The organism is Ruegeria sp. CDSC052 (assembly GCF_059610685.1).
The window spans coordinates 1-54,453 of sequence record NZ_JBXWOB010000017.1 but is presented as its reverse complement, the minus strand read 5'-3'; the positions used below and the strand labels follow the sequence as shown (position 1 = coordinate 54,453).

Here is a 54,453-nt window from a genome sequence, read left to right as displayed (position 1 = left end):
CGCGTCATTCAGAACGCGGCGGGCCCGGTCATAATAGGCCAGCCCGATTTCGGTTGGTGACACGCGGCGCGTCGTGCGGTTCAGCAGTCTTGCGCCCAGGCGTGCTTCCAGGCTGGAAACGTGCTTGGACACAGCCGATTTTGAGATGCCCATTTTCTTGGCCGCGTCGGTGAAACCGCCTTGGTCCACCACGTTGGCGAAGGCTTCCATTTCGGTCAGTCGGTCCATTCTTGTTCCCCAGGTGTAGGTTCTTTAACTGATCTTTACGTCAAATCTGGGCGGAAACAGGGCGGACATGGGATAATATCAGGGATTTGAATCGGATCGTTTGCGCTTGGGAAACTCTGAAACAGTGGTTTCCATATGGGCCACAAGCCTTTTGACAACGGGTATCCTCGATTTCGGGCCGAAACATGCTACCATGAGGATGGCAAATTTGTGACAACGGAGAAGATTATGAAAGCTGTTTTAGCTATTGCCGCAACCTGCCTGTCGGCGACATTTGCTCTGGCCGGGGGTGAAACACCATCAAACCCCGAAGCGCAGGTCTATTTTGTGAAATTGTCTGACGGCGACGTTGTCCAATCTCCGGTCACCGTGGTCTTTGGCCTCAGCGGCATGGGGGTCGCGCCGGCGGGTACTGAAAAGGAAAACACCGGGCATCATCATCTGCTGATCGACCGACCGCCTTTGGGGCAGGGAGAGGACGGTGCGGATGAGTTGTCTTATGGTCTGCCCGCGGATGACAATCATATCCATTTTGGCGGCGGTCAGACCGAGGTGACGCTGGAAATGGCTGCAGGCGAACATACGCTTCAGCTAGTGCTGGGCGATGCAGGTCATGTACCGCATTCCACGCCCATCGTGTCCGAGGTGATTACGATAACCGTTGAATAAGCGATAAGAGACTTCTGCTGTTGGTATCCGGCGGGCTTTCAGGAATGTCGCCGGGCCACAGTGATGTATGGCGTTTACTTTTCCTTTCGAACCGGAAATTCTGCGTGCTAGGAAAGGGAGGGCTGGGATGTCGACAGAGTTCCTACTGACGTCTCTGATCGTTGTGCTTTTACCAGGCACCGGCGTGATCTATACGCTTGCGGTTGGGTTGGGGCGTGGCTTTTGGGCCAGTTTTGCGGCGGCGATTGGCTGTACCATAGGGATCGTACCTGCTGCGCTGGCCAGTATCGTCGGTCTTGCGGCCCTGCTGCATACCAGCGCGCTGGCCTTTCTGGTGCTAAAATACCTTGGGGTGCTGTATCTGTTTTACATGGCCTGGGGGATCGTCCGGCAAGGCGGTGCATTGGATGTACAGAGCCAGAAACCCGCAAAAGGGTATGTGAAGATTGCAATCACGGGCACCTTGATCAATGTGTTGAACCCCAAGCTATCTTTGTTCTTTCTGGCCTTTCTGCCGCAATTCATTCCCGCCGGTACAGGTGCCGCCGAAGCAGAGCTGATCAAGTTGGCCTTGTCCTTCATGGCCATGACCTTTGTCGTCTTTGTTGGATATGGCGCTTTCGCGGCGGTGGCACGCGACTATGTGATCCAGCGGCCCACTGTCATGGCTTGGGTCAGGCGCTGTTTCGCCGGGGCCTTTGGGGCATTGGGTGCAAAGCTGGCGCTGGCCGACTGACCCCAATACCAGCAGAGCGATTGGCCCGGTTCTGGACCGGGCCAAGGCATATCAGAAAGTGGTTGCCAGCCGCGTGCCCTGATTGATGGCCCGTTTGGCGTCCAATTCGGCTGCAACATCCGCGCCGCCGATCACATGTGGGGTGATGCCACGTTCGATCAACGTATCGGCCAGGCTGCGGTCCGAGATCTGGCCCGAGCACAGAACAATCGTATCCACCGCAATTACTGTCGGGTTCTCGCGTGCTTCGCCGAAACTCACATGCAGCCCGTCATCGTCGATCCGCTCATAATTCACGCCACCGACGAAATTGACGTTTTTCATCTTCAGCGTTGCGCGATGAATCCAGCCGGTGGTCTTGCCCAACCCTTTGCCATGGGCTTGCGCCTTGCGCTGCAGCAAAGTCACCTGGCGCGCGGGGGCGGCAGGTTGTGGCCCTTCAGGTGCCAGGCCCGAGCGGTGCTCGGCCGGGTCGGTCACCCCCCATTCCTTCATCCAGGCGGGCAGGTCGGTGGTGATGCTGTGGCCTTCTTCCAGCAGGAATTCGGACACGTCAAAGCCGATCCCACCTGCTCCGATCACGGCCACTGATTTGCCAACCGGGGTCTTGTGGCGCAGGACGTCAATATAATCGACGACATTGTCTCGGTCCTGACCAGGGATTTTCGGATCACGCGGAACGACACCGGTGGCGATCACCACCTCGTCATAGCCGGCCAGATCATCGGCGCCCACTTCACGCTCAAGCTCGACCTTAATGCCCAAATCGGCAATCATGGCGCGGTACCATTCGACCAGACCCCAGAATTCCTCTTTGCCCGGAACCTGCTTGGCCATGTTCAACTGGCCGCCGATCTCACGGGCACGGTCAAAAATGGTAACGTCATGGCCGCGTTGCGCGGCGGTCATTGCGGTGGACAGGCCTGCCGGGCCCGCCCCTACGATGGCGACTTTCTTGACGCTGTCGGCCTGTGTGATCACCAGTTCGGTTTCGTGACAAGCGCGCGGGTTTACCAGGCACGAGGTCAGTTTGCCCTGGAATGTGTGATCCAGACAGGCCTGGTTGCAAGCGATGCAGGGTGCAATCGTCGCCGCCTCAGCAGCGATGGCTTTGTTAACGAAATCCGCATCTGCCAGCATCGGGCGGGCCAGCGAAACCATGTCGGCGCACCCCGTGGCAAGAACTTCTTCGGCGACTTCCGGCGTGTTAATCCGGTTCGACGTGATGACCGGGATCGAGACCTTGCCCATCAGCTTTTTGGTCACCCAAGCAAAGGCCGCGCGCGGAACGCTGGTGGCAATGGTGGGAATCCGCGCCTCGTGCCAGCCGATGCCTGTGTTGATGATCGTGGCGCCGGCCTGTTCGATCCGCTGCGCCAGTTCCACAACCTCATCATGAGTAGATCCGTTGGGAACCAGGTCAATCATCGACAAGCGGTAGATGATGATGAATTCCGTGCCGACGGCCTCGCGCGTGCGGCGGACAACTTCGATCGGCAAGCGCATCCGGTTCTCGTAAGAGCCACCCCAACGGTCCTCGCGCTTGTTGGTGTGAGTCACCAGAAACTGGTTGAGGAAATACCCTTCGGACCCCATGATCTCGACCCCGTCATAGCCCGCTTTCTGGGCCAGGACCGCGGCGCTCACGATATCGCTGATCTGTTTCTCGATACCCTCTTCGTCCAGTTCGGTCGGCGGGAACGGAGAGATCGGAGATTTCACAGGGCTGGGTGCGACACATTTCGGCCCATAGGCATAGCGCCCCGCATGCAGGATCTGCATCGCGATCTTGCCACCGGCCTCATGCACCCGTTGGGTGACGATGGAGTGGTTTGCCACTTCTTTGTCGTTGGTCATCATTGATGCCCCCGGCAGTACCGAACCTTCAAGATTTGGTCCGATCCCACCAGTCACCATCAGCGCCACGCCACCGCGCGCGCGGTCGGCATAGAACTCGGCCACCCGATTCCAATCGCCGGTCTCCTCAAGCCCGGTATGCATCGAGCCCATCAGCACGCGGTTCTTCAGCGTGGTAAAGCCCAGATCCAGCGGGGCCAGCATGTTTGGGTATGCAGTCATCCAGAACTCTCCCTTATAGAATTTGGCTGCCAGATTGACCTTCGCGTCATCTTTGTCACGCGAAACCTAACGTCATACCCTTTGCCTTGGGCCCGCTGCTTGTTACAGACGCTCCAAAGCATGTTCACGAGGCCGCGTATGACCCCCGAAGAGATTGCCAAACTGCCCTACCGCCCCTGCGTCGGGCTGATGTTGATGAATGCCGAGGGTAAGATATTCGTCGGCCAGCGCAACGACCGCCACAAGGACGCCTGGCAGATGCCTCAGGGTGGTGTGGACCAGGGTGAAGACCCGCGCGATGCGGCGCTGCGCGAGCTGTGGGAAGAAACCGGCGTCACGGCAGATCTGGTCGAGATCATCGCCGAGACCGAGGGGTGGTTGCCCTATGATCTGCCGCATGACATCGTGCCGAAGATCTGGAAAGGTCGGTATCGGGGTCAAGAGCAGAAATGGTATCTGATGCGGTTCTCTGGCCGCGACGATCAGATCGACATTCAGACTGAGCATCCCGAATTCACCCGCTGGAAATGGCAGGAACCGGACCAGCTGGTTGCCGAAATCGTGCCGTTCAAACGCGACGTGTATGAACGCGTGGTTGCAGCGTTTTCGGATCACCTGAACTGACATGATCCCACAGACCTATCCCAGTCCGGACCCATGCCACCGCCGCGCCGATCTGGTCGTGCATCTTATCGGTCTGGCGTTGATTTTGACCGCTGGCGGAGCGCTGATCCGCAAATCATACCTGATGCTCGACAGCGGGCTTATTCTTGCGGTTCTGGTTTATGTAGCCTGTGCGTTGGGCTCTAATCTGGCCTCGTGTTTTTATCACTTTTCCCGCTGGCACCAGCGTCGGCAGCTGCTGCGACGCACAGACCATGCCGCAATCTATTCCAGTATCTGCGGCACCTTCACACCCTTTTTCCTGCTGGCCGGTACCGGCTGGACCATGACTTTGCTCTGGTTGTGCTGGGGGCTGACTGTGGTGGCCATCTGGAACAAGATCGCCAACAAGACGGTCAAGTCCCGATGGTCAACAGCATCCTATCTGGGTCTGGGCGCGCTGGGGCTGTGCGCCATACCCGATCTGAAAGATGTCCCCGTTTCAGTCCTGTGGTGCATTCTGGCCGGGGCGGCAAGCTACGTGATCGGCACAGTCTTTTATGCCCGCAAGACACTGCCTTTCCGCTATGCGATTTGGCACACTTGGGTCAATCTTGGCGGCATATTCATGTTCGTAGGCGTCTGGATCGCCCTGTTCGTGCAGAGATAACCGTGAGGGGAGGGGCTCTGCCCCTCCCACAAACTATAGGCCAGTCCTGATCCGATTAAAGCAAGCCGCCCTGCTTGAGCAAATCGATCATATCCGCCTTGGGGCGCGGGCCGATATGGCTGATCACCTCTCGGGCGCAGACATTGCCCATCTTGGCGCAGGTCTCATAGTCGCGCCCGGTGGCCATGCCAAACAGGAACCCGGCTGCGAATTGGTCGCCTGCGCCGGTGGCGTCAACGGGAACGATTTTTTCCACCGGAATGTCAAAGCGCTGACCTTCATTCAGCACAGTTACCCCGTCGCCTGACCGGGTGCAGACCACCAGAGGGCAGATATCGGCGGTTTTCGCCAGTGCATCCTCAAGATCGTCGGTTTCGAACAGGGATTTGATCTCGGCCTCGTTGCCGATCACAAAATCCAGTTCGTTTTCGATCAGCAGCAGGAAATCGACCCGGTGCCGTTCAACGCAGAACGGGTCAGAAATGGCGATCCCGGCCTTGCCGCCGCCCTTGTGGCAATCCCGTGCGGCCTGAAGGAACGCAGCTTTGCCTTTTTCCTTGTCGAACAAATAGCCTTCAAGGAACATGATCTGGCTGTTACCCGCGACCCCGGCTGATACATCCGCCGAGGAAAGCTCCGAGGAAATCCCCAGATAGGTGTTCATCGACCGTTCACCGTCGGGTGAGACAAAAATCATCGAGCGCGAAGTCGGAAGCTCTCCACCCGGTACGGGCGGGTTCACGAAATCCACACCGTCCTCGTGCATCGCCTCTGCGTAGAATCGTCCCAACGCATCATCATGTACGCGTCCGATAAAGGCTGCGCTCAGTCCCAGTGCGCCGGCACCGGCAATCGTGTTAGCAACGGATCCGCCCGGCGTTTGCACGCGGCCTTCCATAGCGGCGTAAAGAAGTTCACCCCGCTCCTGTTCTATCAGCTGCATGATGCCCTTCTCGATGCCCATCAGTTCCAGAAAACTGTCATCGGCCTGAGAGATCACGTCCACAACGGCGTTTCCAATACCGGTGAGCTGGTAGGTTTTCATAGGTTCTTGTCCTCGAATTGGCAGAGATCGCGGATGATACAGGTTCCGCACATAGGTTTGCGTGCTTTGCAGTGATACCGGCCATGCAAGATAAGCCAGTGATGTGCGTGCAGTTGGAAATCGGTCGGGATGTTATCTTCGATTGCGCGTTCAACCGCATCCACATGTTTTCCCGGGCAGATGCCTGTTCGGTTTCCGACACGAAAAATATGCGTATCCACGGCCTGCGCCGGATAGCGCCACCACATGTTCAACACCACATTGGCGGTCTTACGCCCGACGCCCGGCAGCGATTGCAACGCGGCGCGGGAATTGGGAACTTCGCCGTCATACTCTTCGACCAGAATACGGCTGAGCTTGATAACGTTCTTTGCCTTTTGGCGGAATAGACCGATGGTTTTGATATGCTCGATCAGACCATCCTCGCCCAGGTCCAGCATCTTTTGCGGGGTGTCGGCGGTTTTGAAAAGGGCGCGCGTAGCCTTGTTGACGCCGACATCGGTGGCCTGTGCAGACAGCGCCACCGCTACGACCAGAGTATAGACATTCACATGCTCTAGCTCACCCTCAGGTTCCGGGTCAGCCTGCTGAAAGCGGGTAAAAATCTCTCGGATAGTGTGGTAATCAAGTTGCTTGGCCATGCGGCGACGTATGCACGTATTGCGGCGCAGGGCAAGCCGATGGCTCGGGTAACCACACAAGCAAGAATCTGCTTAGCGGATAGCTGTGGGTTTTGGATTACGTAGGGTAAGCCTGATTCGTGTTATTCTTGCCAGGCGCAGCCTATTTTTATTTCAGCGCATTTTTCCCGCATTGGCGGATATTTTATTTAATTATTGAAAGGTTGATCCATGGCGAACCCAGATCTTGCCGCAAAACTGCAGTCCCGTTATCGGTCTGTTGAGCTGGCCCATCAAGGTGACGAAGACCTCGGCCCCCTGAAATTACTGCCCGGAGTTTGGAAGAACGGCGACAGCACGCGCGGACGTGGCTGGAACATGATCGCGCTTCCGTTTGCGACCGAGCCTGGCAGCCGTCTCAACTACCGTCTGCTGGTTAATCAATTCGAGGAAACGCTTCAATTCACGACCGTTGACAAAGCGGTTCCAAACCGCGGGATTGAGCGTCCGAACCCGGCCTCAGGAGACCCGACCATTAACACCGATCAGTTTGTCGTCACGCTGGACTATCAGCAGTCCATCGCGCAGCTCTCGGCTGAAGATCGCCCCGACAGCGGACTGGCGGGACCTGCCGATCTGGCCATCCATCACGAGCCCGGTCTGTTCCTGCATATGACCAATCTGACCACAAACAATCTGAACGTTGCACGTTTGGGAACGGTGCCACATGGCGACTCGTTGTTAGGTCTTGGAGAAGCGAGCGAGATCGATGGACCGCCAACGATTCCGGTGGTCGACGGGCTGCCCGAAGGGGCCACAAAGGACCTGAACAGCGGATATCTTTCGCCCTACAAACATTATCACGATAATCCGTTCAACGGCGTTGTGACCGCCCCGGGGTTCCCAGGCTTCGATCCTGTGCACCCGCATCTGTTGCTGGCAGCTGGAATACCGAACAATGTGAAAAAAACCACGATATTGCCGTTCAACACCGCGCTTGAGGATGCCGGGATCGTCAACATTCCGTTTGTTGTCAAACAAGCCAACGCGGCGGTGATGGATTCGATCTTTTGGATCATGGAACTGGACGAGCCGGGAATTGGCGGTGAACCCAAGCTGCTGATGATGTATCTGCAGAATGTCGGTCTGGATTTCTTCCCACGCTTTGACGGGAAACCCGGTCTGATCCGCTGGCCGCATGTCAGCATCAACGTCATGGAAAAGGTTGCACCCCCGGAAGAGGCGGCACCCTATACCGTTATCCCGCAGGTCTGAGGGGCAGATAGCGCAAGAATCGGGTCGCACTCTGGTCGGTAACAGGCCATCTTCTGTCTATCGAAGGAGTGCGACCATGAATGTCCAGACCCCAGAAAGCGGCTATCATTATAATGTCATGCGCCGGGCGATTGACCTGATTGATCAGGGCGGAGAGGCCCTGAGTCTTGAGGAACTGGCACAGCAGATGGATATGAGCCCCGCGCATTTCCAGCGCCTGTTCTCACGTTGGACCGGGGTATCGCCCAAGCGGTATCAGCAATATCTGACGCTGGGCCATGCCAAGGCGTTGCTGCGCGAGCGGTACACGACACTGGAAACCGCCCTGAATGTGGGCCTGTCCGGCAGCGGTCGCCTGCATGATCTGTTCCTGAAATGGGAATCCATGAGCCCCGGCGAATACGCCCGTAGGGGTGCCGGTTTGACCATCTATTGGGGATGGTTTGAATGTCCTTTTGGTCCTGCTTTGGTGATGGGCACCGACAAGGGCATCTGCGGAATGGCCTTTGGGGCCGAAACCGGCGAAGAAAATGCCATGGCGGATATGTTGTCGCGTTGGCCCAATGCCAATTTCGTCGAGGACCCGATGCGCCTGCGGCCCTGGGCGCTCAGTGCATTTGGCGCGGTGAGCGACCGATTGGAACCAACGCCTCTGTATTTGATTGGCTCGCCCCTGCAGATCAAAGTGTGGGAAGCGCTGATGCATATCCCTTCGGGGCAGGTCACAACCTATTCCGAGATCGCGCAACGGGTGGGATCACCGCAAGCTGTGCGCGCCGTCGGGACGGCCGTGGGTCGAAACCCGGTCAGTTGGCTGATCCCTTGCCACCGCGCGCTGCGAAAATCCGGGGGGCTGGGTGGGTATCATTGGGGCCTGCCGGTGAAACGCGCCATGCTGGCCTATGAGGCGGCACAAGCAGACGCTTGATTTCTGATCAGAAAAAGCCATACGGATCGTCGAACAAAGTGATAAACCTTTGCCGAGGTTGCAGGACACCAAAGCGATGATCCAGAAATTTGCCCTGTGGTCGATCCCGATTTCCATCGCGGTTCTGGCCTTGAAACTGTTGGCCTGGTGGTTGACGGAATCAGTCGCCTTGTTGTCCGATGCGATGGAATCCGTGGTCAATGTGGTCGCGGCCTTGCTGGCGTTCTTTGCGGTTTCGATCGGCGGCAAACCTCCTGACGATAATCACCCCTTTGGGCACAAGAAAGCCGAATACCTGTCTGCTGTTGTCGAAGGTGTGCTGATCGTGCTGGCGGCGCTTCTAATCCTGCGAGAGGCCGTTGCCGCGCTGTCATCGTCGCATCTGGACCAGGCCCCGCTGACCGGGGTGGCAATCAATGTGCTGGCAACCGCTTTGAACGGTGCCTGGGCCTATGTGTTGTTGCGGGTCGGGCGGCAGTACGCCTCTCCGGCGCTTGAGGCCAGCGCAAAGCATATCTTTACCGATGTGTTCACCTCGGTGGGCGTTGTCATCGGATTGGTTTTGGCCCTTGCCACCGGCTGGCTGATCCTGGACCCGATCCTGGCCATTCTGGTCGCCCTGAACATTCTGTGGGAGGGATGGAAGGTCATTCGCAAGTCGATTGACGGTCTGATGGACGTGTCCCTTACTGATCCCGAACTGGATGAAGTGCGGAGCATCATCGACGCAAATCTGGGCCGGGCGCTGGAATATCACGACCTGCGGGGCCGTCGATCCGCCAGCATGATCTTTGTCGAGTTCCATCTGGTCGTTGACGGTGGCATGAGCGTGGCGACGGCCCATGATATCTGTGACGATATCGAAGACGCTTTGACCGATCAGTTCCCCGGATCGGTTTTTGTGATTCATCTTGAGCCGGATTCAGAGTCTAAAGGGCCCGGCGCAGATAGCGCACGGGCCCCGAAAACAGGTTAGACGGCAGGTGGGTTACTCGGCAGCCCAGCCGCCGACGGCCTTGACCTCAAGGAAATCCTCCAGCCCCCAGACGCCGCCTTCGCGCCCGTTGCCGGATTGTTTCATGCCGCCGAACGGGGAACCCGCGCTGCGGGATTTGCCATTCATCTCGACCATACCCGACCGCAAAGCGCGGGCCATGCGGTTGGCACGGACGTTATCCTGCGTCTGGACATAGTTGGTCAGCCCATAAGGTGTGTCATTGGCGATTTCGATGGCCTCTTCCTCGGTATCGAAGGGGATCATGGTCAGAACCGGTCCAAAGATCTCTTCGCGGGCGATGGTCATCTGGTTGTTGACGTCGGCAAAGACCGTGGGCCGCACGAAATAGCCCTTGTTCAACCCTTCAGGCCTGCCAGTGCCACCAGCGACAAGGCGCGCGCCTTCGTCGATACCCTTTTGGATCAGGTCCTGAATCTTGCCCCATTGCAGCTCGTTCACAACCGGGCCGATATGGCGACCTTCTTCCATCGCCGGGCCAACGGTGACACCTTTGGCAACCTCAGCTGCGGTTTCCACCGCCGCGTCATAGATGGGACGCTGGACCAGCATCCGGCTAGGGGCGTTACAGCTTTGACCGGTGTTGTTCATCATGTGCAGCACGCCACGTTTGACGGCCTTTTCATCCGCATCGGCAAAGACCACATTTGCACCCTTGCCGCCCAGTTCCAAATGCACCTTCTTCAGTGTATCGGCTGCGGCTTTGGAAATCGCCGTGCCCGCGCGGGTGGATCCCGTAAAGCTGACCATATCCACATCGGGGTGCGTGGACAGCTGAGATCCGACGCCAACCCCGTCACCGTTGACAAGGTTGAAGACACCGGGCGGGAATCCGGCCTCATCCATCAGCTCAGCAAAGATCATCGCGTTCAGCGGGCTTTGCTCCGAGGGTTTCAGAACCATTGTGCAGCCCGCAATCGCAGCCGCACCGACCTTCAGCGTGACCTGGTTCATTGGCCAATTCCACGGTGTGATCAGGGCGGCGACACCGACGGCCTCATAGATGATCTGGTCGTTGGGAGCGTGATCGCCCAGCGGCCGCTCGAAAGGAAACGCTTTGGCGGCGCGGATGAAATTTGCCAGGTGCCAACTGCCTGCTCCGACTTGCTGGCTACGCGCCATGTCGATCGGGGCGCCCATCTCTAACGACATTGCCTGGGCCAGATCCTCGGACCGTTCGGCATAAAGCGCGATCAGCTTTTCGACCATCGCGATGCGGGTTTCCGCCGGGGTTTCCATCCAGCCGGGCAACGCCGCCTTGGCCGCTGCAACAGCCGCGTCCGTATCGGCCTGATCGCCCAGCGAAATCACGGCACATGGTTCTTCGGTCGAGGGGTTGATGACCTGAAAATCATGCGTAACCGATGGGGCAACCCACTGACCGTTGATGTAAAAATTGCGTTTCTCGATCATGGTGCATCCTCCTGACCATGCGACGGGGATTCTTGGTTCGGCGCCACTGTGTCAGGCCTTCAGGAAACCGGCAAGCGCGATTTGATCAAATGGAATTTTGAGGTCTGGCCTAGGGCTAAAGTGACTTGCTGACTGTTTAACATCGGCGCAAAGTGATTAGGTTCTGAACAACCGACTCGGTTTTGTAATTAGCAAAGGAGATGCTTCATGGGTTTGCGCATCAACGACACCGTCCCCAATTTCACTGCAGAAACGGATCAGGGCACCATTCAGTTCCACGACTGGATTGGGGATAGCTGGGCCATTCTGTTCTCGCACCCCAAGGATTTCACTCCTGTCTGCACCACCGAGTTTTCGGCCGTCGCGCAGCTAAGCGATGAGTGGGCCGCGCGCAACACCAAGGTCCTGGGCGTTTCGGTTGACGGCGTCGAAGACCACAAGAAGTGGAAAAAGGATATCGAGGCCTATGGCAACGCGCATCCCGGTTTTCCAATCATTGCCGATGATGGTCTGGCCGTTTCAAAGGCCTTCGACATGCTGCCCGCCGAGGCCTATTTGCCGGACGGGCGTACCCCGGCCGACAGCGCGACCGTGCGGTCGGTTTTTATCATCGGGCCGGACAAGCAACTGAAGCTTTCGATGACCTATCCTATGACTGTGGGACGTAACTTTGCCGAGATATTGCGTGCACTGGACGGGTTGCAGATGTCGTCGAAAGGCGTGGCTACCCCGGCGAACTGGGTGCCTGGCGAAGACGTAATCATTCCGCCTGCTGTCTCAAACGACGACGCCAAAGCAAAGTTTGGCGAGTTCGAGACCATCTTCCCCTATCTGCGCAAGACCAAGGCGCCGTCGTAAGACGGCCAAGGTCAGGGGGGCTGTCTGCCCCCCATCGCGCCTCGCGGCGCGATTCCCCCCGGAAGGTATTTTCAGCCAGATGAAGCAGGCGGGCGCTGCGGGTGCAGGTGCAGCTTGGCGCGGTAGGCTGCGCGCTTGAACTCTCGGGTTAATTTGTCTGACAGGGGCGGTTTTGTCTGAATGGTCGAGCCGCCGATTTCCTGGGCCACTTCCTGATTTCCGCTGCCTTGCAAGGCGTGAACCGGCTGGTCTGTCAGCCAGTGCATCTGCAAGAAGGTATCGACAGGGCGGTCGATTTGGTCGGTGGTCGCCAAAAGGCGTTCGGCGGCGTTTTTCCCCACCATCTGACATACGCATTGCAGGCCGATCACCTTGGGTAGGATCAGCCGCAGGCCGTCTTGTTCTGCCAGGACCTGTGCCGGTACTTCGCGCTGTTTTACGGGGATGCGGATATAGTGATCGGGGGTGGCGATTGAGGCCAGCAACCCAAGCGCCTGTTCCATTCGCGCCCGATCTATGCGCAGGTCATCCTCGGAGATGATGGCCAGGTCGATATCGTCCTCGACCAGCTTGCGCCAGATGCGTCGATGGCTTTCGAACACGCCGATTTCTGCGGGTCGCAAGGGGAATGGGTAATGCGGGCGGTGCAGATTTCCGGAATGCAGTTCGACACCGGAAATCTGGTCAGGGTCGCGGCCATTTACGGCCTCAAACAGTTCAGCATTGGGCAGGGCCGCGCAGAGCTGATCAGCATTGGGACGGCGCGCGGTGCTCGAGGACATATGGATGACAAAGGATCGCATACCCCGTGCATAGAACACCGCGTCAGGCGGGGAAAGAGCAACCGTGGATCAAGCCTGGCCCTGGTCGGCGGGTTCTGACGACGAGGACGTGTTGACCAGGGGTTCGGACAAAAGCTCTTCGACAAAAAAGCTGAGCAGTTGGAGCCGCCCTGAGACACCCGCCTTGCGGTAAATCGCAGCGCTTTGTGCCTTGATAGTCCCTTCTTTCGTCTGTCTCAGCTCGGCGATTTCTGCGATCGACAAACCCTTGATGGACAATATTGCGACATCGCGTTCCGCATTGCTGAGCTGCCACTGCGTGAATTGATTTTCGATGACCTGCGAAAACGCGCCCTGCGCCACGCCCAGTTGACGCTGCATGTCCTGCACGCGCAAGCTCTGAGCCCGGATCAGGGTGATTGTCGCCACCAAACCACCGATCAGAGCCAGGGACAGGAACAATTCGAACTGGTGCAAATGCCGAAACCCGGCAGTTTCGCCACCAAACCAATCTAGCGCTGCATCGGTTAGGAAAAAGGTGGCGCAGACAGCCTGCACCACCAGAAGGAGCCAGAGTAAAGACGTCTGTGAAATCTTCATAGCGCTCCTTTAAGATTGTCTGGTCAGTCGTCGTCCTTTTCAAGCTCGATCGCGGTGACAACGCCATCGGTCTTGTTCAGGACCAGTTCAGTTTCCACGCCATCCTTGACGAGTTCAACCTCGATCTCGCCATCTTCGAATTCGATCTCTTCGATCTGGTATCCCTGCGCCTCGAGAGTGGTGCGGATATCGGTCTCGGTGGTGCCCAGCTTGTCCCCGACTGTCACGTTGGCAAAAGCCAGCACCGGGGCGGTCGCGATCAGTCCGGTCAGAGTCAGCATTTTGAAAGTCTCCATTTCGCATCTCCTAGATTTGTTGCGTCGATGTAGGAGACGTGGGTTCGCCTGGCCGGTGGTGCGATTGGATTTCGGTTGAATTGGGCGGAATTGGCCCAAGGTTTATGCTGACTGAACAAAAAAAGACCCCGGACAAAGCCGGGGTCTTTCGAGAAATCAGAGGGGCGAGCAGATTATTCTGCGCCTTCCTCTTTCTTTTCTTTCTTCTCAGGTGCGATCTCTTCGCCGGTTTCCTGATCGACGATCTTCATCGACAGGCGCACCTTGCCGCGGTCGTCAAAGCCCAGCAGCTTGACCTTCACTTCCTGGCCTTCCTTCAGAACATCCGACGGATGGTTCAGGCGACGGTTTTCGATCTGGGACACGTGGACCAGACCGTCACGCTTGCCAAAGAAGTTCACGAAGGCGCCGAAGTCGACGATCTTGACCACTTTACCGGTGTAGATCTGACCTTCTTCCGGCTCTGCGACGATCGAGTGGATCATCTCGTATGCCTTCTTGATCGATTCGCCATCGGGCGAGGCGATCTTGATCACGCCGTCATCGTTGATGTCGACCTTGGCACCAGAAACGTCGACGATTTCGCGGATGACTTTGCCGCCGGAACCGATCACTTCACGGATCTTGTCGGTGGGGATGTTCATGGTCTCGATGCGCGGTGCGTGGACCGAGAAATCATTGGTCTCGGACAGGGCTTTGCCCATCTCGCCCAGGATGTGCATCCGGCCGTCCTTGGCTTGCGCCAGGGCTTTCTCCATGATCTCGGGCGTGATGCCCGCAACCTTGATGTCCATCTGCAGAGAGGTGATGCCGTTTTCGGTACCCGCAACCTTGAAGTCCATGTCGCCCAGGTGGTCTTCGTCACCCAGAATGTCCGACAGGATCGCGTAATCGCCGTCATCTTCCAAGATCAGACCCATGGCAACACCGGCAACCGGTGCTTTCAGCGGAACGCCCGCATCCATCATCGACAGCGAACCGCCGCAAACAGACGCCATCGAGCTTGATCCGTTGGATTCGGTGATCTCCGACACGATGCGGATCGTGTAGGGGAAGTCGGTTGCCGCAGGCAGAACCGCCTGCAACGCACGCCATGCCAGTTTGCCGTGACCAATCTCACGACGTCCCGGAGGGCCCACGCGACCCGCTTCACCAACCGAATAAGGAGGGAAGTTGTAATGCAGCAGGAAGTTCGATTTGAAGTTGCCGTGCAGGGCGTCGATGAACTGCTCATCATCACCGGTGCCCAGCGTGGTTACAGCCAGCGCCTGTGTTTCACCACGGGTGAACAGGGCCGAGCCGTGTGTCCGCGGCAGCATCGAGGTTTCTGCAACGATCGAACGGATATCGGTGGTCGAACGACCGTCGATCCGCTTGCCGCCTTTGACGACGTCGCCGCGCAGGATGCCTGCTTCCAGCTTTTTCATCGCCGAGCCAAGGTTCGCGTCTTCCAGCTGTTCCTCGGTCAGGGCTTCCTTGATTGCGTCGCGGGCAGCGGAAACAGCAGCAGTGCGCTCTTGCTTGTCGGTGATCGCGAAGGCGGCGCGCATCTGTTCTTCACCGGCAGCCTTAACGGCGGCGGACAGCTCAGAATAATCGGGCGCCTGGAAATCAAACGGCTCTTTTGCCGCGTCTTCGGCCAGTGAAATGATCAGGTCGATCACCGGCTGAATCTGCTCGTGTGCAAATTTGACCGCACCCAGCATCTCGGCCTCGGACAGTTCGTAAGCCTCCGATTCAACCATCATCACGGCGTCTTTGGTGCCGGCAACAACCAGATCCAGACGCTGTTCAGGGTTCAGGCGCAGGTCCTGCATGTCGTCCACTGTCGGGTTCAGAATGTATTCGCCATCCTCGAAACCAACGCGGCAACCAGCAATCGGGCCTCTGAACGGTGCGCCGGAAATGGTCAGCGCGGCAGAGGCTGCGATCATCGCCACCATGTCAGGGTCGTTGACCAGATCGTGGCTCAGCACGGTGCACATCACCAGAACTTCGTTTTTGAAGCCGTCAACAAACAGCGGGCGGATCGGCCGGTCGATCAGACGCGCGGTCAGCGTCTCTTTTTCAGTCGGGCGCGCCTCGCGCTTGAAAAAGCCACCCGGAACTTTACCGGCGGCATAATATTTCTCTTGGTAGTGGACGGTCAGCGGGAAAAAGTCCTGACCGGGTTTTTGCTTCCGCGCAAAGGTCACGTTTGCCATCACGCTGGTCTCACCCAGCGTGGCAATCACACTGCCGTCCGCCTGACGGGCAACCTTGCCGGTTTCCAGTGTCAGCGTCTCTTCGCCCCACTGAATTGATTTCTTTGTTACATCAAACATTTGCGTATCCTAGAAGGGAGCACTCCCGCCCCTGCGGGTCTCCCGTTTGCGTGGCGGCCCCATTGCCGCCGACCCCACTTTATCTTCCATTCGAGTGCCGGGGTCAGAGCACAACGTCTCAGATGGACCGCCCATACAGCAGTTTGGGGGCTTTGGAAAGGCAGGAGTTCCGAGGAAGGGTAAGGGTATAAAGGGCGCATGCCCGATCCATCGAGGATCGGGCAGACGCGGCGATCCTACAGGATCGCGTGGGCCAGGATCATGACGATACCACAGCCCAGCGCATAGCCGGTGTCGACCGCAATGGCGAAGCCGTTTTTTTGCGCCCATGTCCCGACCGAGGCTGTCTGCGCCGCCACCGCAAGGATCGCAAGCAGGGCGACGCCCAGGCTATTGGTTGTCTCGGTCACCGCGATTACCGCAGCCAGCAGGATCAGGAACACGATCTGTGTGGCCATCGCGCCCAGTGGCGGGGTTTCGGGCGGCGTCGGGTCGATGCGGGTGCCTTCGGCCCAGCGTTTCTGAAAGCCCATAGGGCCGTAGACCAGCCAGCCCAACAAAAAGGCAGCGACCACCCCTGCACCGAGGGCCAGCCAGTTGATCATAGTGCCGTCTCCAGCGCCGCAAGGATAGCGGTCCAGCCGCCCTCGTGATTGTCCCGGCTTTCTTGCGAAGGAAAGCGGATGTGGTGCAGCCGCAGCTCGGTGCCCTTTTCGGTGGGTGTGAAATCCAGTGTGACCGTGGAATCGTCTTGGCTGTAGGGCGAATTCCAGGTGAATTGCAGACGGTTGGGGCGGTCGATGACCTTGTATTCGCCCTCATGCGGCAGATCGCCAGCCTCGGGCGCGCGCATGATGATTTTGAACCGGCCGCCGACCTTGGCGTCGGAATGCGCTTCGGGCACGGTCATGCCCGGTGCCGGCAGCATGAATTTTGCCAGCATCTCGGGGTTGAGCCAGGCATCAAACACCTTTTCGGGTGGATGTGGAATGGCGCGCGTTATTTCAAGTGACAGGTCCGTCATCTTCTGGGTCCTCCAAAGCAGTTTCCAAGGCGTCCAGCCGAAGCGCCCAAATCGAACGCAACCCGGCAAACCAAGAATCAACGGCTGATAAAGGAGCCATCTGAACCTCGATCAGATGTTCGCGCCATTCGGTCCGGCGCTGCACCAGCTCGGCGTTTTCCAGCACCTTGATGTGCTTGGAGACCGAGTTGAGGCTCATATCGAATTGCCGCGCTATGTCCGTCACCCGCAATGGTCCCTGCTGCGCAAGCATCGTCAGAATAGCGCGGCGGGTCGGGTCGGACGCGGCCTTCAATATTGCATTGAGGTCATATCGACTCTCTCGTTCAACCATTTGGATGAATTACAACCTTATTCTGCTTCAGTCAACCATTTGGGTGAATAACATGTTGAAACCCTGATTGACCAGTCGCCAAATGCACCCTGTTGGATAAGGGTTTGGCCCTGATCGGTACCGATGTGGCCGATTGCAGTCTGAATCAGGTAAACTTTGGGGAGGACTTGTGTGGCTAACGATGTTGGTGGAGCCACTGATTACGGGTGAGATCTGACCGTATTGACCCCGTCTCCAGCTTAAAGAAAAAGATCCATTCTATTATGATCGTGCAGAAAGCGGTTTTCATATATCCGGGATCAAAGCGGGTCTGGGCCTATTGCAACGAATCTTCTTTGCTACGCGGTTGGGGAGTCCCCAATTCTTCTTCTTTCAGTATGCCGCGGAGGATTGCGGCAGTTTCCACCTCGGACATTCTTTTTACGATGCCATCTGTGCCAGAGACCATTGTTGACTTTTTTTCTGATTTAGGAGCTTGGGAAAGGTTAGCTGCAAAAACGCGGTTCAAAACTGATTTTAGAGGCATTGTTAAACTCCAGTAAAATAGTCGTCAGACTCTGTCGCTGCGGGCCAGTCCGAACCACGAGGGTGGGAGGGCTCAAAGACCGATTGCCGTGAGTGTGTACCCGCAGCGACAGGCGGCATTTAGGAACCGACCGATCCTGTGCAAAGGGGGAAGATAATGGCCTTTCGCGTCTTTTTTTGACTCTCTGATAAAAAACACGACGTTGCTTACGTTTACGTCAACTTTCTAAACCAGCGCTGAGATTCTGCGACGCTACGTCACAATTTGACACCTGTTCATCACGGGCAAATTCAACTGTCCTGAAGGCAGAAAAGCGGCCGTCTTTAGGGGCGATTCTATCGTGCAAGCAGGCGGTACCGTGGCTCCCAATAAAAACGGGCGCGCCCATTGCGGGCGCGCCTTGAAAAGGGAGGACTATGAAAAACCTAACGCTCGAAAAAAAATAAGCGCCTACTCACTACAGTTCCTAGACTGCAGCGATTTGAGCAGCTTGTCGGTGAAGTGGATCACACGGCGCGAAAAAAGTTTCCATCGTCCGAGATGTTGTCGTGATCTGTCATCGAGAATGCAGCAAAAGGCTTTGCTTCAAGGTCGGAGAGAACCCCAAAACCAAATACGCCCGCCGAATGGCGAGCGTATCATGATCTATTGGCTTTTCAGCGCCTGTATCAAAAACAGCAGCGCGCGCTTAGCGGCGGATGCCCAGCTTTTTGATCAGGTCCTGGTACCGTGCTTCTTCTTTGCCCTTCAGATAGTCCAGCAGCTTACGGCGCTGGGCAACCATCTTCAGAAGACCACGGCGACCGTGGTTATCTTTCTTGTGGGTCTTGAAGTGCTCGGTCAGGGTGGTGATGCGCGAGGTCAGGATGGCAACCTGGACTTCTGGCGAACCGGTGTCGCCGTCCTTGGTTGCGAATTCTTTCATGACGCGATCTTTTTCAGCGGCAGTAATCGACATCGGGGTCTCCTTTGAAAAGGTTAGGGTTGATGGCACAGGCCGGGATGTCGTCCAGCGCAGGCCCATGGAGAAAACCGCATCGATTCCGACACGGATGCGCGCGTATAGGCGCATTTGCGGTCAATGGCAAAGGGATTCTGGAAATTCAGCCCAGCGCGCTGAGCTGCGCCAGATCGCCTGAGGATATCAGTTGGATGTCATCGGCGCTGACACCGTCTGCCCCGATCAGCTGCACCACGTTCTGCCCGTCGACAATTACATGGGTCAGGTTCTCGTCTTCGGTGTCTGTCTTGATCTGAATGTCCGGGTTTTCTTGACCTTCCCATGAGATCAGCAGCTTGTCTTGACCGGGCTGAAAATCCATGACGGTGACGGCGTCATCATCCGCTTCGGGCGAAACCACGATGTCATCGTCACCTTCGCCCCCGGTTACGATATCACCGCCTTCGGCAAGGATCGTATCATCCCCGGCGCCACCGTTCAGGAAATCCAGCGCGTTGGTGTCCTCTCCATCCTGACCGTCCAGAATATCGTCGCCATCACCGCCGAACAGCACGTCCTCGCCTTCGCCACCGCTCAACCGGTCATCACCATAGCCGCCATGCAGCGCATCATCGCCCTGACCACCGGTCAGAATGTCGTCGTCCTGCCCGCCATACAGCTCATCCGCGCCGATCCCGCCGTCCAGGTGATCCGCGCCGTAATGCCCATAAAGGACATCATCCCCCTCATCGCCGGAAATCTGATCGTCGCCCGCTTCGCCGTGAATGACATCCTGGCCAGTGCCGCCAAAGATCGTATCAGCGCCTCCTCCCCCATGCAGGGTGTCATCGCCTTCGCCACCATAAATCGTGTCATCCCCCGCATATCCATTGATCTGATCGTCGCCGTCCTGGCCGGTCAGGATGTCCAGATCCTCGGTACCCGCGATGATCATGTCGCCCTCGATTTCGGATATGATCGTCCCGGTCGAAATCTCGGGCGCTTCGGGTTCCTCGACATTCTCACCGACGTCAAGGAATTCGCCGGTTTCGACCGCAGGAGGCTGGTCGTCGACGACATCGTCCTCACCGGGATCTTCATCTATGTCAAAGACATCGCCGATGGCATAGGCGGCCCCGCCGACAGCTGCCAGACTCAGCAATCCGATCAGAAACATGACAACCTCCTTGAACGCATTGCTTCGAGGGTGAAATGTCTCATGCAATCAGGGCTTTGGTCAAAGCCTAGCTGAGCTTGTGGTTAACCCTTTGTCACCAGGGTTCGGGGTTTTGCGTGTAAGCGATATAGAGCGGATGCTTGGGGTGGCCGTCCTTGGTAAGCCCAAGGTGGTACATCGGCTGACCGGTGCCGCGCAGCAGGGTTTCGACGGCGGTGCCTCGATCCAAATGCGCGCCATGGGTGCCCCAGGCAGCGATGACCTGATCGGCCCAGTCCACGCCATTCAGAATGGCCATGTCATTCTCAGGCCCCACCGGATCGGCAGCGGCCCGCATCTTGCGTGGATCAGTATCGCGCCATGCAAAGATATTAGTGACCTGAAACGCGCCGAACCCCAGCGCGCGCGCCCGGCGTTCGCAGCGTTCAACCGTGGGATCGTTCTGCACCTCGGTCGCGGTGGACGGATTCAGCATCACAAACAGCGCTTTGCGCCCGGCCGGATCCCAGATGCGCGTCAGGCTATAGCGGTATCTCTCGCAATCTGAATAAACAGCGGTCGAGGGCGCGTCGCCCTTGGTATGTGTGCGCGTGATCATGGGTTTCGACTAGCACGCAGATTACGTGACGAACACCCGGCTGGGATGCAATTCGCCGGATTTATAGATGCCGACCGCCACCGCCTGACCATCCAGCGAGGCCCAAGCCTCATCCCCGTATTCCACATCGGACGCCAGAACCATACCAGGGTTGCCGTTACGCAGACGGGTCGCACCTTCGGGGGTGCATTTCAGTTCGGGCAGGTCCGATAGGCCAGTTTCCAGCGGGTGCAGGAAATCATCCAGCGCGTTGGTTTTGGCCATCTCGTCGATCTGTTCAATGCTCAGCCCGTCTTTGGTCTCGAATGGGCCGGACCAGATACGGCGCAGCTCGCGGACATGGCCGTAGCACCCCAGCGCGGCCCCCAGATCGCGGGCGATCGATCGGACATAACCACCCTTGCCGCAGGTCATTTCCAGCATGACGTGGTCGGCATCTGGGCGATCAACCAGAACCAGTTCCTCGACCCACAGAGGGCGCGCAGCCAGTTCCACATCCTCGCCATCGCGGGCCAGCTTATAGGCACGCTGCCCGTCGATCTTCACCGCCGAGAATTTCGGCGGGACTTGCATGATTTCACCGATAAAGGGCGCGAGGGACTCTTTGATGTCATCATCCGAAGGGCGCGCATCGCTGCTTGCGATTACCTCGCCCTCGGCGTCATCGGTATTCGTGGCCTGACCCAGTCGCACGGTGAAGGTATAGGCCTTGAGTGCGTCGGTGATATAGGGAACGGTTTTGGTCGCCTCACCCAAAGCCACGGCCAGAACGCCGGTGGCCTCGGGGTCCAGCGTGCCCGCATGGCCCGCCTTCTTTGCGTCCATTGCCCAGCGCACCTTGTTGACCACGGCGGTCGAGGTCATGCCCGCGGGCTTGTCCACCACCAGCCAACCGGAAATGTCGCGACCCTTGCGTTTGCGTCCCATTGTGCACCTTGTTCTATGCCGAGGCGCGCGAGTTAGCGGATCGGTCTGGCCCTGTCAATTTCAGGGCGTGTCTTCAACCACACCGACAATCGGCCCCAGCGAGAACCCGACATCGGATCGGCTGTTCGCCCGGTCATACATGCGAGAGATATTGCCGTCGAAGAACAGCGCATTCGGCGTTTCCAGCACATCGCGGAACAGGCTGCCGAATTGATGGAAGGTCACGTAATCCTCGGAAATGGCAAACACAGCGCGGTTGCCATCATCGCTGGTACCCACACCATTGCGAACATAAACCGACGTCGAATCGGACAGGAATCGTGGGTGCAGTTCCCCGTCGATCACCAGCATCGGGCCGGATTGGCTGGCAAACCGGCAATCCGGGGCTTGATCTATAAAGTCCAGCGTCTCGAACACGTCGGCGCGGCCCTCGCGGATGCAGAACACCCCGTTGGGCAGAAGGCCGAAATTTCCGGGGCCGGGGTTCGGGATTACACGCATCTGCTCCTGCCCGTCTTCGACATAATGGCCAACGGGAGAGCGGTCGTCGTGATACATGCCTGCGTTCATCGCAAAGGCCAGACGCTTGCCACCAGGTTCCAGCACCTCATTCACCGCCGAGAAATGCCCTAGCAGGTCGCCATTCTCGTCGTTGAGGAACAAGCGCATGTCCTCATTCGCTGCATCCACCTCGCAGACAGTGTAGCGTTTGTCACTATGCGTGACCTTTTCGCATGTCACTGCCCCGGCTTGCGCCGTCCACAGGAAAGCGCCCAAAGTGACAAATGCCCGGATCACTCGTCGAGATCGCGGCGCACCGCGTCCTGATCGAACATGCGGCGGGTGTCATCCAAACGGTCGAATGTGTCATCCAGCCGGAATCGCAGATCGGGGGAGAATTTCAGCCCGACCTTTTTACCAACCATGCGCCGCAGCTCGTGCTTGTTGCGGGCCAGCAATTCGATCACATCCTCCTGCCCTTTGCCGCCCAGGGGCAGCACAAAGGCGGTGGCGATCTTCAGATCGGGCGAGGTGCGCACCTCACCCACAGTGATTGACATGCGATTCAGGTCGGGATCGTGGACATCTCCGCGCGCCAGAACCTCGGACAGGGTGCGGCGGATCAGTTCGCCGACACGCAGCTGTCGTTGGGACGGGCCGGGGCCATCGTGGAATTTGTTCTTAGCCATATCCCCGATCTAAGCGCAAAGCGGGGCTTTGCCAAGCGGGTGCGAACCGGGTAGGAGGCTTTGAGCCAATCAATGCAAAGGGACCAGCACAATGACCCATATTCCGGGGATCGTCATCACAGGGGCTTCGGGCCGTATGGGGCAGATGCTGATCAAGACCGTGACCGACAGCGATCAGGCGCGTCTGGTCGGCGTGGTCGAGCGCGCGGGACATGACTGGGTTGGTCAGGATGTGGGTGTGGCCATGGGCGGTGCCGCGCTGGGCGTCACCGTGACCGATGATCCGCTGGAGGCCTTTGCCCAGGCGCAGGCCGTGATTGATTTCACCGCACCCGAGGCGACGCTGGAATTCGCCGCGTTGGCGGCGCAGGCGCGCTGTGTGCATGTGATCGGCACTACCGGGATGAGTGACGAGCAGATTGCCGCTCTGGAGCCGGCCTCACGTCATGCGGTGATCGTGCGGGCGGGAAATATGAGCCTGGGTGTGAACCTGCTGGTACAGCTGACCAAAAAGGTCGCTGCCGCGTTGGATGAAGATTTCGATATTGAGGTGATCGAAGGGCATCACCACCACAAGGTCGATGCGCCCTCGGGCACCGCGCTGATGCTGGGCGAGGCTGCTGCGGAAGGGCGTGGTGTAGATCTGGCTGAGGTGTCCGATCGGGGCCGCGATGGTATGACCGGCGCGCGCAAACGGGGCGATATCGGGTTCCATGCCATTCGCGGCGGCGACATCGTGGGTGAGCATGACGTGCTATTCGCGGCACCGGGCGAACGCATCGTGCTGCGCCACCTGGCCACTGACCGCGCCATTTTCGCGCGCGGCGCCCTGAAAGCCGCACTTTGGGGGCAGGGTAAAGCGCCTGGCCAATATGACATGGTGGACGTTCTGGGGCTTTGACACCGCCCGGGAGCCGACAGACCGACTACAACTCTCGGATATTATCTGCGCGCAAAGGGCAGGCGAGATAGACGCCGAATTCTTTGCCGATATCCGCACTGACCCGCGCGTGAACCTTGCCCTGCCGATCCAGAAAACGCTGATTGTCCTCGACCGGGAATATCCCCTCGTGCCAGATGCCAGGATGGATATACAGCCCGCGTGACCCATCACACCAGAAGGCCACCACCTTTTCCAGTGTCAGATTGTCGCCCGGCAATGCGGCAGGGATGATGAAAGGCTTGTTGTCGATCGGCCAGAACATCTGTCCGCCATCGGGGTGATAGTTCATGTGCCAAAGCAGAACCTGATCGCGCGGAGCAGTTTGCCGGTTGGCGTTGGCCTGTTGCGGATCAGTGGACCAGCCGAGGACATAGTGACCGTTGACCGCTTCGTTCTCGCCGTAAAGGACGTCCCCTTTCCACTCACCATGAAATGTGCCTTCGACCCAACCGGCTTCATCGCCGGTGCCTTCGTCGATGGGCCGCCAGCCTTGCTGTGGCCAACGGACGATTTCAATTTCGAATTCTTCGGGGTCGTCGACCAGACAGCCATAGCCCTTGACCGACTTGTCTGTAGCACGGATCAAGGGGACCTCGTGCCAAGGCAGGGAGGGTTTGGTGTTGGCCTCAAAAATGTATTCTGGGGCGTTCATGTGAGCTCCTGATATTTTTCGACCATTCGCTGTACCATCGGCGCAAAATGGTTGAAATCGGGGGTTTCCATGTCTGCACGTTTACCTGCTTCGTCCAGATAACGCACCTGAATGATCTCTTTCAGGTTCGGGTTCTGCTCGAATTCGGCAACTTCTCTGGCACTCATCGGCCCGCCTTGCAGTTCCAGTGTATGAACCGAAGCCGTGGACAGGCGGTTGAAATATTCGGGCTTGGTAGCGCAAAGATACCGTTTGGCCGCCACGTGATAGCGGCAGCAATCGGTGATAACAGACGGAAAGAACTGTTCCAGCACCTCGGCGCCTGCATCTTCGTGATGGCGGTCTTCGGTGTCGTCGGGGTGGTACGTGCCGAATTCGGATGTGAAATGACCGATATCGTGCAGCAATGCCCCTACGATGATCTCTTCGGGCATGCCGTTCTGTTCGGCAATGGTCGCGCCCTGCAGCATGTGTTCTGCCATGGTGACGGGTTCGCCCAGATATTCCTCGCCTCCGCGGCGGTCAAAGATATCCCCGATGAAGGCCACGATATTGTCGGGGGTCAGGGTCGAGAAATCAGGTTTCATTCCGCCGCCTCCAGTGTCGCCAGTTCCATCGCCGCCAGCGTTGACAGTAAGCCGTCCTTGTCGGCATAGCAGCCTTGCAACCACCGCGACCCGGCGCCGGAATAGCCCAGACGCGCGTGCAGGACGCGGGTGTTGTCAACGATGAAGCTTTCGCCCGGCTCCAGCTTGAACGACACGCCCATGGCCGGATCGTCGATTATCTCACCCAACTGGCGATAGGCGGCGTAATAGGCCTCCATCAGATCGAAGGGGATGTCCACAAACGGAGCCGACGAGCGGTTGTTAAAGCGGATACCGATCAACTCGCCGTCGGGCGATAGCTCAATCATTGGGCGGCGCGACCGCAGGCAGACCCCGTCCGAGCCCTTGTATTCGAACCGCGCCGGGAAACCTGCCAGCAGGGCAAATCCATCGGGGTCCTGATCGCGCAGTTTTTCCGCCGCCCGGAACCCGTCCACAACAATGGAATCGCCACCCTCGGCGCTGTTCTCCAGGCAGTACAGGATCTGCAATGTCGGTACCGGGTCGCGATAGGGGTTGTCCGTGTGCGCCTGAAGGCCAAGCCCTGTAAAGGCCAGGTTGGTCGGGTTCACCTCGGTTCGAACCTCGAAATAGGGGCCATAGTTGGTCTGACGGACGTATCCGAACAGATCGGCCACCTTCAACAGGGATTCCGGTTCGGTCGGGCCACTGGTCAGTTTGGCAAACCCGTATTCGGCAACCATTGCCAGCCAGCCGCGCTTGGCTGCGGGTTTGGCGTGGACGTCGCTCCAGTCGGCGCTGGGCGCGTCGAGCCCTTGCTCCCAGGTGGTGATCCCGGGCGCGGTGCGGCCAAAGGTGCGGCTGTCCTCTCGGTCATAGCTATGCGCAGCCAGCCAATCAGCGGGGAAAGTGACAGTCTTGTTTTCGGGTTGAAATGTGACGGTGAGGTCGCCGTTGGCCACTGAGACAGCGCTGACCATGGTATCGGCGGGGATATCGCCAATGGTGATCAGGCGCTGTCCGTTGCCCGGTGCCCGTGTGTCAGGATCAAGCGCGTTGTCGCGTAGCCAGATGGCGTGAAAGCGGGCACTTGGGCCCGTATCGAATTCCACGGTGACGATTGACGGAGTATGGGTGGCAGAGCGCAGCATGGGGTTTCTCCTGTTCGCGGGGGCTTTGCTTGAGGATATACGCCCCCTGTGGCATTACGACAATTAATCCTTGTTGCTGCTGAGGCCTGGAAAAACTTATGGATAAAAAGAAGATCGGCTTGCCCCCGCTGGACTGGTTGCGCGTATTCGAAGCGGCGGGGCGGTTGGGTGGATTCTCGGCAGCGGCGCGCGAGTTCGGTCTAACGCAGGCTGCCGTCAGTCAGCGCATCGGCAACCTTGAGGCCTGGTTGGGCCGCACGCTGTTTGTGCGCGAGGCGCGCGGTGTATCGCTGACCGTCGAGGGCGAAAGCTATCTACCGCTGGTTCAGGACAGCTTGCAGGCGCTCGAGCGCAATACCGAAGATCTTTTCGGCAAATCCCCGCGCGAATTGCGGGTGGCTGGCCTGTCTTCCCATATTAAGGCCCTCGTCATACCCGCTCTTGCACGTTTTCACGACCTGCGCCCCAAAGTGCGGGTGCTGACAGATTCCGTGGCGCGACGGTCTTCGCTGGATGAAGAGAGGACTTGGCTTCAAATCCGCTATGGGCGTGGGGCGTGGCCCGGGCGAGATGCCGAACTGATTGCCGCCGAAGTGCTGGTGCCGATGGCAGCGCCGGGTGTGGATTGGTCCGCGCCCTTGATTGATCTGCGCGGTGAAAGGCCCGGCTGGCGTGATTGGGCGAAAAACACCACTCAGACCGACCTGCCAACCTCGAAAATGAGCTTCGATTCGATGGAACATGCGATTTCGGCGGCTCGGCAGGGTTTGGGCGTTGTGTTGGGATCCATGCCCTTGGCGCAATCGGACTTGCGAGCGGGGCGGTTGCGTCGAATGGATTTGCCCGAATTGAACGCTAAAGATGGCTATTGGCTGACCTGGCCCGAAGAGCGTGCGAAATCCAATAAGCAACGGGCGCTCATCGCGGATTTTCTGCAGGCCCTGCGCGGGGATTGATCAGAAATCTATCGCGATGCCTTTCTTTTCCCAATCGCCATAACGTGCAGGATCGGGGCCGTCGCGTCCGCCCAGCTCTTTGGGTCGCGCTTTTGCGTCGGCTTCGGCCTTGCGGCGGCGGTCCTCCGCCTCAGCCAGCGCGCGTTGTGCGGCAGGCGGCAGGTCTTTGGGCTCGTCACTCATGACATCGGGTTCCTTTCAGTGCATTGGCTTGATATACGCCCCCGTCCGCCCTTGGCAATGCGGACGAGGGTCACATCAAAGGCGATTCAATGTCCGATAACGCAACGGCCGCGCGACGCAGCGCAATCTACCTTCTGGATCAGATCTTGGGTGACGGGCGGCTGATGTCAGAATGCCTGGCTGCAGGTGCGTTGGAGCGATTGGCACCAGAAGACCGGGCGCGGGCACAGCGGCTGGCGTTGCAAACGCTGCGTGGGCTCGAACGCGCCGACCGTCTGTTGGACAATCACCTGAACCGCACTCCCGCCCTGACCGTGCATAATGCCCTGCGTCTGGGAGCGGTTGAGCTGTGCCATGGCGAGGCAGCGCATGGCGTCGTAAATTCCATGGTTGAGATTGTCGGTCGCTCGCGCAAGCATGGGCGGCTCAAGGGGTTGGTGAACGCGGTTCTGCGCAAGGTGGCGGCGGAAGGGCCAGAGGCTTGGCCGAAAATGCGCGTGCCGCGCCTACCCGAGTGGCTGCGCGATCCATTGATCATGGCCTGGGGTGCCGAGGCCGTGACCGGCATGGAGCTGGCGCATTTCGAGGGCGCGCCGCTGGATCTTTCGGTCAAGCCCGGGGCAACAGCGCCGGGTGAGATGCTTCCGACCGGTTCGATGCGGGTTCGGGATGCGGGGCAGGTGTCCGCTCTGCCGGGATATGATCGCGGTGACTGGTGGGTTCAGGATGCCGCCGCCGCACTGCCTGTCCGAGTTCTGGCGCCTAAGGCCGGAGAGAAAATTCTGGACCTTTGCGCTGCGCCCGGTGGCAAGTCGTTGCAACTGGCGGCTGCGGGGGCCGATGTGACTGCGCTGGATATCTCGGAATCGCGTCTGGAACGAGTGCGCGAGAACCTGACGCGGACGGGCCTGATGGCTACGGTCATCGCGGCTGACGCGCTGGAACACCAGGGTCAGTATGACGCCATCCTGCTGGATGCGCCCTGTTCCGCCACCGGCACGATCCGCCGCCATCCTGATCTGCCCTTTGCCAAGGACGGGTCGGAATTCGGCGCGCTGATCGAGCTGCAAACGCAGATGCTTGCCCATGCCTGGACCCTTCTGAAACCGGGCGGGCGGTTGGTGTACTGCACCTGCTCGTTACTGCCCGATGAGGGCGAGGTTCAGGTTGAAGAGGCGCTACAGATGTATCCTGATATGCAAGCGGACCGGGTCGCTTTGCAGGTCGCGGGGGTCGAAGCCGGCTGGATCACCGAAGAGGGCGGTTTGCGTCTGCGGCCTGACTATTGGCCGGGGACAGGCGGCATGGACGGCTTCTATATCGCCTGCCTGACGAAATCGACCTGAAGGCACGCTTTTCGATGACTTGACGATTGCTCCGGTCTATCGTTGGGTCTCAGGCGCCAGCAGAGCGCAAGGGGCAGAGTAACGAGCGTCATGTCAAATTCGGACACCATGGCAAACCGATGGTCACGGTTTCAGAACCGGCTTTATGCGCGGCTCAGTCAGCGGCGCAAAGCCGTTACCGGATTTGTGGGCGATCCGGAACCACGCACGGTTGGATCATTTGCGCGCGGGCGTCAGTTGGTGGCTGGGAACCTGCTGTTCTCGGGCTATCTGGTAGAGGCGCAGGATACAGGCTTATGGGATGTCACTGCGCCCAGCACCGGATTCGACGATGAACGCCACGGTTTTGCCTGGCTGGATGATCTGGCGGCTGTTGGCGACATCCGGGCGCGCGAAAAGGCGCAACGCTGGGTCTGGGGCTGGATCGAAGCACATGGGCGCGGGCACGGGCCCGGTTGGGCACCTGATCTGACTGGCCGGCGAGTGATGCGTTGGATCAATCACGCGATCTTTTTGCTGCGCGGTGTGGATGAGCAACAAAGCAAGGTCTTTTTCAGTTCGCTATCTCAGCAGGCCTGGTTCCTGTCGAAACGCTGGCATGCTGCGACGCCTGGCCTGCCCCGGTTCGAGGCGCTAGCCGGTCTGGTGCAAGCCGGTTTGGCTTTGGAAGGGCTTGAGCAGATGGCAGAGCCCGCCCTGCGCGCTCTGGCGCGGGAATGTGACAGTCAGATAGATCAAAAAGGTGGTATCTCCACGCGCAACCCCGAGGAGCTGCTGGAAGTCTTCACGCTGCTCGCGTGGACATCGGCAGCACTTAGCGATTTGGGGCGGGGTACACCTGGGGCGCAGGCGAATGCGATTAAACGGATGGCCCCGACCATGCGTAATCTGCGTCATTCGGATGGTGCACTGGCCCGTTTCCACGGGGGCGGGCGCGGGATCGAGGGTCGTCTGGATCAGGCTCTGGCGCAAAGCGGCGTCAGACCGCAAAGCGAGAACGGCCTGTCCATGGGATTTGCCCGTCTCTATGCGGCACGGACCAGTGTGATAATTGACGCCAGTTCGCCGCCCAAAGGGGATGCGTCATATAACGCACATGCGTCGACCTTGGCATTCGAGCTGACCTCGGGCCGCCGACCTCTGATTGTGAATTGTGGGTCTGGGGAAACCTTTGGGTTGGAATGGCGTCGGGCCGGGCGCGCCACGCCGTCGCATTCGACACTTTGTCTTGACGGCTTTTCAAGTGCGCGTCTGACCTCAGCTGTTCCTGGTACGGAACGTGAAGGGCTGGTGGACGCGCCAAAGGATGTTCCGGTCGAGTTCGAAGACGCGTTCGAGGGAACCCGGTTTATGGCCGGGCATGATGGCTATACCAAAGTGTTCGGCCTGACCCATGCCCGAACGTTCGAGCTGCGCTTTGACGGGCGGGAGCTGACCGGCGAAGATATTCTGCTTACCACAAGTGACAGGGCCAAGCGGCAATTTGACAAGGCGCTGGATGCGTCGAGCCTGACTGGTATCGGCTTTGACATACGGTTCCATCTGCATCCGGACGTGGATGCGGCGATAGATTTGGGCGGTGCGGCGGTGTCCATGGCGCTCAAAAGCGGTGAGATTTGGGTGTTCCGCCATGATGGTGTGGGGAAATTGTCAATCGAGCCAAGTGTTTATCTTGAAAAGGGCCGTTTGAAGCCACGCGCGACAAAACAGATCGTTCTATCTGGCCGCGCAATGGAGTATGCGACGCGCATCCGGTGGACGTTGAGCAAGGCGCAGGATACAGCCTTTGCCGTGCGCGACTTGCACCGGGACGAGCCCGAGTTTGACTGACGCCAAAAGGACCTTTGGACCCATGACCGATCTTCACCCCGTGCGCCGCGCGTTGCTTTCCGTATCCGACAAGACCGGGCTGATCGAGCTGGGTAAGGCGCTGGCCGACCGCGGGGTCGAGTTGTTGTCGACCGGCGGCACAGCTAAAGCACTGCGCGATGCGGGGTTGGAGGTGAAGGATGTCAGCGAGATCACCGGTTTCCCGGAGATGATGGATGGCCGGGTCAAGACGCTGCACCCGATGGTGCATGGCGGCTTGCTGGCCTTGCGTGACAATGACACCCATGTCGCCGCGATGAACGAACACGGCATCGACGTGATCGACCTGCTGGTAGTGAACCTCTATCCGTTCGAGGCGACCGTGGCTAAAGGCGCTGGCTATGACGAATGTATCGAGAATATCGACATCGGCGGCCCGGCGATGATCCGCGCCGCCTCCAAGAACCACGCGTTTGTCAATGTCGTGGTCGATGTCGAGGATTACTCGTCGCTGTTGGATCAGCTGGACGAGAATTATGGCAAGACCTCATATGGTTTCCGTCAGTGGTTGGCCCAAAAGGCCTATGCCCGCACCGCTGCTTACGATACCGCCGTGTCGAACTGGATGGCCGATGCGCTGCAGCTTGAGGCCCCCAAGCGCCGCGCTTTTGCGGGCGAGTTGAAACAGACACTGCGCTATGGCGAGAACAGCCATCAGACCGCTGCATTTTATACCGACGGTACCAACCGACCCGGTGTGGCGACCGCCCTTCAGCATCAGGGCAAGGAACTGAGCTATAACAACATCAACGACACCGATGCGGCGTTTGAGCTTGTTGCGGAATTCGATCCCGTCAAGGGTGCGGCCTGTGCCATCATCAAACATGCCAACCCGTGTGGCGTTGCGACCGGCGGCACTCTGTTAGAGGCCTATAAGGCCGCGTTTGACTGTGACCGCACTTCGGCCTTTGGCGGGATCGTGGCGCTGAACCAGCCGCTGGACGCTGAAACCGCGCAGGAAATCACCGGCATCTTCACCGAGGTCGTGATCGCGCCGGGCGCATCGGATGAGGCCAAGGCGATCTTTGCCGCCAAGAAAAACCTGCGTCTGCTAACGACCGAAGGCCTGCCGGATGTGACCGCAGGTGGCAAAACCGTGCGTCAGGTCGCGGGCGGTCTGTTGGTGCAAGACAAGGATAACGGTTTCGTCGGCCTGGATGACCTGAAGGTTGTCACCAAGAAGGCCCCATCCGAGGAACAGATGCGCGACTTGCTGTTTGCCTGGAAAGTCGCCAAACACGTCAAATCCAACGCCATCGTCTATGTGAAGGACGGCGCGACCGTGGGTGTCGGCGCGGGTCAGATGAGCCGTGTGGATTCCGCCCTGATCGCGGCCAAAAAGGCCGAACGTATGGCCGATGTGCTGGGCTTGGCCCAACCGCTGACCATCGGCTCGGCGGTGGCGTCAGACGCGTTCTTCCCCTTCCCCGACGGTTTGATGGAGGCCGCAGAGGCAGGCGCCACTTGTGTGATCCAACCGGGCGGCTCGATGCGCGATGACGACGTGATCGCCGCCGCGGATGAGGCCGGTCTGGCCATGGTCTTTACCGGCATGCGGCATTTCCGTCACTGATGCGTGCCCGATTGCTCCTCTGGGCGGCGCTGACCGCGTTTCTGATCGACCAGATCAGCAAGTACCTGGTCGTTCATGTGATGCGCGTGGCCGAAGGGCCGATCAGCGTTCTGCCGCCCTTTCTGGTGTTCAGATATGGCGAGAATCGCGGCATCAATTTCGGCCTGTTTCAGGGCAATGGCGACGCCGCGCGCTGGGCTCTGATCGGAGTTTCACTGGTGATTTCAGTGGGCGTGCTGATTTGGTTGATGCGCACGGCCCCCTCAAAGCTCTTGTTGGTCTGTGGCGGCCTGCTGATCGGCGGTGCGCTTGGCAATGTGGTGGACCGCGTGTTGTACGGATATGTGCTGGATTTTCTGAACATGTCCTGCTGTGGTTTCGACAACCCCTATGTGTTCAATCTGGCCGATGTATTCATATTCGCAGGTGCGTTCGGGTTGGTGCTGTTTGATAGGAAAAAGCCCTCGTGACGCGGGTTTGGAAATACGATAAAAGCGCCTGAAACAGGCTGGAGACTTTCATGCGGTTGCCGCGTTCCATATTTGTTGTGACTATGAGTCTTGCGGTTGCGGGATGTTCGGATATCGGTCTGCGCCACCTCGAGCCGCCGGGCCCGGGCCCGGACGAGTTTGCGATTCTGCCGGTCAAACCTCTGACCCAGCCCGAGAACTACAACTCTTTGCCCGCACCGACACCGGGTGGCACCAACCTGACCGATGCCAATCCCACAGGGGATGCTATTGCCGCGCTGGGCGGGAATCCGGCTGCTTCGAATCCAAATACCGCTGTGCCTGCCTCTGATGGCGCGCTTGTCACGGCCTCCAGCCGATATGGCGTTCCGTCAAACACACGGCAGGTCGTCAACCAAGAAGATGCGGATTTCCGCAAGCGTCAGGGGCGCTGGACCCGTTTGCGGCTGTTCAACGTAGATCGATATTCGCAGGTTTACCGTCGCTGGGCTATCGACCCGAACAAGCAAACCCAGGCTGCGCGGAACGCTGGGATCGAAACGCCATCGGCGCCGCCGGTCAATGAATAATTCTTAACTTTCCGTCATCGGGGTTGAACCCGGGCGGCACCACCGTAGTTTGAACACCAGAAACGAAACGGAGGATGCCCCATGGTTCGGGCTCTGGCACTGTCGGCTGCTCTGATCGCCGCCACCCCGGTTTTTGCCGAAGATGGGCACGAGGCGGTCACCACCTTTACGCTGGATAACGGTATGGACGTTGTCGTGATCGAGGATCACCGCGCCCCAGTCGTGCAGCACATGGTCTGGTATCGCGCCGGATCGGCGGATGAGCCGGTTGGTTCGTCCGGTGTGGCGCATTTTCTGGAACACCTGTTGTTCAAGGCCACCGACACGCTGGAGGCGGGCGAGTTTTCTGCCACCGTCGCGGCCAATGGCGGCAATGACAACGCGTTCACCTCGTATGATTACACCGCCTATTTTCAGCGTGTTGCTGCCGACCGGCTTGAGCTGATGATGCGGATGGAGTCAGACAGGATGCGCAATATCCGCCTGTCCGATGATGACATCGCCACCGAGCGCGACGTGATCCTGGAAGAACGTAACCAGCGTACCGAAAACAACCCGCGCGCCCTGTTCGGTGAACAGGTCAGCGCGGCGCAATACCTCAACCACCGCTATGGTGTCCCCGTTATCGGTTGGAAACATGAGATGGAAACGCTGGACCTGGACGATGCACTGTCCTTCTATCAGATCCACTATTCGCCAAATAACGCCATCCTGGTGGTGACGGGCGATGTTGAGCCAGACGAGGTCAAATCCCTGGCCGAGCAATATTACGGGGTAATCCCGGCAAACCCGGACCTGCCCGAACGGGTGCGATCACAGGAGCCGCCACAAACCGCTGAACGCCGTCTGACCTTTAAGGATGCGCGCGTATCGCAGCCCTATGTTCAGCGCAGCTATCTAGCACCCGAACGGGACGCAGGTGCACAGGAAAAAGCCGCCGCCCTGTTCCTTCTGGCTGAATTACTGGGGGGCAGCACGACGTCGTACCTGAATGAAAAACTGCAGTTCGAGCAGCAAAAGGTCGTCTATACCGGTGCGTTCTACCGAGGCGTGTCGCTTGACGATACCACATTTGATCTGCTGGTTGTTCCGGCCGAAGGCGTGTCGCTGCAAGAGGCCGAGGATGCGATGGATCAGGCCGTGACCGATTTCATCGCCGAAGGTGTGAACGAAGAGGATCTGGATCGGATCAAAATGCAGCTGCGCGCCGCGCAGACCTATGCGCGTGACAATGTGGACGGGATCGGCAATCGCTATGGCCGTGCCCTGACCAGCGGGCTGACGGTCGAAGATGTACAGGCTTGGCCTGATGTCCTGCAGGCGGTGACCGGTGATCAGATCATCGCCGCCGCGCGCGAGGTGCTGCAGCCTGAAACCTCGGTCACGGGCTGGCTGATGCGAGACGATGAGGTAACGCAATGAAGCGGATATTTGTAACTCTGATTGCTTTGGTCATCGCAGTTCCTGCATGGGCCGAGATCGAGATTGAAGAGGTCACCTCGCCGGGTGGCATCACCGCATGGCTGGTCGAGGATCACTCGATCCCCTTCACCGCCCTGGAGCTGCGGTTCCGCGGTGGCACGTCGCTGGACGACCCGACAAAGCGCGGCGCGGTGTATCTGATGAGCGGCCTGATCGAAGAAGGCGCTGGCGAAATGGATGCCCGTACCTATGCGCGCGAGCTGGAATCTCTGGCCGCGTCGTTCGGGTATAGCGCCTCAGACGATTCAGTGTCGATCTCGGCACAGTTTCTGACCGAAAACAGGGATGAGGTGATTGACCTGTTGCGGACCACGATTCACGAACCGCGTTTCGATCAGGATGCAGTAGACCGTGTTCGCGCTCAGGTTCTGTCGGGTCTGCGGTCAGATCAGACCAGCCCCAGTGACATTGCCGGGCGCAGCTTTGCGGAAATGGCCTATGGCGATCATCCCTACGGCTCCGAAGGCAAGGGCACGATCGAGAGTGTCAGCGCCTTGACCCGCGATGATGTGGTCACGGCATATGAGAACGTGTTTACCAAGGATCGTCTGTATGTAGGCGCGGTCGGCGATATCACCCCAGAGGAACTGGGCGCGGTGCTGGACGAGCTCTTGCTTGATCTGCCGGATACCGGCAAACCGATCCCTAAGCGGGCCGATGTGACGATCACTGGCGGAGTGAGCGTGATCGAGTTCGATACGCCGCAATCGGTGGCTCTGTTCGGCCATGCCGGGATCGACCGCGACGACCCGGATTTCTTTTCCGCCTATCTGTTGAACCATATTCTTGGCGGCGGGGGTTTCGAAAGCCGCCTGATGCAGGAAGTGCGCGAAAAACGCGGTCTGACCTATGGCGTGGCGACCTATCTGGTGCCAAAGGATCTGGCCTCTGTGTATCTTGGGTCGGTGTCCTCGGCCAATGACCGTATCGCCGAAGCCGTTGATGTGATCCGCAACGAATGGGCGCGCGCCGCATCCGAAGGGGTCACTCAGAAGGAGTTGGACGACGCCAAGACCTATCTGACCGGTGCCTATCCGCTGCGCTTTGATGGCAACAGCCAGATCGCTGGGATCATGGTGGGTATGCAGATGGAGGATTTGCCTATCGACTATATCGCCACACGCAATGACAAGGTGAATGCAGTGACGCTTGAGGATGTGAACCGGGTGGCCTCCGAACTGCTGGACCCAGATGGTTTACACTTTACCATCGTTGGCAAACCCGAAGGTCTGGACGGCTGACCCTTAGGCCGCTGCAGGTCTTCTCTGGGCCTGCAGCGTGTGCTTGTTGCTGTTCAACAGCTTTTGCCGTGTATGTCGGAAATGCGCTGCTTTCAATGCATCGTCGATATGGCGGCTCCGCCGCAGCAAGCGCATCAGGCTGATATTGTCGAAGACCAGGCATTTGGTGGGTTCGGTGGCTATTACCGTGGCTGTGGCAGGCAGCCCAAGGCCAAAGGTCAGCTCTCCCAAAATCTCATCTTCTCCACATTGGTTGATGACCCGGCCGTTTTTCAGGATCGTGGTCCGCCCCTTTAAGACAAAGCCCAAAAAGTCGGTTGTCTTGCCTTCTTCGATCAGGATGTCACCGTTTTCATAGGTCTTGACGGCGGCGGTGTTCAACAGTTTCCGGGCTTGGTGGGGTTTCAGCGATTCAAGGTGCAGGGCAATGAACTGACGTTCGTCATCTGAAAACCGAAGCAGATGCCGGGACAGAAACCCGCGCAGCAGGCCCAGGATCGAGATCGAGATATAGGCCAGCTGAATGATCGAGCCCGCGAGGTTGAATTCTTCCGACATGCTGAACAGAACACATCCGGCTGCGGCGATCACAAGCAGGGGGTAGAGGCTGCCGTTGCCCCGGATGATCCCCATCTGCAGCAGAAAGTAGCTGGTGATGTAGAGGCCCGCGCCAAAGACGCCGATCATCGTGGCGACCTGTACCAGTTCAGGAAACTCGTATGGAAAACTCAGCATGGACCGATCCAACCTTGTTAAGACTGGGTCCAAGCTGAGGGATAGTGGCGGCGCTGTATATGAACAATGTCACATGTTAATCATCGTTATGTTCATTCAATGATCACTCTATGCAGCAGCGCGCCATCTGTACCCGAACAAACTGTTTGCACCCTGGGTTTTCCAGGGCTGGGGCCCTACTCGCCGTAGGGCACCCAGATGTTTTTAACCTCGGTCGCAGCCTGCAGGAAGCGGCGAGTCTGATCCTCGTGCCAGTCGGTTGCCATGGCGTTATTAACCCAACTCCGTTTCAGGTTCCCGGCCGAAGCCCGCTCGATCTCGGCCGACAGATCGGTAGACGAGAATGACCAGATCGCATCCACATTCAGATGCGAAGCCAGCGGCTTCGCCAGTTCCGTGTGGCTGCCAGTCAGGATGTTGACCACGCCAGCGGGCACGTCCGAGGTTTCGAGGATTTGGTAGAAATCCGTCGCCGCCAGCGGGTAAGGCTCGCTTGCCGCAAGAACCACCCGGTTGCCCATCGCAACCGCAGGCGCCATGGCCGAGACCAGACCCAGCAGCGGCGCCTCGTCAGCACAGAGCGCGCCGATCACGCCGACAGGTTCTTTCATGGCAATGGCCACGCCCCGGATCGGAACGCCGTGCACCTGGCCGTCATACTTGTCGGCCCAGGCAGCGGCGGTGAACAGGCGCTGGATCGCGGCTTCGACCTCTTTCGCACCGTCTTTCCTTCCGGTCATGGCATCAAGGCGCGCAGCGAATTCACCCGCGCGGGCCGAGAGGTTTTCGCCGATGTAATACAGGATCTGTGCCCGCAGATGGCCGGTGGTCTTGGACCAACCCTTGGCCCCCGCTGCGGCCTCGACCGCGTTGCGGACGTCTTTGCGGTTGGCCAGACCCACATGGCCCAGCAGTCCAGACTTGCCCCAGACGGGTTTCGAATATCCGCTGTCAGGACGGGCCTGTTTGCCGCCTACATACATTTTAGCAGTACGGTCAATCGGATCGACCGGGGCACCTTCGCCCATCGCGGCCTCGGCCTTGGCCAATGGTTTGCCTTTGCCTTTGGGCTTGGTGTAAGCGGTCAGACCTTCCCAGCCACCTTCGCGGCCAAAGCCGCTTTCGCGCACACCGCCGAACCCGGCTGCGGCATCGAACAGATTGGTGGCATTCACCCAGACAACGCCCGCGACCAGCTTCGGTGCGATATCCAGTGCAAGGTTCACGTTCTCGGTCCATACCGTCGCCGCCAGCCCGTAACGGGTGTTGTTGGCCAGCTCAACCGCCTCTTCCGGAGTACGGAAGGTCGAGGACACCAGCACCGGACCGAAAATTTCCTCCTGCATCAGTTGATCGGAGGTTTCGAGGCCCGAGATCAGCGTTGGCGGGTAGAAACAGCCATTTTCGGGCAGCGCGCCAGCCGCCTGATAAACGTGACCCGCGGTGTTGCTGTCGACCATGCTCTTGATGGTCTGCAACTGGACCGGGTCGACCACAGCACCCACGTCGATGCATTTGTCCAATGGATCACCGATGCGCAGAGTGTCCATTCGGGCGCGCAGTTTCTCGTGGAACCGATCGGCGATGCCTTCCTGAACCAACAGACGCGAACCCGCGCAACAAACCTGACCCTGATTGAACCAGATCGCGTCGACCAGCCCTTCGATGGCGGAATCGATATCGGCGTCGTCAAAGACGATATAGGCGGACTTGCCGCCCAACTCCAAAGTCAGCGCCTTACCCGAACCGGCGGTCGCCTCACGGATGCGCCGCCCCACTGCGGTTGAGCCGGTAAAGGCGATCTTGTCCACGTCCGAGGCCACGATCATCTCACCCACCGCGCCATCGCCCGTGACGATGTTGACCACACCCTTGGGCAGCCCGGCCTGTGAGCAGATATCGGCAAACAGCAGCGCGGTCAGAGAGGTATATTCGGCAGGTTTCAGAACGACCGTGTTACCCATGGCCAGCGCCGGAGCAATCTTCCAAGCCAGCATCAGCAGCGGGAAGTTCCAAGGAACGATTTGTCCACACACTCCCAGCGCTTCAGCGTTGGGTAGTTCGCTTTCCATCAACTGCGCCATGCCGGCGTGGTAGTAAAAGTGACGCTGTACCAGAGGGATGTCGATGTCGCGCGATTCACGGATCGGCTTGCCGTTATCCAAGCTTTCCAGCACTGCAAACAGGCGCGAGTGCTTCTGCAGCAGGCGCGCGATGGAATAGAGGTAGCGCGCACGACCCGCACCGCCCATCTTCTCCCATTTTGGCTGCGCCTTGCGGGCGGCGGATACGGCGGCGTCGACATCGGCTTGCTTGGCCTGGGTCAGCTTGGCCAAAACCTCTCCGGTCGCCGGGTTGCGGCTGTCGAACCCCTTGCCCGGTTTGGTGAAGGCCCCGTCGATATAGTGACCAAATTTGTCACCCTGATCGACCAGCCAGGCCAGCGCTTCGGCTGAGCTTTCGGGGGCAGGGCCGTAATCCATGGTCTCGAAAATCTCTTTGACTGTCATTGTTTTCGTCCTCAGCCCATCGAGTGCCTGTAACCGGCGGAATAAGCACCCGTTACGAAATGTTCTAGCTGCCGTTCGATATCGCCCAACAGCGACGACGCGCCAAAGCGAAACAGGTCCGGCTCCAGCCAACGGTCGCCCAGCTCATCCTTGATCAGCGACAGGTAAACTAGTGCGTCCTTGGCTTTGGAAATCCCGCCTGCGGGTTTATATCCGACACGATACCCGGTGCGGTCATAGTAATCGCGGATCGCCCGGATCATCACCAGCGACACGGGCAGCGTGGCGTTGACGCTTTCCTTACCGGTCGAAGTCTTGATGAAATCCGCCCCCGCCATCATGCAGACCAGCGAGGCGCGCGCCACGTTGCGTAGGCTGCCCAGTTCGCCGGTTGCAAGGATGGCTTTGACATGCGCGTCGCCACAAGCCACGCGGAACGCTTTCATCTCGTCATACAAGGCCTGCCAGTCGCCCGACAGCACATGACGCCGAGAGATTACGATGTCGATTTCCTCGGCTCCGGCTTTGACGCTTTCTTCGATCTCGGCCACGCGCAGGTGGAACGGGGACAAGCCTGCAGGGAATCCGGTCGATACGGCGGCCACCGGAATCCCGGTGCCCTTCAGCGCATCCACAGCGGTTTCGATCATGTCGTGATAGACACAGACCGCGCCGGTGGTGATCGGTGGCATGTCCAACGTCTGAAGTGTTGCAGAAGCCACGGGTTGCCGCGCTTTGGCGCACAGGCGCCGGACACGGCCGACGGTATCGTCTCCCGATAGGGTGGTCAGGTCGATCAGGGTGATCGCCTTGAGCAGCCACGCCGCCTGGTAGTCCTTTTTCACCGAGCGCCGACCCGGCAGGGTGGCTGCGCGGCGCTCAACGGCCGAGGTGTTGACCTGTACGGCCCGCACCCAATCCAGATCAAGCTCCATTCCAGGGTTCCGGGGCTCGGTCACTTGCGGCAGATGCGCGGTGCGCACGGGGCTTTCTGAGCTCTGCGTTTCCATTTTCACATCCTTTGGGAGGTTTGTATCAAATTCGCACGGGTAAGATGCAAATGGAAGGCCATCCGGCATTGGAAGGGTAAATTTTTTGACCAAATGGACAAAATAGGCGTTTTCTTGCGAATAATTCTCAATAGCATTGACTTAGTTGCGAGCGGTTCTCATATTCATCTTAGCAAGATACCATTTCCGGGGTCTGATATGATTCGTCGTAGTTTCCTTGCAGCGCTGGCATTCGCCGCTGTATTCCCATTCTCGGCCTGGGCCGATGCGCCGCTGAAAGTGGTGGCCACGACCGGTATGATTGCCGATGCCGCCCGTCAGGTCGGAGGTGATCAGGTCGAGGTGAAGGGCCTTATGGGCCCCGGCGTCGACCCGCATGCCTATCGTCAGACCCGCAGTGATATCGTCGCTATGACCAGGTCCGATCTGATCCTGTGGCATGGTCTGTATCTTGAGGCGCAGATGGAAGAGTTCTTCCATGACCTAGGGCGTAAACGCATGGTCGTTGCGGTAGCCGAAGGCGTTGATAAGTCAAAGCTGCACGCGCATGACAATTATGCTGACAAATACGATCCCCATCTTTGGATGAGCCCGGCCCTGTGGCGCGATGTCGTGGTCGAGGTGCAAAAAGCCCTGACACAAGCGCGCCCCGAGGCCGCGGACACCTTTGCGGCAAACGCAGAGGCCTTTCTTGCACAGATCGCGGAACTGGAGACTTATGGCAAGCAAGTGCTTGCAGCGGTCCCGGAAAACAACCGTGTTCTGGTGACGGCACATGATGCCTTTGGGTATTTCGGTGCTGAATACGGGTACGATGTGCTTGGAATTCAGGGTATTTCAACCCAATCCGAGGCGGGACTGAACCGGATTAGCGAATTGGTCGATACGCTGGTTGACCGGCAACTGACGGCAGTTTTCGTGGAAAGCTCGGTCTCGGATCGGTCGATGCGTGCGCTGATCGAGGGCGCAGCGGCCAGGGGACATCAGGTCGAAGTCGGTGGACAGCTTTATTCGGACGCGATGGGCGAGCCCGGCACCTATGAGGGTACCTACATCGGGATGCTGGATCACAATATCACAGTAATCGCAGGCGCTCTGGGGGCTGATATTCCCAAAACTGGCATGAGCGGCAATCTGTCGGCGGGGTTTTAAGAGATGCTGGAACTGGCGGCACATCAGGGCATCCCCCTTCCGGAAAACGACATTGGAAAAAGCCCGCTGGCCATTCGTGGCCTGACCGTCTCGTACGGGCAGAAGCCGGCAGTTTTCTCGGTTGATATGACCGTGCAACCGGGTGCCATGACAGCGATCATCGGGCCAAACGGTGCTGGTAAATCGACCCTGTTGAAGGCTGCGTTGGGGATTGTGTCACCCCTGTCCGGGCAGGTGACAGTGTATGGTGATCGGCTGGACCGGCAGCGGTCCCGGATTGCATATGTACCGCAACGGGCCAGCGTGGACTGGGACTTCCCGACGCGCGTGATTGACGTGGTTCTGATGGGCTTGTCGCGCGAGCTGGGGCTGTTGGGACGGGTGCGCGCCCGGCATAAGGCGCGGGCGATGGATTGTCTGCACCGTGTAGGGATGCGTGACTTTGCCGACCGGCAGATCGGCCAGTTATCAGGCGGCCAGCAGCAGAGGGTCTTTCTGGCGCGCGCCTTGGCGCAGGCCGCCGATCTGTATCTGCTGGACGAACCTTTTGCCGGGGTTGATGCGGCAACGGAAAAGGCCATCATTTCGGTCCTGAAATCCCTGAAAGAGGCGGGCAAGACCGTGGTTGCGGTGCATCATGACCTGGCGACCGTCACCGACTATTTCGACCATGTTTTCCTGATCAACACGCGCAAAGTCGCCGAGGGGCCCGTGGCCGAGGCTTTTACGGCCAAGACATTGCAATCTGCCTATGGCGGCCGTCTGGCTACGGCGCAGATCGACCAGATCTCACGCGCGCTGGGGTGAGTCATGCATTGGGATGCTCTGACCCTTCAGCTTGGCTATAACGCCACGCTTGTCGCAATCGGCGCAAGCCTGCTGGGCATTTCCGCCGGGGTGACCGGCACATTTCTGTTCTTGCGCAAACGTGCACTGGTCAGCGATGCGATCAGCCATGCGACATTGCCGGGTGTGTGTCTGGCCTTTATGGTGCTTGTGGCCCTCGGTGGGGACGGCAGAAACCTGATCGGCCTGCTCGTCGGGTCGGCAATATCCGCTTGGATCGGCCTTTTGTGTATGAACTGGCTGACGCGGCACACGCGGCTGGCCGAGGATGCCGCGATCGGAGCGGTCCTATCTGTATTCTTTGGTTTCGGCATTGTGCTGCTGACGGTGATCCAGACCATGGGTGTGGGCCGACAGGCGGGGCTCGAAGGGTTTCTGCTGGGCTCGACCGCAGGAATGCTTTGGACAGATGCGATGATCATTGCGATCGGAGGCGCGGCAACGCTGGCGCTTGTCATGATTATCCGCCGTCCAATGACGATCGTTGCCTTTGATCCTGAATTTGCCGCAGCCAGGGGCCTGCCGGTGCATCGCATCGACCTTGCAATGATGGGTCTGGTTATGGCCGTCACAGTGGTTGGCCTGAAAGTTGTCGGGTTGATCCTGATCGTTGCGCTTTTGATCATTCCGCCGGTGACAGCCCGGTTTTGGACTGAGCGGTCCGAAAGAGTAGTGTTGCTGGCGGGTCTGATCGGGGGCGTCTCGGGTTATATCGGTGCGGCGCTGTCGGCGGCGGCTCCCAATCTGCCGACGGGTCCGCTTATTGTTCTTGTCAGTTTTGCCGTGTTTGTCCTGTCGTTGCTGTTGGCGCCGGTTCGCGGTGTTCTGGCGGCGGTGTTGCGGCACCTGCAATTCCAGCGTCGGGTTCATATCCGGCAGGGCTTGCTCGCGTTGGCACAAGGGCAGAAAATCTATGAGCCGCTGACCCTGCGTTTGTTGCGCCGGGCCGGGTTGGCACGCCCCGACGGCGTGGCAACCGAGGCTGGCAAGGCCCGCGCCGCCAAAGCCCTGCGCGACGAAAAGCGGTGGGAGGTCGTTCGCATGGACCAGGCCCACGAAGCAACGGCGGCGCTTTATGACGGGCTGCGCGATATCGAAACCGTGCTGACCCGCGACCAGATTACCGAGATCGACCGCCAGATCGGCGGCCCGCAGGGGATAGCACCATGAGCGGCGAAGAATTCGTTCCCCTGTCACTGACACCGCTGCTGATCGGGACATTTGCCGCTATCGCCTGCGCCCTTCCGGGGAACTTTCTGGTTCTGCGCAAACAGGCGCTGATCGGGGATGCCATCAGCCATGTAGTGTTGCCGGGCATCGTGGTGGCCTTTCTGCTGACCGGCGCGATCTCGACCTGGCCGATGATGCTGGGCGCGGCGGGTGCTGCCGTGGTTGCCGTTGTGATGATCGAGGCGATCCGCAGGTTGGGTCAGATCGAACCCGGCGCGGCAATGGGCGTGGTCTTTACTACCCTGTTTGCGGCGGGTGTTCTTTTGTTGGAGCAGACGGACACCTCGACCGTGCATCTGGATGTGGAACACGCGCTGTATGGCAATCTCGAAAGTCTGATCTGGCTGGACGCAACGGGATGGGTCTCGCTGTGGAACCCGGCAGCGCTTGCAGGGTTGCCCCCGGAATTGCCGCGTATCGCGCTGACACTTGCAGGGGTTTCCCTGTTTACCTGGATATTCTGGCGACCATTGAAGATTTCGACCTTTGACGAGGGTTTTGCCAGCACGATTGGTATTCGGACCGGTCCTTTGGGGTTTGCGCTGGTGATCACAGCGGCGATAGCTGCCGTCGCATCCTTCGACGCGGTTGGCTCGATCATCGTGATTGCCATGTTCATCTGCCCCCCGGCTGCGGCGCGGTTGATGACCAACCGATTGGAATCTCAAATCGCATGGAGCGTTGTATTTGCCGTGGTTTCGGCGGTGATGGGCTATGTTCTGGCGGGTTATGGCCCATTATGGCTGGGTGCCCGCGATGCCGTGAGTGCCGCCGGAATGATCGCAACGGTATCTGGTGTGATTCTGGCGCTTGCGGCTGTTTTCGGCCCCTGCCGGACCCGCGCGGGTGCTCCAGGCACTGTTTGATCCGGCATATTCCTGCTGTTGGCTGATGCCGTATTTCGGCTGAACTTTGCCAACGCGAACAGCACGGCCAGAGTTAATGAGCCTTAATCTGCAGATCGTGCTAAGGTTGTTGTATTGTTAAGCAACTGACCACCACTCACCCCGGCTTGTTCGGGCAATCGTGATCAAGGTCGTCGCCTTGCAGGCCGACATGGCGCGATTGTCCGAACGCCCCCTTCTTGCACTAAATCTGAATACCATAGCGGTGGCAGAATCGTGTGCGCATGTGCTAGGTCTAGGGGTATGGAGCAGGCAAACCCCAATATCAACGAGTTTCGACCGGTAATTCGGCAGTTGGACGATGCTGCAATCAACCGGATCGCAGCCGGCGAAGTGGTCGAGCGACCGGCCTCTGCGGTCAAGGAATTGATCGAGAACGCCATTGATGCAGGTGCCACGCGGGTTGCGATAGAGATCGCCGATGGGGGCAAGACGCTGATTCGCGTCACCGATGACGGCTGTGGTATTGCGACGGCGGACTTGCCGTTGGCTTTGTCCCGCCACGCAACCTCGAAAATCGACGGGTCGGATCTGCTGAACATTCATACTTTCGGCTTTCGCGGTGAGGCGTTGCCGTCGCTGGGCGCGGTCGGGCGTTTGACCATAACCAGTCGTGTTCCGGGGGCGGATGCCGCGCAGATTCAGGTCGCTGGTGGCACAATGTCCGCGGTGAAACCCGCGGCTCTGCGTGCGGGTACCGTGGTCGAGTTGCGCGATCTGTTCTTTGCCACGCCTGCGCGTCTGAAATTCATGCGTACCGACCGCGCCGAGACACAGGCCATCGCCGATACGGTCAAACGTCTGGCCATGGCCGAGCCCTCGGTCACCTTTACCCTGCGCGATGTCTCGGGCGGCGGCGAGGGGCGCGTTACCTTCCGGGCTGACCGCGAGAATGGTGATCTGTTTAACGCGTTGCATGCCCGACTGGCCCGCGTGATCGGGCGCGAGTTTGCCGAGAACGCGTTGCAAATCGACGCCACGCGTGAGGGTATCCGGCTGTATGGCTATGCCGCCCTGCCGACTTATTCTCGGGGCGCAGCGGTGGCGCAGTACCTGTTCGTCAATGGACGGCCTGTGCGTGACAAGATGCTGACCGGTGCATTGCGGGCGGCCTATTTCGACTTTCTCAGCCGTGATCGGCATCCGGCGGCGGCTCTGTTCATCGACTGTGATCCGACGCTGGTGGATGTGAACGTGCACCCTGCCAAATCCGAAGTGCGGTTCCGCGACCCTGGCGTGGCGCGCGGGCTGATCGTCTCGGCCCTGCGGCACGCACTGGCAGAGGCCGGGCATAGGGCGTCTTCAACCGTAGCGAACGCGACCCTCGGCGCGATGCGGCCTGAAACACCGCAACCCATTCCGGCGCGGGTCTACCAGATGGATCGCCCTTCATCCGCCGCGCGCCAGATGGCCTATCAGGCGCAGGCACCGGGCTTTGCTGAACTGACCTGCGATTACAGCGGCAGCGTGGTCGAGCCGGTCGCGGAATCTGTTTCCGAGGCGCCGGTAGAAGACCTGCCTTTGGGGGCTGCACGCGGGCAGGTGCATGAAAACTACATTATCGCCCAGACCGCTGATGGTATGGTGATTGTCGATCAGCACGCCGCGCATGAGCGGTTGGTCTATGAAAAGCTGAAAGCCCAGATGGCGGCGAACGGCGTGGCGGCGCAGGCGCTGCTGATCCCCGAGATCGTAGAGTTGTCTGAAGGCGACTGCGCGCGACTTATGGCGGTGGCAGATGACCTTTCGCGCTTTGGCCTGACGCTCGAGCCCTTCGGCGGCGGTGCGGTTGCCGTGCGTGAAACCCCGGCCATTCTGGGTGAGGTCAACGCCCGCGCAATGATTCTGGATATTCTGGATGAGCTGTCCGATCAGGGTGAAAGCCAGATGGTGCAGGCGCGGATTGAGGCGATCCTCAGCCGTGTCGCCTGTCACGGTTCGATCCGCTCGGGCCGCCGAATGCGGGCCGAGGAAATGAATGCCCTGCTGCGCGAGATGGAGGCAACGCCTCATTCCGGCCAATGCAACCACGGGCGGCCAACCTACGTGGAACTGAAACTGGCCGATATCGAACGATTGTTCGGACGCAGTTGATCCCGCGGGGTGCGCGGGCTATGAAGAATAAAGCAAGAACACCCGAGGCGATATGATCGAGATTGCAGGAACCCAATTTGCATTGAACAACCCCGTGATCCTGATCGTTGGCGGGGTGGTGGCATTGATCCTGTTGCTGCTGTTCCTGTCTTTGCGAGCGGCCAACCGGTCAGCCAGGATGGCCGAGCCACTGTCGCGGCAAATGGCGCATTTGGGTCAACATGTTCAGCAGTTGGGACAAGGACAAGAGCAGCTGCGCGGTGGACTGCAGCATGTCTCGGACACGCAGGCCAATGCGCAGCTGCAGGTGATCCAGACGGTTGAATCCCGCCTGTCTTCGGTGCAGCAGCAGATGAACGATCGGCTGGCAGATAACGCGATGAAATCCGCACGTGCGCTGGCCGAGATGCAGGAGCGGATGAAGGAATCACTGCACGGCTCGTCGAAACAGACGGCGACGTCACTGACCCAGCTGCAGGAGCGTCTGGCGGCCATCGACAAGGCGCAGGATAACATCACCAAACTGTCGGGCGATGTGCTGTCGCTTCAGGATATTCTGTCGAACAAACAGACGCGCGGTGCGTTCGGAGAGATTCAGTTGAACGATATCGTCTCCAAGGCATTGCCCTCGGACAGTTTCAAGCTGCAGGCGACCTTGTCGAACGGGCGTAGGGCGGATTGCCTGATCCACCTGCCCAACCCACCAGGCCCCATTGTGATCGACAGCAAATTCCCGTTGGAGGCCTATGAGGCGCTGATCGGATCGACCAATGATATGGAACTGAAGGCAGCCGTGCAGATGTTCCGAACAACTGTGCGCAAGCATATCAACGACATCTCCGAGAAATACATTCTGGACGGGGAAACCGCCGATGGCGCGTTGATGTTCCTACCTTCCGAAGCGGTTTATGCCGAGTTGCACGCCAAGTTTCCCGAATTGGTGCAGGAGAGCTTTACCAAACGCGTTTGGATCGTCTCGCCCACCACCTGCATGGCAACGCTGAACACGATGCGCGCGATCCTGAAGGACGCAAGGATGCGGGAACAGGCGGGTGCTATCCGCAAAGAGCTGGGTCTGCTGCACAAGGATGTAGATCGCCTGGGCGATCGGGTTTCCAATCTGGATCGTCATTTCGGGCAGGCGGCCAAGGATATCTCGGAAATCAAGATCAGCGCTGAAAAAGCCGGGCGCCGGGCGCAGCGGCTGGACAATTTCGATTTCGAAGAGATCGCACCTGACGACACGCCGGGCGTTGTACCGCTGGCGCGGCACGAAATCTGACAAGCCGTTCGATGCGACATTGGCCGGATTTGGCCAGCGCACCGCGTCAGGTCCCAGAGATCAGATACGCAGGAAGGGCTGGAACAAGCGGGGCATGAGCTTGGTGAATTTTAGCGGCGCGTCGGTAACGGCCAGACAGATGCAATCTGCGGTAATGTCTGCGGTCGGGGTGTGATGCAGATCTTCATCGGCAATCTCGACATCGCCGCGTGCAAAGTGATCAACTTCATCCGAAAACGCACCCTGCAGAACCATGGTCAATTCCATACCGTTATGGCTGTGATCCGGAACTGCGGTTCCGGCCGGAATGAACAGCAGACGTGCCGAAGCGTCGCCGCTCGTCGGCAAGATAGCTTGTCTGACGCCCATTCCGATGGGCCGCCATCGGATGTCATTGACAGTGCCGCCGACGTAGTCCTGCAGGGGGGCAGGTAGGACGGCGCAGCCCTTGTTCACGGGCTTGGGGGTCGGTGCGCCTTGGGCGATCAGCGCCATCGTCGCAGCCAGCGCGCTGTCGCGCATTTGGGCAGGATAGGGCAGCTCGTCCAGTATCTGTCCGCCAACCGCATCAAAGCTTTCAGCCTGCGCGCGGCAATGGTCACACAGCGACAGATGGGTCGCGACCATCAGATCGAACGCTTCGGGCAGGCTGCCGGCGGCATATGCCATCAGCAGATCTTCCGTCAGGTGATGCTTAATCTGTTTGCTCATCGTCTCTGTCTCAGTTCATTGCGTGGCGCAGGCGATCCAGCGCCAGCCTAATTCTTGATTTGATCGTTCCCAGAGGCAACCCAGTCTGAGATGCAATTTCCCGGTGACTCAGGTCTCCGAAATAGGCCTTTTCGATCAAGTCTCTTTGCGCGTCAGGCAACGCCTTCAAGGCAGTGCGCAGCTGCGCGGTTTCTTGTTGCAAGACGATCACGTCGTCCTGATCAGGTTCGGACTCGGGGCCCCAGCCCAGTTCTTCCGGTTCGGGGCGCCGTTGCTTGCGCAGGGCGTCGATGCGTTTGTTCCGTGCGATGGTGAACACCCATGTGGCCACCGTTGCCCGGGTCGGATCGAACAGATGGGCCTTGTGCCACAAGGTCGCCATCACCTCTTGCGCACATTCCTCGGACATGGTCGCGTCCGAGCCCGACTTCATCAGGAACGCCTTGATCCGCGGCGCAAAATGCTGGAACAGCTCGGCAAAAGCCGCCTGATCCTGCGCATCCCGAATGCGCCTGACATGGTCCACCCACTCAATCCTGGTGTCGCAACTGCTTTGTGTTCCGTTCACCTGTCTACCCTTGATGCGTTTTCTTGTGCGCCAAGGCTTGAGGACGGCGGGTGTAGCCGCCGGCTCGTCCAAGGTCACGGTGTCTATCTCGGTAAACATAACCACAATACGGTTGGTGTCCCAAGCCGGATCACTCTGAAGCGATATTTTTGATCCAATCCTGGCTGGATGCCGTATTCTAAGTAACAGAAACCTTCAGAAAACCACGCCCCTCCGGGCGGTTACAAGCGGGTCGGACCATATCGAATGACACAGACCGTTGATCATGTTGCGGGCCATACCTTTCACGGGCGCAAGGGGGCGATCGAAAACGCCTTCCGCTATTCGGTCGACTACATTCTTCTGAACCCTGAACGCGATCTGACCACTCCGGCGCTATTTTCGGTGAACCGGGCCAATCTTGCCAACTGGCGGTCGCAGGATCACGGGGGTGAGCCGGGCCAGGGCGACGGTGCCGCCTGGCTGCGCGCGCGGTTTGATCAGTTGCAGGTGGCGCAACCGGCGCGCCTGATGTTGCTGACGCAGCCTCGGGTTCTGGGGCATGTGTTCAACCCGGTCAGCTTCTGGTTCTGTTTCGATGGGCAGGGTGCGCTCAATGCGGTTGTGGCCGAGGTGACCAATACCTATGGCACGCGCCACAGCTATCTGTGCCACAATCCCGGCTTTTCACCCATCAAGGCAACCGACAGGATGGTGGCTGACAAACTGCTGCATGTCTCGCCCTTCCAGAAGATCGAGGGCAGCTATACCTTCCGTTTCGACTATCGCCCCGAACGTGTTGGCGTTTGGATCGAGTATACCCGCCCCGAGGGCGGATTGATCGCCACCCTGACCGGGACACGCCGTCCGCTGACCAACCGGGTGATCCTTTGGTCGCTGCTGCGCCGCCCATTTGGTGCGCGGCGGACCTTTGCGCTGATCATCTGGCAAGCACTTAAACTTTGGGTGAAAAAAGCCACCTTTCGCCCGTTCAGAACCGCACCGGTGCCGGATCAGCCGGTTTCGCGTGTGCGCCTGCGCTAACGCGTTTGTTCAAGATCAAAGACTCGGGCTCTGCCTAGTGGTTGTTTCATTCGAAAGCCGCGAACACAGGAGTCGGGTCATGTTGGAAATTTCAGCAAGAAAAGTTGCTCAGGTTGCGCTGATGGGGCGCGAGCTGAATCGGGCCGAGGGCGAGTTGCGCGCGTTCATTGATCACATGAGCGAGGACGAACAGGCCGAACTGGTGGCTATCATGTGGATCGGACGTGAAAGCTTCTTCGCCGAGGATCTGGTCGAAGCCATCGCCACCGCAAGGGCCGAAGCCTCAACCCCCTGTGCTGATTACCTGATCGGAACGCCGCACATGTCAGATCATCTGGAAAATGGTCTGGATGCGCTAGGGGTATCGGCCGAGGACGTGGAAAATGATCTGATGTAGGCACCAGTTTTATTGCCGTCACGCCACCTGATTGGCGTGACTGTCATCTCAGTTGGAATGGTCAATGATCGCGAGGTGCTGCGCCAGCCGGTCGATTTCAGCCATCCAGCCCTGCACCAGTTTCGGATCATTGGGGGCCGCATGAACGCCTGCCGGAATAGCGCGGTTCAAGACGGCTTCGACAGCCAGTGAAACGGGGACCGAGACCAGCCGCGCCATTGCCGTGCCGCGGTCGTCACCCCAGGCATCCATCACATAGGTTTTGTGCCAGACCGGAACGCCGTCTTTTTCCGCCTTCAGGCCCACACACAGAACCACACGGTCTGGCTCGCCCTCGTCATAGGCGTTGTCGGCCCAGAACTGGTCCGACATCTCCTTCAGGCGTGCATCGCCTTCGGGGCCGGACAGGGTTTCGATTTCGGCAAACACACCCGACCACGCATCGGCCCAGCCATTCAGACGCAGCGTACCGCGGACGAATTCCTTGACCGGCCAGTGATCCTCGAAATGGTACTGCGCCATGAACGGGATCGAGTCGCGGTTCGGATAGACCTCAAAGCTTTCGGGTGTGGGCAGGGGTGCGATATAGCTGGTAATCGCATCCCATGGGCGCGCCACGTCCAGCGGAGCATAATTGCGAATTGATTTCGATGGTGAACGCAACGCCTTGAGCACACCCAGCGGTGACCAGCTGAACTTGTACCGGAACGGGTTCGGATGCTTGGGGATGCCACCGCAATAAGAGATGAAACTCAAGTGGTTCTGCGGGTCGAACGCGTCCGAAGCGCGATAGTCGTCGATCAGTGCATGAGCCATCAGGTGATCGATGCCCGGGTCCAGCCCGACCTCGTTGACCAGCGCCACCCCGGCTTCGCGGGCCGCCTCGTCCAACGCGCGCATCTCGGGGGCGATATAGGAGGATGAGACGAAATTCGCCTGTTTCGCGATTGCAAGCTCGGCCAAGGGCACGTGCCAGTCGCCGGGCAACATCGAAACGATGACATCGCCCTGTTCCAGCACCGCCGCCAAGGCGTCGATGTCAAAAACGCGGATATCGCTGGTCAGGTCACCAACTTCGGCCTTGGCCTTTTCGATTGTCCGGTTCCAGACCGTGACCTTGTGCCCGCCTTCGATCAGGCGGCGTAAGCCGGGAATGGCCGACAGGCCGGTGCCACACCAGTGAATCGTCATGTGAAAACTCCTTTACGGCTGTTCAGCCAAACCTCAGTTTTGCAATCACGATCGCGCTGACAAGCAGGATCGATATCACATTACCCAATATCAGCGGCCATGCCGCAATCATCACTCCGTAAATCAGCCACAGGCTCAACGTGGCCAGAATCAACAGGTTCGCCGGCATAGACAGATCCTTGGTCTCGCGGGAGCGCCAGGTCTTTAGGGTTTGAGGAAGCCAACATACAGTGCCCAGCACCGCAGCCGCGCCCCCGATCAGGTGTTCCATGCGTGGCTACTCCTAGACATGGTTGTCGAACGTATCGCGGGCCCGGCCCCAGACGCCGCTGTTCAAGTCGGTCAGGGTCAGCAGAGAAGGCAGAAGCTGTGCTGCATAATCTTCCGAGCTTTCGACCGGTAGCATCGACGGCAGATTGTCGATTGCAACTACATCAAGAACCGGATTGGTCGCCACGCGCAGGGCAGGTGCGTCCCAAGTGGTTGCTCGGTCATAAACCGGAACGGGGTTATAATCGCTGTCGGGGTCACAGGCGACATCGCCGATGGCGGTCAGCTTGCGGTCAGCGGCCAGTGCCTCATGCGGGACAAAAACCGGCGTGCCTGGGCGCGCGAAGATACAGTTCAGGAACAGGTCGTGGTCGAGGATTTCAGGGAACGGCCCGCCGCTGGCGGTTTCGGCCATGTCCCACTTGGTGACACTGACACCCATCGCCGTGCAAAGGTCGCTGGCGCCGGTACCCACGCGGCCAAGAGCACCGATGACGATGGCCCTTGGTCTATTGGCCTCGATGGCATCTAGTTCAGCCAGAAGCTCGGAATTCAACGCGTCCTTGCTGGGATAGACACCAACCGGAGAGCATTCCGCGCCCCGCTGCTGCGCGGCCCAAGTCTTGAGTGTCACCGCCGCCCCGGCATAGCCGGCCCAATAGCCAAAGGCGGCGACCCGGCGGCCGTTTTCCTCGACAAGATATTCCAGATCATACAGCGTTCCGCCCCCGGCCTTGAACCGTTCTAGCAGAGCCCGGCCGGAATGCTGACCCTTATAGGCATGGCCGAACATGATGTGGCGGTGGGGCAGGGGCGTGCCATCCTCGGGCAGTTCCTTGAGGCCAAAGATGATCGCGTCCTTGGGTGCATCTGGCCAGGAGTTCTCGGGCGCGATCTCGCAGCCAGCAGCCTTGTAACCGTCGATGGGGATGGCGCGAACATGGCTTTCCTCGACCGTTACGCGGATGCCAGCAGCGATCAGCGCCAAAGCGCCTTCAGGGGTCAGCCCGACCCGTTCTTCGTTCGGGCGCTGTTCGGCCCGGACCCATAGATGCGTCATATTTTGTCCCCTTTATCAGAGCATTCCGGCGGCACGTACGGCTTTCAGCGAAGCGCGCGCCTCTGCCGCCTCACGAAAGGCGACGATCTTGGGATAGGTTGCAACGTCGACGCCGTCGCCTTCCAACCAACTGCAAACCACATACAAATAGGCATCGGCCAGCGAGAACGCCTCGCCCAGCACAAACGATCCACGCAGACCGTTCGAACAGATATAGTCGCAGGACGCTGCCATGGTCTGCGCGACTTTTGCCGTCATATCCTTCCAGCTGGATTTCTTGTCGGCCCACCGCGCGCCGCGCAGCTTATGGGCGTGGTTCACATGCATGGTCGAGGCAAGATAATACATCACCTCGCGCATCCGGGCGGCCATGATCGGGTCCGCAGGCACCAGCCCGGCCTTCGGAGCCATTGCTGCGATGAACTCCAAAAGTGCCCCGGTTTCGGTCAAAATCCCACCGTCTACCACCAGCGCCGGAACCCGGCCTTTTGGGTTGATCTGCTTGTAGGCGGATTTGGTTTGCTCACCACTGGCAAAGTCCAGTTGGATCGCCTCATAGTCCAGCCCGGCCTCTTCCAGTGCAATCGCAACGGCGACCGAAATCGTGCGAGGGGCATAGTAAAGTTGCATCACAAAGCCTCTGGTTTGGGGTTACAGGTGGGTCTGTGCAAACTGCCGGTCTGGTGCTTCCAGATGCGGAACGGCATTGAACAGAACCGGGCTGAGCTGTGTACCTATCGGGTATAAACGGTGCATTGACGTGTTCATGATGGCAAGAGCCACCCGCGCCATGGCCGGGATATCCAGCCCCATCGCCTGCCGGACAACCATCGAAATCAACCCGCCCGAGGTCACAACGATGGCAGGGCCGCCTTCGGTTCCGATATCGGTCAGCGCGTCGCGCACCCGGGTTTCGAATTCCTCGAAGGTTTCCGGTGTGTTTTTGATGGCGCCATCGGCCCAGGCGGCAAAGGTGCGGGGCAGATGCTCGACAAAACCTTCGCGATCAGTGGGCACTTTCACTCCGTGCTGTTCCTCGAACAGCTGCGCGATGGTGAAATACTCGATCTCGTTCAGCCGCGGATCGCGGATCGGATCAGTCAGCCCCATGCTGGCGGTGGTCTCGGCGTGGCGGATCAGGGTGCCGCAATAGACCCGGGGAAAATGGCTGCGTGTGTCCTGGAGATGCGCCCCCAGCCAGCGGGCCTGCTGATGTCCCAGATCGCTGAGCTTGTCATAGTTCTTTTCGTCGCGCGCGGTGGTATTGGCCTGCCCGTGACGCACCAGTGTGATATGTGACATGTCGGTCCCTCTTGCGTGGCAAGTCTTAGGACAGGTCTAGGTCCGGGGCCAGAGCCGTTCGTTGCGGTTTGGAAATTATTCTCGCTCACCCCCGAATCTGGCCGGGCGGTATTGTTGTTGACTCGCAAGACCGTCCACAGGAACCTTGGTGATATCAGACTGTCCTGCAAATTCATCGTTGCAAGCTATTCGATGACCTCGGAAAACTGGCTTGGGAAAGGATTTATTTATGACGGATATTAGGCGCACGCCTTTGCATGGTTTGCATGTTGAGTTGGGTGGGAAGTTGGTTGATTTTGCGGGCTG

The 54,453-nt window shown here is 59.0% G+C and carries 58 protein-coding genes (1 of these 58 only partly in view); 25 read left to right on the top strand and 33 right to left on the bottom strand.

Annotation, left to right across the window (positions count from 1 at the left end; all coding sequences use genetic code 11):
* On the bottom strand, positions 1-228 hold the 5' end (the start) of the coding sequence (locus tag AC2FIM_RS18965) for a LysR family transcriptional regulator (protein ID WP_271952071.1). 678 nt of this gene lie to the left of the window's left edge; only the first 228 of its 906 coding nucleotides appear in the window; it begins with the start codon at positions 226-228; its stop codon lies off the left edge, out of view.
* 228 nt (positions 229-456) lie between these two features.
* Here AC2FIM_RS18965 and AC2FIM_RS18960 point away from each other — a divergent pair, with 228 nt between their 5' ends.
* Both AC2FIM_RS18960 and AC2FIM_RS18955 read left to right on the top strand, forming a co-directional pair.
* Positions 457-897 carry a DUF4399 domain-containing protein gene (locus tag AC2FIM_RS18960; RefSeq protein ID WP_281973795.1) on the top strand — a complete coding sequence of 147 codons (441 nt, stop codon included), beginning with the start codon at positions 457-459 and terminating at the stop codon, positions 895-897.
* A 127-nt stretch (positions 898-1,024) separates the two neighbouring features.
* Positions 1,025-1,633 carry a LysE family translocator gene (locus AC2FIM_RS18955; protein WP_142639979.1) on the top strand — a complete coding sequence of 203 codons (609 nt, stop codon included), beginning with the start codon at positions 1,025-1,027 and terminating at the stop codon, positions 1,631-1,633.
* 51 nt (positions 1,634-1,684) lie between these two features.
* On the opposite strand, the gene AC2FIM_RS18950 is transcribed toward AC2FIM_RS18955, so the two are convergent.
* Entirely contained in the window at positions 1,685-3,712 is a 2,028-nt protein-coding gene (locus AC2FIM_RS18950) for an NADPH-dependent 2,4-dienoyl-CoA reductase (RefSeq protein WP_281973793.1), read from the bottom strand.
* A gap of 138 nt (positions 3,713-3,850) precedes the next feature.
* On the opposite strand from AC2FIM_RS18950, the gene AC2FIM_RS18945 reads away from it, so the two are divergent.
* A complete protein-coding gene (locus AC2FIM_RS18945) occupies positions 3,851-4,336 on the top strand; it encodes an RNA pyrophosphohydrolase (protein WP_271952074.1) in 486 nt (161 codons plus the stop codon).
* Position 4,337: 1 nt separating this feature from the next.
* Positions 4,338-4,985, top strand: a complete 648-nt coding sequence (trhA, locus tag AC2FIM_RS18940) for a PAQR family membrane homeostasis protein TrhA (RefSeq protein WP_271952076.1) — start codon at positions 4,338-4,340, stop codon at positions 4,983-4,985.
* Positions 4,986-5,040: 55 nt separating this feature from the next.
* On the opposite strand, the gene AC2FIM_RS18935 is transcribed toward trhA, so the two are convergent.
* Entirely contained in the window at positions 5,041-6,030 is a 990-nt protein-coding gene (locus AC2FIM_RS18935; protein ID WP_271952078.1) for an adenosine kinase, read from the bottom strand.
* Positions 6,027-6,671 (bottom strand): endonuclease III, encoded by a 645-nt coding sequence (nth, locus tag AC2FIM_RS18930; RefSeq protein WP_271952085.1) that lies wholly within the window; start codon positions 6,669-6,671, stop codon positions 6,027-6,029. Before nth ends, AC2FIM_RS18935 begins: the two co-directional genes overlap by 4 nt.
* Positions 6,672-6,881: 210 nt before the next feature.
* Between nth and AC2FIM_RS18925 the strand changes: the two genes are divergently transcribed.
* The 3 genes from AC2FIM_RS18925 (at position 6,882) to AC2FIM_RS18915 (ending at position 9,829) form a co-directional block, all read left to right on the top strand.
* The gene (locus tag AC2FIM_RS18925; protein WP_142639991.1) at positions 6,882-7,925 is read left to right on the top strand and encodes a heme-binding protein; all 1,044 of its coding nucleotides are present in this window, start codon (positions 6,882-6,884) and stop codon (positions 7,923-7,925) included.
* Between the two features lie 76 nt (positions 7,926-8,001).
* Positions 8,002-8,853: a bifunctional helix-turn-helix domain-containing protein/methylated-DNA--[protein]-cysteine S-methyltransferase gene (locus AC2FIM_RS18920; RefSeq protein ID WP_271952091.1), complete on the top strand. Its 852-nt coding sequence runs from the start codon at positions 8,002-8,004 to the stop codon at positions 8,851-8,853.
* Positions 8,854-8,929: 76 nt separating this feature from the next.
* Positions 8,930-9,829, top strand: coding sequence for a cation diffusion facilitator family transporter (locus AC2FIM_RS18915; protein WP_496679090.1), 900 nt, complete (start codon positions 8,930-8,932; stop codon positions 9,827-9,829).
* Between the two features lie 12 nt (positions 9,830-9,841).
* Here the strand turns inward: AC2FIM_RS18915 and AC2FIM_RS18910 are convergent, their stop codons facing one another.
* The gene (locus AC2FIM_RS18910; RefSeq protein WP_496708334.1) at positions 9,842-11,281 is read right to left on the bottom strand and encodes an aldehyde dehydrogenase family protein; all 1,440 of its coding nucleotides are present in this window, start codon (positions 11,279-11,281) and stop codon (positions 9,842-9,844) included.
* Positions 11,282-11,488: 207 nt separating this feature from the next.
* On the opposite strand from AC2FIM_RS18910, the gene AC2FIM_RS18905 reads away from it, so the two are divergent.
* Positions 11,489-12,139, top strand: coding sequence for a peroxiredoxin (locus tag AC2FIM_RS18905; protein ID WP_142639998.1), 651 nt, complete (start codon positions 11,489-11,491; stop codon positions 12,137-12,139).
* Positions 12,140-12,210: 71 nt separating this feature from the next.
* Here AC2FIM_RS18905 and AC2FIM_RS18900 read toward each other — a convergent pair whose 3' ends face one another.
* The 14 genes from AC2FIM_RS18900 to rbfA all read right to left on the bottom strand — a co-directional run bounded on the left by AC2FIM_RS18900 (position 12,211) and on the right by rbfA (position 22,857).
* The gene (locus AC2FIM_RS18900; RefSeq protein WP_271952096.1) at positions 12,211-12,942 is read right to left on the bottom strand and encodes a glycosyltransferase family 25 protein; all 732 of its coding nucleotides are present in this window, start codon (positions 12,940-12,942) and stop codon (positions 12,211-12,213) included.
* Positions 12,943-12,990: 48 nt separating this feature from the next.
* A complete protein-coding gene (locus tag AC2FIM_RS18895; protein WP_271952098.1) occupies positions 12,991-13,521 on the bottom strand; it encodes a helix-turn-helix transcriptional regulator in 531 nt (176 codons plus the stop codon).
* Positions 13,522-13,544: 23 nt separating this feature from the next.
* Positions 13,545-13,817 (bottom strand): PepSY domain-containing protein, encoded by a 273-nt coding sequence (locus AC2FIM_RS18890; RefSeq protein WP_271952100.1) that lies wholly within the window; start codon positions 13,815-13,817, stop codon positions 13,545-13,547.
* Between the two features lie 173 nt (positions 13,818-13,990).
* Positions 13,991-16,141 carry a polyribonucleotide nucleotidyltransferase gene (gene pnp, locus AC2FIM_RS18885; RefSeq protein ID WP_271952102.1) on the bottom strand — a complete coding sequence of 717 codons (2,151 nt, stop codon included), beginning with the start codon at positions 16,139-16,141 and terminating at the stop codon, positions 13,991-13,993.
* 236 nt (positions 16,142-16,377) lie between these two features.
* On the bottom strand, positions 16,378-16,746 hold the full coding sequence (locus tag AC2FIM_RS18880) for a DUF1761 family protein (protein WP_496679100.1): 369 nt from the start codon (positions 16,744-16,746) through the stop codon (positions 16,378-16,380).
* On the bottom strand, positions 16,743-17,165 hold the full coding sequence (locus tag AC2FIM_RS18875; RefSeq protein WP_281973782.1) for an SRPBCC family protein: 423 nt from the start codon (positions 17,163-17,165) through the stop codon (positions 16,743-16,745). Before AC2FIM_RS18875 ends, AC2FIM_RS18880 begins: the two co-directional genes overlap by 4 nt.
* Positions 17,146-17,499 (bottom strand): ArsR/SmtB family transcription factor, encoded by a 354-nt coding sequence (locus AC2FIM_RS18870; RefSeq protein WP_142640011.1) that lies wholly within the window; start codon positions 17,497-17,499, stop codon positions 17,146-17,148. Before AC2FIM_RS18870 ends, AC2FIM_RS18875 begins: the two co-directional genes overlap by 20 nt.
* A gap of 316 nt (positions 17,500-17,815) precedes the next feature.
* Positions 17,816-18,025: a hypothetical protein gene (locus tag AC2FIM_RS18865; RefSeq protein ID WP_281973781.1), complete on the bottom strand. Its 210-nt coding sequence runs from the start codon at positions 18,023-18,025 to the stop codon at positions 17,816-17,818.
* A 688-nt stretch (positions 18,026-18,713) separates the two neighbouring features.
* Positions 18,714-18,983: a 30S ribosomal protein S15 gene (gene rpsO, locus AC2FIM_RS18860; protein ID WP_142640015.1), complete on the bottom strand. Its 270-nt coding sequence runs from the start codon at positions 18,981-18,983 to the stop codon at positions 18,714-18,716.
* A gap of 145 nt (positions 18,984-19,128) precedes the next feature.
* Positions 19,129-20,142 (bottom strand): calcium-binding protein, encoded by a 1,014-nt coding sequence (locus tag AC2FIM_RS18855; RefSeq protein ID WP_281973780.1) that lies wholly within the window; start codon positions 20,140-20,142, stop codon positions 19,129-19,131.
* 94 nt (positions 20,143-20,236) lie between these two features.
* Entirely contained in the window at positions 20,237-20,740 is a 504-nt protein-coding gene (locus AC2FIM_RS18850) for a DUF1643 domain-containing protein (protein WP_271952111.1), read from the bottom strand.
* A 21-nt stretch (positions 20,741-20,761) separates the two neighbouring features.
* Entirely contained in the window at positions 20,762-21,667 is a 906-nt protein-coding gene (truB, locus tag AC2FIM_RS18845; RefSeq protein ID WP_271952114.1) for a tRNA pseudouridine(55) synthase TruB, read from the bottom strand.
* 60 nt (positions 21,668-21,727) lie between these two features.
* Complete coding sequence (locus AC2FIM_RS18840; protein ID WP_496732230.1) at positions 21,728-22,465, bottom strand: phosphodiester glycosidase family protein; 738 nt, start codon at positions 22,463-22,465, stop codon at positions 21,728-21,730.
* Entirely contained in the window at positions 22,462-22,857 is a 396-nt protein-coding gene (gene rbfA / locus AC2FIM_RS18835) for a 30S ribosome-binding factor RbfA (RefSeq protein ID WP_142640024.1), read from the bottom strand. Before rbfA ends, AC2FIM_RS18840 begins: the two co-directional genes overlap by 4 nt.
* A 91-nt stretch (positions 22,858-22,948) precedes the next feature.
* Here rbfA and dapB point away from each other — a divergent pair, with 91 nt between their 5' ends.
* Positions 22,949-23,758 carry a 4-hydroxy-tetrahydrodipicolinate reductase gene (gene dapB, locus AC2FIM_RS18830; RefSeq protein WP_271952118.1) on the top strand — a complete coding sequence of 270 codons (810 nt, stop codon included), beginning with the start codon at positions 22,949-22,951 and terminating at the stop codon, positions 23,756-23,758.
* Positions 23,759-23,783: 25 nt separating this feature from the next.
* On the opposite strand, the gene AC2FIM_RS18825 is transcribed toward dapB, so the two are convergent.
* The 3 genes from AC2FIM_RS18825 to tmpA are packed head-to-tail and all read right to left on the bottom strand — an operon-like array spanning position 23,784 to position 26,172.
* A complete protein-coding gene (locus AC2FIM_RS18825; RefSeq protein ID WP_271952120.1) occupies positions 23,784-24,452 on the bottom strand; it encodes an ureidoglycolate lyase in 669 nt (222 codons plus the stop codon).
* Positions 24,449-25,039, bottom strand: a complete 591-nt coding sequence (gene tmpB / locus AC2FIM_RS18820; protein ID WP_142640030.1) for a (R)-1-hydroxy-2-trimethylaminoethylphosphonate oxygenase — start codon at positions 25,037-25,039, stop codon at positions 24,449-24,451. The genes AC2FIM_RS18825 and tmpB overlap by 4 nt, the downstream gene beginning before the upstream one ends.
* A complete protein-coding gene (gene tmpA / locus AC2FIM_RS18815; RefSeq protein WP_496732221.1) occupies positions 25,036-26,172 on the bottom strand; it encodes a 2-trimethylaminoethylphosphonate dioxygenase in 1,137 nt (378 codons plus the stop codon). The genes tmpB and tmpA overlap by 4 nt, the downstream gene beginning before the upstream one ends.
* A 98-nt stretch (positions 26,173-26,270) precedes the next feature.
* Between tmpA and AC2FIM_RS18810 the strand changes: the two genes are divergently transcribed.
* Positions 26,271-27,128: a LysR family transcriptional regulator gene (locus AC2FIM_RS18810; protein WP_496679122.1), complete on the top strand. Its 858-nt coding sequence runs from the start codon at positions 26,271-26,273 to the stop codon at positions 27,126-27,128.
* Here AC2FIM_RS18810 and AC2FIM_RS18805 read toward each other — a convergent pair whose 3' ends face one another.
* Positions 27,129-27,311 carry a DUF1674 domain-containing protein gene (locus tag AC2FIM_RS18805; protein ID WP_142640036.1) on the bottom strand — a complete coding sequence of 61 codons (183 nt, stop codon included), beginning with the start codon at positions 27,309-27,311 and terminating at the stop codon, positions 27,129-27,131.
* Positions 27,312-27,400: 89 nt separating this feature from the next.
* Here AC2FIM_RS18805 and AC2FIM_RS18800 point away from each other — a divergent pair, with 89 nt between their 5' ends.
* The 7 genes from AC2FIM_RS18800 to AC2FIM_RS18770 all read left to right on the top strand — a co-directional run bounded on the left by AC2FIM_RS18800 (position 27,401) and on the right by AC2FIM_RS18770 (position 35,861).
* Complete coding sequence (locus tag AC2FIM_RS18800; RefSeq protein WP_496679127.1) at positions 27,401-28,657, top strand: RsmB/NOP family class I SAM-dependent RNA methyltransferase; 1,257 nt, start codon at positions 27,401-27,403, stop codon at positions 28,655-28,657.
* A 90-nt stretch (positions 28,658-28,747) separates the two neighbouring features.
* Positions 28,748-30,487 carry a heparinase II/III family protein gene (locus tag AC2FIM_RS18795; protein WP_496679131.1) on the top strand — a complete coding sequence of 580 codons (1,740 nt, stop codon included), beginning with the start codon at positions 28,748-28,750 and terminating at the stop codon, positions 30,485-30,487.
* A gap of 22 nt (positions 30,488-30,509) precedes the next feature.
* On the top strand, positions 30,510-32,099 hold the full coding sequence (purH, locus tag AC2FIM_RS18790; protein ID WP_271952132.1) for a bifunctional phosphoribosylaminoimidazolecarboxamide formyltransferase/IMP cyclohydrolase: 1,590 nt from the start codon (positions 30,510-30,512) through the stop codon (positions 32,097-32,099).
* The gene (lspA, locus tag AC2FIM_RS18785) at positions 32,099-32,569 is read left to right on the top strand and encodes a signal peptidase II (protein WP_496679135.1); all 471 of its coding nucleotides are present in this window, start codon (positions 32,099-32,101) and stop codon (positions 32,567-32,569) included. Before purH ends, lspA begins: the two co-directional genes overlap by 1 nt.
* A 50-nt stretch (positions 32,570-32,619) precedes the next feature.
* Positions 32,620-33,138, top strand: coding sequence for a DUF3035 domain-containing protein (locus tag AC2FIM_RS18780; protein ID WP_271952136.1), 519 nt, complete (start codon positions 32,620-32,622; stop codon positions 33,136-33,138).
* Positions 33,139-33,219: 81 nt separating this feature from the next.
* On the top strand, positions 33,220-34,560 hold the full coding sequence (locus AC2FIM_RS18775) for a M16 family metallopeptidase (RefSeq protein WP_142640049.1): 1,341 nt from the start codon (positions 33,220-33,222) through the stop codon (positions 34,558-34,560).
* On the top strand, positions 34,557-35,861 hold the full coding sequence (locus AC2FIM_RS18770) for a M16 family metallopeptidase (RefSeq protein ID WP_271952138.1): 1,305 nt from the start codon (positions 34,557-34,559) through the stop codon (positions 35,859-35,861). The genes AC2FIM_RS18775 and AC2FIM_RS18770 overlap by 4 nt, the downstream gene beginning before the upstream one ends.
* Before the next feature lie 3 nt (positions 35,862-35,864).
* Here the strand turns inward: AC2FIM_RS18770 and AC2FIM_RS18765 are convergent, their stop codons facing one another.
* From AC2FIM_RS18765 to deoC, 3 genes are all read right to left on the bottom strand, one after another.
* On the bottom strand, positions 35,865-36,596 hold the full coding sequence (locus AC2FIM_RS18765; protein ID WP_281996041.1) for a Crp/Fnr family transcriptional regulator: 732 nt from the start codon (positions 36,594-36,596) through the stop codon (positions 35,865-35,867).
* 176 nt (positions 36,597-36,772) lie between these two features.
* A complete protein-coding gene (locus AC2FIM_RS18760; RefSeq protein ID WP_496708335.1) occupies positions 36,773-39,106 on the bottom strand; it encodes an aldehyde dehydrogenase family protein in 2,334 nt (777 codons plus the stop codon).
* Between the two features lie 11 nt (positions 39,107-39,117).
* Positions 39,118-40,116, bottom strand: coding sequence for a deoxyribose-phosphate aldolase (gene deoC / locus AC2FIM_RS18755; protein ID WP_271952143.1), 999 nt, complete (start codon positions 40,114-40,116; stop codon positions 39,118-39,120).
* 198 nt (positions 40,117-40,314) lie between these two features.
* Here deoC and AC2FIM_RS18750 point away from each other — a divergent pair, with 198 nt between their 5' ends.
* The 6 genes from AC2FIM_RS18750 to AC2FIM_RS18725 all read left to right on the top strand — a co-directional run bounded on the left by AC2FIM_RS18750 (position 40,315) and on the right by AC2FIM_RS18725 (position 47,625).
* Positions 40,315-41,268 carry a metal ABC transporter solute-binding protein, Zn/Mn family gene (locus AC2FIM_RS18750; protein WP_271952144.1) on the top strand — a complete coding sequence of 318 codons (954 nt, stop codon included), beginning with the start codon at positions 40,315-40,317 and terminating at the stop codon, positions 41,266-41,268.
* A 3-nt stretch (positions 41,269-41,271) separates the two neighbouring features.
* On the top strand, positions 41,272-42,075 hold the full coding sequence (locus AC2FIM_RS18745) for a metal ABC transporter ATP-binding protein (protein ID WP_281996044.1): 804 nt from the start codon (positions 41,272-41,274) through the stop codon (positions 42,073-42,075).
* A gap of 3 nt (positions 42,076-42,078) precedes the next feature.
* The gene (locus tag AC2FIM_RS18740) at positions 42,079-43,284 is read left to right on the top strand and encodes a metal ABC transporter permease (RefSeq protein ID WP_271952148.1); all 1,206 of its coding nucleotides are present in this window, start codon (positions 42,079-42,081) and stop codon (positions 43,282-43,284) included.
* Complete coding sequence (locus AC2FIM_RS18735; protein ID WP_271952150.1) at positions 43,281-44,210, top strand: metal ABC transporter permease; 930 nt, start codon at positions 43,281-43,283, stop codon at positions 44,208-44,210. The genes AC2FIM_RS18740 and AC2FIM_RS18735 overlap by 4 nt, the downstream gene beginning before the upstream one ends.
* A 282-nt stretch (positions 44,211-44,492) precedes the next feature.
* The gene (gene mutL / locus AC2FIM_RS18730) at positions 44,493-46,343 is read left to right on the top strand and encodes a DNA mismatch repair endonuclease MutL (RefSeq protein ID WP_496708336.1); all 1,851 of its coding nucleotides are present in this window, start codon (positions 44,493-44,495) and stop codon (positions 46,341-46,343) included.
* A 52-nt stretch (positions 46,344-46,395) separates the two neighbouring features.
* On the top strand, positions 46,396-47,625 hold the full coding sequence (locus AC2FIM_RS18725; protein ID WP_271952152.1) for a DNA recombination protein RmuC: 1,230 nt from the start codon (positions 46,396-46,398) through the stop codon (positions 47,623-47,625).
* Between the two features lie 60 nt (positions 47,626-47,685).
* Here the strand turns inward: AC2FIM_RS18725 and AC2FIM_RS18720 are convergent, their stop codons facing one another.
* Together AC2FIM_RS18720 and AC2FIM_RS18715 are read right to left on the bottom strand one after the other, a co-directional pair.
* Positions 47,686-48,336, bottom strand: coding sequence for a ChrR family anti-sigma-E factor (locus AC2FIM_RS18720; protein WP_496708337.1), 651 nt, complete (start codon positions 48,334-48,336; stop codon positions 47,686-47,688).
* A gap of 10 nt (positions 48,337-48,346) precedes the next feature.
* Complete coding sequence (locus tag AC2FIM_RS18715; RefSeq protein ID WP_142640072.1) at positions 48,347-49,003, bottom strand: sigma-70 family RNA polymerase sigma factor; 657 nt, start codon at positions 49,001-49,003, stop codon at positions 48,347-48,349.
* A gap of 147 nt (positions 49,004-49,150) precedes the next feature.
* Here AC2FIM_RS18715 and AC2FIM_RS18710 point away from each other — a divergent pair, with 147 nt between their 5' ends.
* Entirely contained in the window at positions 49,151-49,927 is a 777-nt protein-coding gene (locus tag AC2FIM_RS18710) for a DUF1365 domain-containing protein (RefSeq protein WP_281973763.1), read from the top strand.
* A 79-nt stretch (positions 49,928-50,006) separates the two neighbouring features.
* Positions 50,007-50,324 carry a DUF3775 domain-containing protein gene (locus AC2FIM_RS18705; RefSeq protein WP_142640076.1) on the top strand — a complete coding sequence of 106 codons (318 nt, stop codon included), beginning with the start codon at positions 50,007-50,009 and terminating at the stop codon, positions 50,322-50,324.
* 48 nt (positions 50,325-50,372) lie between these two features.
* Here AC2FIM_RS18705 and AC2FIM_RS18700 read toward each other — a convergent pair whose 3' ends face one another.
* The 5 genes from AC2FIM_RS18700 to AC2FIM_RS18680 are packed head-to-tail and all read right to left on the bottom strand — an operon-like array spanning position 50,373 to position 54,147.
* Complete coding sequence (locus AC2FIM_RS18700) at positions 50,373-51,515, bottom strand: saccharopine dehydrogenase family protein (protein WP_142640079.1); 1,143 nt, start codon at positions 51,513-51,515, stop codon at positions 50,373-50,375.
* Between the two features lie 22 nt (positions 51,516-51,537).
* Positions 51,538-51,786 carry a SemiSWEET family sugar transporter gene (locus AC2FIM_RS18695; RefSeq protein ID WP_142640081.1) on the bottom strand — a complete coding sequence of 83 codons (249 nt, stop codon included), beginning with the start codon at positions 51,784-51,786 and terminating at the stop codon, positions 51,538-51,540.
* Positions 51,787-51,798: 12 nt separating this feature from the next.
* The gene (locus AC2FIM_RS18690) at positions 51,799-52,845 is read right to left on the bottom strand and encodes a saccharopine dehydrogenase (protein WP_282022369.1); all 1,047 of its coding nucleotides are present in this window, start codon (positions 52,843-52,845) and stop codon (positions 51,799-51,801) included.
* Between the two features lie 15 nt (positions 52,846-52,860).
* Positions 52,861-53,475, bottom strand: a complete 615-nt coding sequence (locus AC2FIM_RS18685) for a glutathione S-transferase family protein (RefSeq protein ID WP_282022368.1) — start codon at positions 53,473-53,475, stop codon at positions 52,861-52,863.
* 21 nt (positions 53,476-53,496) lie between these two features.
* Positions 53,497-54,147 carry a histidine phosphatase family protein gene (locus tag AC2FIM_RS18680; protein WP_142640087.1) on the bottom strand — a complete coding sequence of 217 codons (651 nt, stop codon included), beginning with the start codon at positions 54,145-54,147 and terminating at the stop codon, positions 53,497-53,499.
* Positions 54,148-54,453: the final 306 nt, after the last annotated feature.

Excerpts from the sequence above, each read along its gene's own strand:
- AC2FIM_RS18960 (WP_281973795.1), top strand. The coding sequence starts at position 457 with ATGAAAGCTGTTTTAGCTATTGCCGCAACCTGCCTGTCGGCGACATTT.
- AC2FIM_RS18955 (WP_142639979.1), top strand. The coding sequence starts at position 1,025 with ATGTCGACAGAGTTCCTACTGACGTCTCTGATCGTTGTGCTTTTACCA.
- AC2FIM_RS18950 (WP_281973793.1), bottom strand. The coding sequence starts at position 3,712 with ATGACTGCATACCCAAACATGCTGGCCCCGCTGGATCTGGGCTTTACC.
- AC2FIM_RS18945 (WP_271952074.1), top strand. The coding sequence starts at position 3,851 with ATGACCCCCGAAGAGATTGCCAAACTGCCCTACCGCCCCTGCGTCGGG.
- trhA (WP_271952076.1), top strand. The coding sequence starts at position 4,338 with ATGATCCCACAGACCTATCCCAGTCCGGACCCATGCCACCGCCGCGCC.
- AC2FIM_RS18935 (WP_271952078.1), bottom strand. The coding sequence starts at position 6,030 with ATGAAAACCTACCAGCTCACCGGTATTGGAAACGCCGTTGTGGACGTG.
- nth (WP_271952085.1), bottom strand. The coding sequence starts at position 6,671 with ATGGCCAAGCAACTTGATTACCACACTATCCGAGAGATTTTTACCCGC.
- AC2FIM_RS18925 (WP_142639991.1), top strand. The coding sequence starts at position 6,882 with ATGGCGAACCCAGATCTTGCCGCAAAACTGCAGTCCCGTTATCGGTCT.
- AC2FIM_RS18920 (WP_271952091.1), top strand. The coding sequence starts at position 8,002 with ATGAATGTCCAGACCCCAGAAAGCGGCTATCATTATAATGTCATGCGC.
- AC2FIM_RS18915 (WP_496679090.1), top strand. The coding sequence starts at position 8,930 with ATGATCCAGAAATTTGCCCTGTGGTCGATCCCGATTTCCATCGCGGTT.
- AC2FIM_RS18910 (WP_496708334.1), bottom strand. The coding sequence starts at position 11,281 with ATGATCGAGAAACGCAATTTTTACATCAACGGTCAGTGGGTTGCCCCA.
- AC2FIM_RS18905 (WP_142639998.1), top strand. The coding sequence starts at position 11,489 with ATGGGTTTGCGCATCAACGACACCGTCCCCAATTTCACTGCAGAAACG.
- AC2FIM_RS18900 (WP_271952096.1), bottom strand. The coding sequence starts at position 12,942 with ATGCGATCCTTTGTCATCCATATGTCCTCGAGCACCGCGCGCCGTCCC.
- AC2FIM_RS18895 (WP_271952098.1), bottom strand. The coding sequence starts at position 13,521 with ATGAAGATTTCACAGACGTCTTTACTCTGGCTCCTTCTGGTGGTGCAG.
- AC2FIM_RS18890 (WP_271952100.1), bottom strand. The coding sequence starts at position 13,817 with ATGGAGACTTTCAAAATGCTGACTCTGACCGGACTGATCGCGACCGCC.
- pnp (WP_271952102.1), bottom strand. The coding sequence starts at position 16,141 with ATGTTTGATGTAACAAAGAAATCAATTCAGTGGGGCGAAGAGACGCTG.
- AC2FIM_RS18880 (WP_496679100.1), bottom strand. The coding sequence starts at position 16,746 with ATGATCAACTGGCTGGCCCTCGGTGCAGGGGTGGTCGCTGCCTTTTTG.
- AC2FIM_RS18875 (WP_281973782.1), bottom strand. The coding sequence starts at position 17,165 with ATGACGGACCTGTCACTTGAAATAACGCGCGCCATTCCACATCCACCC.
- AC2FIM_RS18870 (WP_142640011.1), bottom strand. The coding sequence starts at position 17,499 with ATGGTTGAACGAGAGAGTCGATATGACCTCAATGCAATATTGAAGGCC.
- AC2FIM_RS18865 (WP_281973781.1), bottom strand. The coding sequence starts at position 18,025 with ATGCCTCTAAAATCAGTTTTGAACCGCGTTTTTGCAGCTAACCTTTCC.
- rpsO (WP_142640015.1), bottom strand. The coding sequence starts at position 18,983 with ATGTCGATTACTGCCGCTGAAAAAGATCGCGTCATGAAAGAATTCGCA.
- AC2FIM_RS18855 (WP_281973780.1), bottom strand. The coding sequence starts at position 20,142 with ATGTTTCTGATCGGATTGCTGAGTCTGGCAGCTGTCGGCGGGGCCGCC.
- AC2FIM_RS18850 (WP_271952111.1), bottom strand. The coding sequence starts at position 20,740 with ATGATCACGCGCACACATACCAAGGGCGACGCGCCCTCGACCGCTGTT.
- truB (WP_271952114.1), bottom strand. The coding sequence starts at position 21,667 with ATGGGACGCAAACGCAAGGGTCGCGACATTTCCGGTTGGCTGGTGGTG.
- rbfA (WP_142640024.1), bottom strand. The coding sequence starts at position 22,857 with ATGGCTAAGAACAAATTCCACGATGGCCCCGGCCCGTCCCAACGACAG.
- dapB (WP_271952118.1), top strand. The coding sequence starts at position 22,949 with ATGACCCATATTCCGGGGATCGTCATCACAGGGGCTTCGGGCCGTATG.
- AC2FIM_RS18825 (WP_271952120.1), bottom strand. The coding sequence starts at position 24,452 with ATGAACGCCCCAGAATACATTTTTGAGGCCAACACCAAACCCTCCCTG.
- tmpB (WP_142640030.1), bottom strand. The coding sequence starts at position 25,039 with ATGAAACCTGATTTCTCGACCCTGACCCCCGACAATATCGTGGCCTTC.
- tmpA (WP_496732221.1), bottom strand. The coding sequence starts at position 26,172 with ATGCTGCGCTCTGCCACCCATACTCCGTCAATCGTCACCGTGGAATTC.
- AC2FIM_RS18810 (WP_496679122.1), top strand. The coding sequence starts at position 26,271 with ATGGATAAAAAGAAGATCGGCTTGCCCCCGCTGGACTGGTTGCGCGTA.
- AC2FIM_RS18805 (WP_142640036.1), bottom strand. The coding sequence starts at position 27,311 with ATGAGTGACGAGCCCAAAGACCTGCCGCCTGCCGCACAACGCGCGCTG.
- AC2FIM_RS18800 (WP_496679127.1), top strand. The coding sequence starts at position 27,401 with ATGTCCGATAACGCAACGGCCGCGCGACGCAGCGCAATCTACCTTCTG.
- AC2FIM_RS18795 (WP_496679131.1), top strand. The coding sequence starts at position 28,748 with ATGTCAAATTCGGACACCATGGCAAACCGATGGTCACGGTTTCAGAAC.
- purH (WP_271952132.1), top strand. The coding sequence starts at position 30,510 with ATGACCGATCTTCACCCCGTGCGCCGCGCGTTGCTTTCCGTATCCGAC.
- lspA (WP_496679135.1), top strand. The coding sequence starts at position 32,099 with ATGCGTGCCCGATTGCTCCTCTGGGCGGCGCTGACCGCGTTTCTGATC.
- AC2FIM_RS18780 (WP_271952136.1), top strand. The coding sequence starts at position 32,620 with ATGCGGTTGCCGCGTTCCATATTTGTTGTGACTATGAGTCTTGCGGTT.
- AC2FIM_RS18775 (WP_142640049.1), top strand. The coding sequence starts at position 33,220 with ATGGTTCGGGCTCTGGCACTGTCGGCTGCTCTGATCGCCGCCACCCCG.
- AC2FIM_RS18770 (WP_271952138.1), top strand. The coding sequence starts at position 34,557 with ATGAAGCGGATATTTGTAACTCTGATTGCTTTGGTCATCGCAGTTCCT.
- AC2FIM_RS18765 (WP_281996041.1), bottom strand. The coding sequence starts at position 36,596 with ATGCTGAGTTTTCCATACGAGTTTCCTGAACTGGTACAGGTCGCCACG.
- AC2FIM_RS18760 (WP_496708335.1), bottom strand. The coding sequence starts at position 39,106 with ATGACAGTCAAAGAGATTTTCGAGACCATGGATTACGGCCCTGCCCCC.
- deoC (WP_271952143.1), bottom strand. The coding sequence starts at position 40,116 with ATGGAAACGCAGAGCTCAGAAAGCCCCGTGCGCACCGCGCATCTGCCG.
- AC2FIM_RS18750 (WP_271952144.1), top strand. The coding sequence starts at position 40,315 with ATGATTCGTCGTAGTTTCCTTGCAGCGCTGGCATTCGCCGCTGTATTC.
- AC2FIM_RS18745 (WP_281996044.1), top strand. The coding sequence starts at position 41,272 with ATGCTGGAACTGGCGGCACATCAGGGCATCCCCCTTCCGGAAAACGAC.
- AC2FIM_RS18740 (WP_271952148.1), top strand. The coding sequence starts at position 42,079 with ATGCATTGGGATGCTCTGACCCTTCAGCTTGGCTATAACGCCACGCTT.
- AC2FIM_RS18735 (WP_271952150.1), top strand. The coding sequence starts at position 43,281 with ATGAGCGGCGAAGAATTCGTTCCCCTGTCACTGACACCGCTGCTGATC.
- mutL (WP_496708336.1), top strand. The coding sequence starts at position 44,493 with ATGGAGCAGGCAAACCCCAATATCAACGAGTTTCGACCGGTAATTCGG.
- AC2FIM_RS18725 (WP_271952152.1), top strand. The coding sequence starts at position 46,396 with ATGATCGAGATTGCAGGAACCCAATTTGCATTGAACAACCCCGTGATC.
- AC2FIM_RS18720 (WP_496708337.1), bottom strand. The coding sequence starts at position 48,336 with ATGAGCAAACAGATTAAGCATCACCTGACGGAAGATCTGCTGATGGCA.
- AC2FIM_RS18715 (WP_142640072.1), bottom strand. The coding sequence starts at position 49,003 with ATGTTTACCGAGATAGACACCGTGACCTTGGACGAGCCGGCGGCTACA.
- AC2FIM_RS18710 (WP_281973763.1), top strand. The coding sequence starts at position 49,151 with ATGACACAGACCGTTGATCATGTTGCGGGCCATACCTTTCACGGGCGC.
- AC2FIM_RS18705 (WP_142640076.1), top strand. The coding sequence starts at position 50,007 with ATGTTGGAAATTTCAGCAAGAAAAGTTGCTCAGGTTGCGCTGATGGGG.
- AC2FIM_RS18700 (WP_142640079.1), bottom strand. The coding sequence starts at position 51,515 with ATGACGATTCACTGGTGTGGCACCGGCCTGTCGGCCATTCCCGGCTTA.
- AC2FIM_RS18695 (WP_142640081.1), bottom strand. The coding sequence starts at position 51,786 with ATGGAACACCTGATCGGGGGCGCGGCTGCGGTGCTGGGCACTGTATGT.
- AC2FIM_RS18690 (WP_282022369.1), bottom strand. The coding sequence starts at position 52,845 with ATGACGCATCTATGGGTCCGGGCCGAACAGCGCCCGAACGAAGAACGG.
- AC2FIM_RS18685 (WP_282022368.1), bottom strand. The coding sequence starts at position 53,475 with ATGCAACTTTACTATGCCCCTCGCACGATTTCGGTCGCCGTTGCGATT.
- AC2FIM_RS18680 (WP_142640087.1), bottom strand. The coding sequence starts at position 54,147 with ATGTCACATATCACACTGGTGCGTCACGGGCAGGCCAATACCACCGCG.